Source organism: Mesorhizobium sp. M2D.F.Ca.ET.226.01.1.1, assembly GCF_004022705.2.
Classification (GTDB): Bacteria; Pseudomonadota; Alphaproteobacteria; order Rhizobiales; family Rhizobiaceae; genus Mesorhizobium.
On the sequence record NZ_RZOY02000020.1, the window covers coordinates 1 to 57,319 of the forward strand.

The 57,319-nt window shown below is 63.6% G+C and carries 48 protein-coding genes and 4 pseudogenes (1 of these 52 cut by a window edge); 25 read left to right on the plus strand and 27 right to left on the minus strand.

Going from position 1 to position 57,319, the window contains the following annotated elements:
- The first annotated feature begins 19 nt into the window (after window positions 1-19).
- From thiS to EN869_RS31075, 7 genes and pseudogenes are all read left to right on the plus strand, one after another.
- A complete protein-coding gene (gene thiS, locus EN869_RS31040) occupies window positions 20-217 on the plus strand; it encodes a sulfur carrier protein ThiS (protein WP_126057620.1) in 198 nt (65 codons plus the stop codon).
- Between the two features lies 1 nt (window position 218).
- Window positions 219-992 carry a thiazole synthase gene (locus EN869_RS31045; protein ID WP_126057619.1) on the plus strand — a complete coding sequence of 258 codons (774 nt, stop codon included), beginning with the start codon at window positions 219-221 and terminating at the stop codon, window positions 990-992.
- A complete protein-coding gene (locus tag EN869_RS31050) occupies window positions 989-1,594 on the plus strand; it encodes a thiamine phosphate synthase (protein WP_126057618.1) in 606 nt (201 codons plus the stop codon). Before EN869_RS31045 ends, EN869_RS31050 begins: the two co-directional genes overlap by 4 nt.
- Entirely contained in the window at window positions 1,585-2,400 is an 816-nt protein-coding gene (locus EN869_RS31055) for a hydroxymethylpyrimidine/phosphomethylpyrimidine kinase (RefSeq protein WP_126057617.1), read from the plus strand. Before EN869_RS31050 ends, EN869_RS31055 begins: the two co-directional genes overlap by 10 nt.
- Window positions 2,401-3,027: 627 nt before the next feature.
- Window positions 3,028-3,252, plus strand: coding sequence for a DUF982 domain-containing protein (locus EN869_RS31065; RefSeq protein WP_245454712.1), 225 nt, complete (start codon window positions 3,028-3,030; stop codon window positions 3,250-3,252).
- A 531-nt stretch (window positions 3,253-3,783) separates the two neighbouring features.
- Entirely contained in the window at window positions 3,784-4,416 is a 633-nt protein-coding gene (locus tag EN869_RS31070) for an Hsp20/alpha crystallin family protein (protein ID WP_126057616.1), read from the plus strand.
- 29 nt (window positions 4,417-4,445) lie between these two features.
- A pseudogene (locus EN869_RS31075) lies at window positions 4,446-5,228 on the plus strand (sensor histidine kinase); the annotation flags it as partial.
- Between the two features lie 298 nt (window positions 5,229-5,526).
- Here EN869_RS31075 and EN869_RS31080 read toward each other — a convergent pair.
- Window positions 5,527-5,809: pseudogene (locus EN869_RS31080) on the minus strand (transposase); the annotation flags it as partial.
- A complete protein-coding gene (locus EN869_RS31085) occupies window positions 5,709-5,921 on the minus strand; it encodes a hypothetical protein (protein WP_126057615.1) in 213 nt (70 codons plus the stop codon). The pseudogene EN869_RS31080 and the gene EN869_RS31085, both read right to left, overlap by 101 nt.
- A gap of 122 nt (window positions 5,922-6,043) precedes the next feature.
- Here EN869_RS31085 and EN869_RS34660 point away from each other — a divergent pair.
- Window positions 6,044-6,557 (plus strand): annotated as a pseudogene (locus EN869_RS34660) (transposase); the annotation flags it as partial.
- Between the two features lie 314 nt (window positions 6,558-6,871).
- Here EN869_RS34660 and EN869_RS31095 read toward each other — a convergent pair.
- Window positions 6,872-9,454 carry an EAL domain-containing protein gene (locus tag EN869_RS31095; protein WP_126057614.1) on the minus strand — a complete coding sequence of 861 codons (2,583 nt, stop codon included), beginning with the start codon at window positions 9,452-9,454 and terminating at the stop codon, window positions 6,872-6,874.
- A 422-nt stretch (window positions 9,455-9,876) separates the two neighbouring features.
- Here EN869_RS31095 and EN869_RS31100 point away from each other — a divergent pair, with 422 nt between their 5' ends.
- The 4 genes from EN869_RS31100 (at window position 9,877) to EN869_RS31105 (ending at window position 14,723) form a co-directional block, all read left to right on the plus strand.
- Window positions 9,877-12,348: a hypothetical protein gene (locus tag EN869_RS31100; protein WP_245455307.1), complete on the plus strand. Its 2,472-nt coding sequence runs from the start codon at window positions 9,877-9,879 to the stop codon at window positions 12,346-12,348.
- Window positions 12,308-13,240, plus strand: a complete 933-nt coding sequence (locus EN869_RS35595; protein ID WP_245455306.1) for a shikimate kinase — start codon at window positions 12,308-12,310, stop codon at window positions 13,238-13,240. Before EN869_RS31100 ends, EN869_RS35595 begins: the two co-directional genes overlap by 41 nt.
- Window positions 13,209-13,670, plus strand: coding sequence for a hypothetical protein (locus tag EN869_RS35295; RefSeq protein ID WP_245454879.1), 462 nt, complete (start codon window positions 13,209-13,211; stop codon window positions 13,668-13,670). Before EN869_RS35595 ends, EN869_RS35295 begins: the two co-directional genes overlap by 32 nt.
- 612 nt (window positions 13,671-14,282) lie before the next feature.
- Window positions 14,283-14,723 (plus strand): hypothetical protein, encoded by a 441-nt coding sequence (locus EN869_RS31105; RefSeq protein ID WP_127230455.1) that lies wholly within the window; start codon window positions 14,283-14,285, stop codon window positions 14,721-14,723.
- 31 nt (window positions 14,724-14,754) lie between these two features.
- On the opposite strand, the gene hutH is transcribed toward EN869_RS31105, so the two are convergent.
- From hutH to EN869_RS31120, 3 genes and pseudogenes are all read right to left on the minus strand, one after another.
- Window positions 14,755-16,242: a histidine ammonia-lyase gene (hutH, locus tag EN869_RS31110; RefSeq protein WP_127230454.1), complete on the minus strand. Its 1,488-nt coding sequence runs from the start codon at window positions 16,240-16,242 to the stop codon at window positions 14,755-14,757.
- 208 nt (window positions 16,243-16,450) lie between these two features.
- A pseudogene (recQ, locus tag EN869_RS31115) lies at window positions 16,451-18,281 on the minus strand (DNA helicase RecQ).
- Entirely contained in the window at window positions 18,281-19,924 is a 1,644-nt protein-coding gene (locus tag EN869_RS31120) for a sulfotransferase (protein WP_127230453.1), read from the minus strand. The pseudogene recQ and the gene EN869_RS31120 overlap by 1 nt, the downstream one beginning before the upstream one ends.
- 451 nt (window positions 19,925-20,375) lie before the next feature.
- On the opposite strand from EN869_RS31120, the gene EN869_RS31125 reads away from it, so the two are divergent.
- The gene (locus tag EN869_RS31125; protein ID WP_127230452.1) at window positions 20,376-21,002 is read left to right on the plus strand and encodes a LysE family translocator; all 627 of its coding nucleotides are present in this window, start codon (window positions 20,376-20,378) and stop codon (window positions 21,000-21,002) included.
- Window positions 21,003-21,011: 9 nt separating this feature from the next.
- On the opposite strand, the gene EN869_RS31130 is transcribed toward EN869_RS31125, so the two are convergent.
- From EN869_RS31130 to uxaC, 4 genes are all read right to left on the minus strand, one after another.
- Window positions 21,012-21,989 carry a hypothetical protein gene (locus EN869_RS31130; protein ID WP_189341283.1) on the minus strand — a complete coding sequence of 326 codons (978 nt, stop codon included), beginning with the start codon at window positions 21,987-21,989 and terminating at the stop codon, window positions 21,012-21,014.
- Window positions 21,990-22,270: 281 nt separating this feature from the next.
- Entirely contained in the window at window positions 22,271-22,702 is a 432-nt protein-coding gene (locus EN869_RS35300; protein WP_245489653.1) for a sulfotransferase, read from the minus strand.
- A gap of 325 nt (window positions 22,703-23,027) precedes the next feature.
- Window positions 23,028-23,795 (minus strand): 2-dehydro-3-deoxy-D-gluconate 5-dehydrogenase KduD, encoded by a 768-nt coding sequence (gene kduD / locus EN869_RS31140; RefSeq protein ID WP_127230451.1) that lies wholly within the window; start codon window positions 23,793-23,795, stop codon window positions 23,028-23,030.
- A gap of 58 nt (window positions 23,796-23,853) precedes the next feature.
- Window positions 23,854-25,263, minus strand: a complete 1,410-nt coding sequence (gene uxaC, locus EN869_RS31145) for a glucuronate isomerase (protein ID WP_127230450.1) — start codon at window positions 25,261-25,263, stop codon at window positions 23,854-23,856.
- A gap of 182 nt (window positions 25,264-25,445) precedes the next feature.
- On the opposite strand from uxaC, the gene EN869_RS31150 reads away from it, so the two are divergent.
- The gene (locus EN869_RS31150; protein WP_127230449.1) at window positions 25,446-26,948 is read left to right on the plus strand and encodes a mannitol dehydrogenase family protein; all 1,503 of its coding nucleotides are present in this window, start codon (window positions 25,446-25,448) and stop codon (window positions 26,946-26,948) included.
- A 110-nt stretch (window positions 26,949-27,058) separates the two neighbouring features.
- Here EN869_RS31150 and lepB read toward each other — a convergent pair whose 3' ends face one another.
- The 9 genes from lepB to EN869_RS31195 form a co-directional block, all read right to left on the minus strand.
- On the minus strand, window positions 27,059-27,766 hold the full coding sequence (lepB, locus tag EN869_RS31155) for a signal peptidase I (protein ID WP_127230448.1): 708 nt from the start codon (window positions 27,764-27,766) through the stop codon (window positions 27,059-27,061).
- Window positions 27,767-27,974: 208 nt separating this feature from the next.
- Complete coding sequence (locus tag EN869_RS31160; protein ID WP_127230447.1) at window positions 27,975-28,382, minus strand: F0F1 ATP synthase subunit epsilon; 408 nt, start codon at window positions 28,380-28,382, stop codon at window positions 27,975-27,977.
- Window positions 28,383-28,481: 99 nt separating this feature from the next.
- Window positions 28,482-30,065, minus strand: coding sequence for a F0F1 ATP synthase subunit beta (gene atpD, locus EN869_RS31165; RefSeq protein WP_167498748.1), 1,584 nt, complete (start codon window positions 30,063-30,065; stop codon window positions 28,482-28,484).
- A 67-nt stretch (window positions 30,066-30,132) separates the two neighbouring features.
- The gene (locus EN869_RS31170) at window positions 30,133-31,017 is read right to left on the minus strand and encodes a F0F1 ATP synthase subunit gamma (protein ID WP_127230446.1); all 885 of its coding nucleotides are present in this window, start codon (window positions 31,015-31,017) and stop codon (window positions 30,133-30,135) included.
- A gap of 33 nt (window positions 31,018-31,050) precedes the next feature.
- Window positions 31,051-32,580, minus strand: coding sequence for a F0F1 ATP synthase subunit alpha (atpA, locus tag EN869_RS31175; protein ID WP_040991590.1), 1,530 nt, complete (start codon window positions 32,578-32,580; stop codon window positions 31,051-31,053).
- Window positions 32,580-33,140 carry a F0F1 ATP synthase subunit delta gene (locus EN869_RS31180; RefSeq protein ID WP_127230445.1) on the minus strand — a complete coding sequence of 187 codons (561 nt, stop codon included), beginning with the start codon at window positions 33,138-33,140 and terminating at the stop codon, window positions 32,580-32,582. The genes atpA and EN869_RS31180 overlap by 1 nt, the downstream gene beginning before the upstream one ends.
- A gap of 235 nt (window positions 33,141-33,375) precedes the next feature.
- Complete coding sequence (locus EN869_RS31185) at window positions 33,376-33,771, minus strand: DUF4345 family protein (protein ID WP_127230444.1); 396 nt, start codon at window positions 33,769-33,771, stop codon at window positions 33,376-33,378.
- Between the two features lie 97 nt (window positions 33,772-33,868).
- Window positions 33,869-34,564, minus strand: coding sequence for an aspartate/glutamate racemase family protein (locus EN869_RS31190; protein WP_127230443.1), 696 nt, complete (start codon window positions 34,562-34,564; stop codon window positions 33,869-33,871).
- Between the two features lie 27 nt (window positions 34,565-34,591).
- Window positions 34,592-36,775 carry a primosomal protein N' gene (locus EN869_RS31195; RefSeq protein ID WP_127230442.1) on the minus strand — a complete coding sequence of 728 codons (2,184 nt, stop codon included), beginning with the start codon at window positions 36,773-36,775 and terminating at the stop codon, window positions 34,592-34,594.
- A 90-nt stretch (window positions 36,776-36,865) separates the two neighbouring features.
- On the opposite strand from EN869_RS31195, the gene fsa reads away from it, so the two are divergent.
- Window positions 36,866-37,522 carry a fructose-6-phosphate aldolase gene (fsa, locus tag EN869_RS31200; RefSeq protein ID WP_112128566.1) on the plus strand — a complete coding sequence of 219 codons (657 nt, stop codon included), beginning with the start codon at window positions 36,866-36,868 and terminating at the stop codon, window positions 37,520-37,522.
- Window positions 37,523-37,711: 189 nt separating this feature from the next.
- Here fsa and lptE read toward each other — a convergent pair whose 3' ends face one another.
- Both lptE and leuS read right to left on the minus strand, forming a co-directional pair.
- On the minus strand, window positions 37,712-38,290 hold the full coding sequence (gene lptE / locus EN869_RS31205; protein WP_127230441.1) for an LPS assembly lipoprotein LptE: 579 nt from the start codon (window positions 38,288-38,290) through the stop codon (window positions 37,712-37,714).
- Window positions 38,277-40,904 carry a leucine--tRNA ligase gene (gene leuS, locus EN869_RS31210; RefSeq protein WP_127230440.1) on the minus strand — a complete coding sequence of 876 codons (2,628 nt, stop codon included), beginning with the start codon at window positions 40,902-40,904 and terminating at the stop codon, window positions 38,277-38,279. Before leuS ends, lptE begins: the two co-directional genes overlap by 14 nt.
- 290 nt (window positions 40,905-41,194) lie before the next feature.
- On the opposite strand from leuS, the gene EN869_RS31215 reads away from it, so the two are divergent.
- The 3 genes from EN869_RS31215 (at window position 41,195) to EN869_RS31225 (ending at window position 43,592) form a co-directional block, all read left to right on the plus strand.
- On the plus strand, window positions 41,195-41,860 hold the full coding sequence (locus EN869_RS31215) for a YggS family pyridoxal phosphate-dependent enzyme (protein ID WP_127230439.1): 666 nt from the start codon (window positions 41,195-41,197) through the stop codon (window positions 41,858-41,860).
- A 153-nt stretch (window positions 41,861-42,013) separates the two neighbouring features.
- Complete coding sequence (locus EN869_RS31220) at window positions 42,014-42,415, plus strand: hypothetical protein (RefSeq protein WP_127230438.1); 402 nt, start codon at window positions 42,014-42,016, stop codon at window positions 42,413-42,415.
- Between the two features lie 127 nt (window positions 42,416-42,542).
- A complete protein-coding gene (locus EN869_RS31225; RefSeq protein ID WP_127230437.1) occupies window positions 42,543-43,592 on the plus strand; it encodes an aldo/keto reductase in 1,050 nt (349 codons plus the stop codon).
- A gap of 62 nt (window positions 43,593-43,654) precedes the next feature.
- Here EN869_RS31225 and EN869_RS31230 read toward each other — a convergent pair whose 3' ends face one another.
- Complete coding sequence (locus EN869_RS31230) at window positions 43,655-44,560, minus strand: LysR family transcriptional regulator (RefSeq protein ID WP_127230436.1); 906 nt, start codon at window positions 44,558-44,560, stop codon at window positions 43,655-43,657.
- Between the two features lie 121 nt (window positions 44,561-44,681).
- Between EN869_RS31230 and EN869_RS31235 the strand changes: the two genes are divergently transcribed.
- Window positions 44,682-45,869, plus strand: a complete 1,188-nt coding sequence (locus tag EN869_RS31235) for an MFS transporter (RefSeq protein ID WP_127230435.1) — start codon at window positions 44,682-44,684, stop codon at window positions 45,867-45,869.
- A 39-nt stretch (window positions 45,870-45,908) separates the two neighbouring features.
- The gene (locus EN869_RS31240) at window positions 45,909-46,943 is read left to right on the plus strand and encodes an aldo/keto reductase (protein WP_127230434.1); all 1,035 of its coding nucleotides are present in this window, start codon (window positions 45,909-45,911) and stop codon (window positions 46,941-46,943) included.
- A 154-nt stretch (window positions 46,944-47,097) separates the two neighbouring features.
- Here EN869_RS31240 and EN869_RS31245 read toward each other — a convergent pair whose 3' ends face one another.
- On the minus strand, window positions 47,098-47,370 hold the full coding sequence (locus EN869_RS31245) for an aspartate-semialdehyde dehydrogenase (protein ID WP_127230433.1): 273 nt from the start codon (window positions 47,368-47,370) through the stop codon (window positions 47,098-47,100).
- Window positions 47,371-47,675: 305 nt separating this feature from the next.
- Between EN869_RS31245 and acs the strand changes: the two genes are divergently transcribed.
- A complete protein-coding gene (gene acs / locus EN869_RS31250; RefSeq protein ID WP_127230432.1) occupies window positions 47,676-49,631 on the plus strand; it encodes an acetate--CoA ligase in 1,956 nt (651 codons plus the stop codon).
- Window positions 49,631-50,389 carry an MOSC domain-containing protein gene (locus EN869_RS31255; RefSeq protein WP_127230431.1) on the plus strand — a complete coding sequence of 253 codons (759 nt, stop codon included), beginning with the start codon at window positions 49,631-49,633 and terminating at the stop codon, window positions 50,387-50,389. Before acs ends, EN869_RS31255 begins: the two co-directional genes overlap by 1 nt.
- A gap of 21 nt (window positions 50,390-50,410) precedes the next feature.
- Here the strand turns inward: EN869_RS31255 and EN869_RS31260 are convergent, their stop codons facing one another.
- The 3 genes from EN869_RS31260 to EN869_RS31270 form a co-directional block, all read right to left on the minus strand.
- Window positions 50,411-51,679, minus strand: a complete 1,269-nt coding sequence (locus tag EN869_RS31260; protein WP_127230430.1) for a cyclopropane-fatty-acyl-phospholipid synthase family protein — start codon at window positions 51,677-51,679, stop codon at window positions 50,411-50,413.
- A gap of 419 nt (window positions 51,680-52,098) precedes the next feature.
- The gene (locus EN869_RS31265; protein WP_127230429.1) at window positions 52,099-53,460 is read right to left on the minus strand and encodes a pilus assembly protein; all 1,362 of its coding nucleotides are present in this window, start codon (window positions 53,458-53,460) and stop codon (window positions 52,099-52,101) included.
- A 310-nt stretch (window positions 53,461-53,770) separates the two neighbouring features.
- Window positions 53,771-54,640, minus strand: a complete 870-nt coding sequence (locus EN869_RS31270; RefSeq protein ID WP_127230428.1) for a transglutaminase family protein — start codon at window positions 54,638-54,640, stop codon at window positions 53,771-53,773.
- A 172-nt stretch (window positions 54,641-54,812) separates the two neighbouring features.
- On the opposite strand from EN869_RS31270, the gene EN869_RS31275 reads away from it, so the two are divergent.
- Window positions 54,813-55,478 (plus strand): HAD-IA family hydrolase, encoded by a 666-nt coding sequence (locus EN869_RS31275; protein ID WP_127230427.1) that lies wholly within the window; start codon window positions 54,813-54,815, stop codon window positions 55,476-55,478.
- Between the two features lie 70 nt (window positions 55,479-55,548).
- Here the strand turns inward: EN869_RS31275 and EN869_RS31280 are convergent, their stop codons facing one another.
- The gene (locus tag EN869_RS31280; RefSeq protein ID WP_127230426.1) at window positions 55,549-55,770 is read right to left on the minus strand and encodes a DUF1674 domain-containing protein; all 222 of its coding nucleotides are present in this window, start codon (window positions 55,768-55,770) and stop codon (window positions 55,549-55,551) included.
- Window positions 55,771-55,875: 105 nt separating this feature from the next.
- On the opposite strand from EN869_RS31280, the gene htpX reads away from it, so the two are divergent.
- Entirely contained in the window at window positions 55,876-56,904 is a 1,029-nt protein-coding gene (gene htpX / locus EN869_RS31285) for a zinc metalloprotease HtpX (protein WP_127230425.1), read from the plus strand.
- Window positions 56,901-57,319, plus strand: the beginning of a protein-coding gene (locus tag EN869_RS31290) for an RsmB/NOP family class I SAM-dependent RNA methyltransferase (protein ID WP_245489655.1). Its footprint extends 958 nt past the window's final position; 419 of the gene's 1,377 nt are visible here — the first part of the coding sequence; the start codon lies at window positions 56,901-56,903; its stop codon lies off the right edge, out of view. The genes htpX and EN869_RS31290 overlap by 4 nt, the downstream gene beginning before the upstream one ends.

Here is a 57,319-nt window from a genome sequence, read left to right on the forward strand (position 1 = left end):
AGAACCAAGGAGCATGCTCATGAAACTGATGGTCAACGGCGAGGCGCGTGAGATTGCCGCCACCACGCTGGCCGAGTTGCTTGCCGCGCTCGACTATGAGGGCGATTGGCTCGCCACCGCCGTCAACGGCGACCTCGTGCACAAAGCCAACCGCACGGAGTTCCAGTTGAGCGACGGCGACCGGATCGAAATCCTCTCGCCCATGCAGGGCGGCTAGCATGTTGGAGCTTTATGGAACCGAGCTTTCGTCGCGCCTGCTTCTCGGCACCGCTCAATATCCTTCGCCGGCCATCCTTGCCGATGCAGTCAAGGCGTCGGGCACGTCGGTGGTGACCGTCTCGTTGCGGCGTGAGATGGCGGGCGGTAGAGCCGGCGAACAATTCTGGTCGTTGATCCGCTCGCTGGGCGCCAGAATCCTGCCCAATACCGCCGGCTGCCTCTCCGTCAAGGAAGCCGTCACCACCGCGAAAATGGCGCGCGAGGTCTTCGGCACCAACTGGATCAAGCTCGAAGTGATCGGCAATCACGACACGCTACAGCCGGATGTGTTCGGTCTGGTTGAAGCCGCCCGCATCCTGTGCGAGGACGGCTTTGCGGTATTCCCCTATACCACCGACGATCTCGTTGTCGCCGAGCGGCTGCTGGAAACGGGCTGCAAGGTCCTGATGCCGTGGTGCGCACCGATCGGTTCCGCCTTGGGACCGGTCAACATGACGGCGCTGCGCTCGATGCGCGGATATTTCCCTGGCGTCCCGCTGATTGTGGATGCGGGGCTCGGACGGCCGTCGCACGCGGCCACCGTCATGGAACTCGGCTTTGACGCCGTGCTCCTGAACACAGCGGTCGCCAAGGCGGCATATCCGGTCGGCATGGCGCGTGCTTTCGGTAAGGCGGTCGACGCCGGTCGTGAGGCGTTCAGTTCGGGAATGCTCGAACCGCGCGACGTCGCCGTGCCATCGACACCGATGGTCGGCAGGGCCGTTTTTTCATGAAGCTCGATCCCTTTTATCTGATCGTCGACAGCGCTGCCTGGATCGAACGGCTGGTCCCACTCGGAGTCCGGCTTCTGCAACTGCGCATCAAGACCGTGGATGAGGCTGGGTTGCGCGCGGAGATCCGCACCGCGAAGGCCTTGTGTGCTCGATACCAGTGCCAACTCATCGTCAACGACCACTGGCGCCTGGCAATCGAGGAAGGCTGCGACTTCATACATCTCGGCCAGGAGGATTTGCAGACCGCTGACCTCTTGGCGATACGGGCAGCCGGCGTAAGGCTCGGACTGAGCACACATGATCATCAGGAGCTGGAAACGGCGATGGCCGCCGAGCCTGACTACATAGCGCTTGGACCCATCTATCCGACCATCCTGAAGAAGATGAAATGGGCGCCGCAAGGGGTCGAACGGATCAGCGAATGGAAGCGCCAGGTCGCGCCGTTTCAATTGGTCGCCATTGGTGGCCTCAACCCTGAGCGGCTCGACGGTGTCTTTGCGGCTGGCGCGGACAGCGCGGCGGTGGTGACCGACATCACGCTCAACGACGACCCCGAGGCGCGCACGCGAGAATGGATCGAAAAGACGGACCAATGGCGCTGAGGCGAGAACCACATGTGCTTGTCGTCGGTGGATCGGACTCCAGTGGCGGTGCTGGAATTGCACGCGATATCGAGACGATCTCTGCCATTGGCGTGCGCACCTGTCTCGCCGTCACAGCGCTAACGGTGCAAACGCATGACGCCGTGATCGAAATCTATTATTCGCCACCTAGCCTGGTGGCCAATCAGATGTGCGCCGCGCTGCAGGCCAACGACGTGGCCACAATCAAGATCGGCATGCTGGCGACTGCCAAGATCATTGTTGCCGTTGCCGCAGTGCTGCGCAAATTTCCGCATGTCCCCGCAGTACTCGACCCTGTGCTGGCCTCCACCTCAGGCCGCGCACTTCTGCAAGCAGGCGCTATCGCTGCCATGAAGCGCGATCTTATGCCGCTTTGCTGCATTGTCACGCCCAACCTCCCTGAACTGGCGCTCCTTAGTGGCTCCGAACTGGCAGTGGATGAGGACGGAGCGCTCCAACAAGGAAAAAGACTGCTGGCCGCCGGCCCTCAAGCCCTGCTGATCAAGGGTGGGCATGCGTCGGGAACCCGGTCGACCGATATTCTGTTACGCTCCGGGCACGAACCCATCCGCTTCGATGCACCGCGCCTTGCCACATCGATGCGCGGGACAGGTTGCATGCTGGCCAGCGCGATTGCGGCGCATCTGGCGAAGCCGAAGCCGCTCGAAGACAGCGTGCGCGAAGGCAAGCTGTTTGTCTTGGAGAGGCTTCAGAAATGCCGGCTGAATAACCACAGCGTTCTGCGTCCAGCCAAGCAGACCCATTTTCCAGAATTTTTCCCGTAGCGAGACTAGAGAAGGGGCTACTGCTTCTCTATGCCATCCTCACAACGCGTTGAGTTTCTCACTGCCAATTATGCGACTTTCGAGGTGCAAATAGCGAATATCGAGTTCTTAGTGACAGAAACGACCGGAATTGGTTGCGTGGATCACCAGGTCGCTACCGATTGGGTCAGCGACTCAATAGAACGTCACATCTCTGTCCACACTCGAGCTTATTTGCCGCAAACGCGTCGAGCCCCGCGTCAATCGGTCTTATAATAGTATCCGGGGCAGCTCCAAAGCTGTGGCATCGGCTACCCGCCGGCCGTGGCGCTTGCTGTTCGAGCGTCGGACGCCGCCTGCCATTGAACATCTGATGGGCTATTGGGTGGCGGCGACACACTCATCCAGGTGCAACTGGCTTTTTCAACTCGGGAACCAGCAGAAGCCTTCGCTGCGTCGCAACATTTGGATTATGTCGTACAGCCCGATCTTCCAGAGAAAACAAGACCTAACGTTCGAAACCTGTCACGCAACCAACCACCGAATGAAAGATCCAGCGTGCGATCGCAGGGAGGTAAGAATAACCGGTCTGGCTTTCCTATCGCCGGTCCAGGTTAAGACCAACGACGTCGTCACGACATCAACACAGTGCGCGAAGCGCTCGTATTCCTGAATCAGTGGCCAAAAGCGCGTCGGGGACCGGTATTCAGTTGCGCGGTGAGAAGCAGCAACGCAGCGATCGCCGGACAGATGACACCCGAGCAGGCGCGGCAAGCATTGTGGGATTTGCCAGGATTGCCGGCGTGCTGGCCAAATCTGATTTCGTCGTTGGTGGCGACTGATTTAAAGCTGCAGGAAGATCACCGCCGGTAACGCGTTGGCCCGCTGCTCGCCAAGACGGAAAGAACGCCGCCTTGTGAGTTCCAATAATGGGCGATGCGGGAATTGCACATGTCTGTGCCCATCTGTCCGGCCGAAATGCAAATGGCGTCACTGGCGAAGGTCAGCGAACGCGGCACGCAGGGCTGGATTCTTTTGACTTGCGGCAAGCCGACATAGGTGCTGGCTTGATGTCTCGGTCACTGCGACGTGTCATGCCGATTCATTCGTCAGCTACCATGACGATGCGGCGCGTCGCCTGCGATCAGTTGATCGAACCGCGGTGCAATTCGGGACGCTTCGTCGATCCCGACAGTTGCGCAAAGGGAAGCCAAATCAGCGACTAGAGGCAACGTGGCTACGGATTCGAAGGGACCCCGCTGTTGCCGAAGAGGTGACTGGTGGAATGTCAAAGATCACCTCGTGAAAGGCCATTTGGGGCCACCTAATGATAAAGCCGGATGCCGCTATCGGGTCCTGGCACGGGAATGACGGTCCGGCCCTACGGTGGATCGAGTTCGGTTCATGTCGCTTCGCAAGGAGGATGTGTTCCGGCGTCTGCCCGAACCCCTCTTTCTCGCATTCTGCGAGGTTGCGCGATCGGGCCGCTCGGTCTCTGTGCTGATCGCCCCTCCTGTTGCCATCGATCGATTCCGCTTCCGGTGCGCACGCACGTGTCGCGCGTGGCAATCATGCAAGGTCGTGAATCATAGGAGGATGTACATGCTTTTGTCGGATTTCGGCCGCATCGGGTTCGATCCGTTTGTGGAAATGCGGCGCATGCAACAGGAAGTAAACCAGCGTTTGGCCGGGCTGACCGCCAGCGCCGCTCAGGAGTTTCCGCCGATCAATCTTTGGACTGGCGAGGACAGCGTGGCGGTGGCCGCGGAACTGCCGGGGATATCACCTGACGAAATCGGCCTCACGGTGCGCGAGAACATTCTGACATTGAAGGGAACGCGCGAGCCTCGAACGGAGGACGAGAAATCCGTCTGGCACCGCCGTGAGCGCGCCTATGGGACCTTCTCCCGGACAGTGCAATTGCCATTCCGCGTCGACCCGGAACGGGTCGAGGCGCGTTTCGCCAACGGGCTGCTCGAAGTCGAGTTGCACCGGCCGGAGGCGGATCGGCCGAAGAAGATCCAGATCAAGGGATAGAGGGAGGCAAGCATGGCTCAGGAACGCGGATCGGCCGTCGCACCATGCTGCTCAATGCCCGCAAGGTGCTTTACGACCATAGTTCGGCCATCACCATCCTTCTCGCCTTCAATGACATAACGGCCCGTCGTATCATCGAGCGGGAGAAGGAAGAACTGCTCGGTCGCACCGAAGACCTGCTTCGGCAGAAAGACGTCCTGCTGCGCGAGATGGAGCATCGGGTTGCCAACAGCCTGCAGATCATTGCCTCGATCCTGTTGCTGAAGGCACGCTCGGTGACGTCGGAAGAGACGCGCCAGCATCTCAAGGACGCCCATCAGCGCGTTCTGTCCGTGGCCGAGGTGCAACGCCATCTCCACACCTCCGCCGGCGTCGACGAGATCGATGTCGGCTCTTACCTACCGAAATTGTGCAGCAGCCTCGCCTCGTCGATGGTCGGCGAAGCCCAGCCGATCACGGTCACCGTAATGGCCGAAGGCGGCAGGATAGATTCGCAAAGGGCAGTCAGTCTGGGACTAATTGTCACCGAACTCGTGCTCAACGCCATCAAATATGCTTTCCCCAAGAAGAGAACCGGCGCTCGCATCCAGGTGAGCTACGAGACCGCGGGCAGTGACTGGAAACTGACGGTTTCGGACAATGGCGTCGGCAAGATCGCCAACGACGTACCGGCTACCGGACTTGGAACAGCCATCGTCGAAGCACTGGTGAAACAACTGGAGGCCAGGGTGGAGATTATCAGCGATATTGACGGCACCAGCGTGTCGGTCACCCGGGCGACGTTCACCTCGCGCGTGCCGCGAGCGGCGTAAAAACCGTTACTACGATGCTGCCTTCCGGACATCGCCTGATGTCCAGGGGATCTTCTGCCGCCACGGCCTTGTCCCCGGAGCGCAGGACTGCCAGTCGCATCGCATAAGCCGAAACCTCTCAGTCGGTTGAGGGCGCTTCCGATGGCCAAGATCCGCTTTTTTGGCGTTCAGCCGGTGGGACCAAGCTCTGAAGCTGACGCTGCGCAGGTCTTTGCGTGGATGACTCGGTGCGGTCGGTAAACTCGAAGTGGCGGTTGTGTGCGTCAAGTTCTGCAAAATGGGGCGGCCACGATGCTGGTCATGCGGCTTGGCGTAGAGCGAGCTTCTTGTGCTCGCGCAGGTCGTCAATGTTGATGTAGGGCCTCCATCCAGTTTTCGTTGGTTTCGACAGCCGGCGCCCTGACGAGGCGCAGGCAGCTTTCGGCGTTGGGGAAGATGCGCACGACATAGGTGCGCCGGCGGATTTCCTCATTGAGCCGTTCAAGCATGTTGGTGCTCTTGAGATGCTTGTGATGCTGGCGCGGCAGGCAAAAGAAGGTCAGCGTGCGCTCGATGGTCTCCTCCACCGTCGTCCATCTCGGCCTCGAGCACCTCCTGCATCACCGCACGGATCATTTCGTGAAGTCCGTCCGGGTCTGAAAGCAGAATGTCTTTGACGGCAGCGCTGGCGGTCTTACTTTCAATCTTGGTCATGGTGGCGTTCCTTCGCGGGAATCGGCGACATGAACAATCACCAGATCCCATGGCGACGGATGGATAGCGGCGCGTGCTCTGGCAGAGTGACGCTGCTAACAAACACCCCGCGGAGGAACACCATGCATGTAGTGGCCGACCGATCCGAAACTCTGACTGCTATCCGGACTGGTCTGGGCGCAATCTTCGTATCGCTGGAGCTCAGCCGTTCAACCTGGCTGATCTCGTCGTTGTCGCCAGGTGGCGGCGAGAAGTTGTCGAAACACAGTGTCCCCAGTGGTGATTTATCCGCCTTGTTCCGTCGCTTCGATAGCGTGCGAGAGAAGGCAAGAGCACGCATGGGGCCAGACTTCCCCGTCGTCGCTATCCAGGAAGCCGGGCTCGATGGCTCCTGGATCCATCGGGTTCTGAGCAAGGCGGGGATCGAGAGCTACGTCGTTGATCCCGCTTCTATCGCAGTGTCTCGTCGCAGTCGCCGAGCCAAAACCGATAAGATCGATGGTGAAACGCTCGTCTCTCCTTGCCTTCAAGCGAGGCGAACCGCGCATATGTGCAATGGTCAAAGAGCCAACACCGGAGCAGGAGGATCGCCGGCGTATCTGTCGTGAACGCAAGGTACTGACGACCGAACGGGTATATAAAACGCCGCTCACTCAGAATGGTCTCGTCGCCCGAGCCCAGCGGCCGTAGGCGGGATGTTGGTGCAGCCGTGAAGAGCAGCGACCGAATGTGAGGTTGATCTGCTCGGTTACGAGCAGAGTCCTGCAAGTCGGGTTCAACCTGGATCCCATAATCGATATGACAAGCTAATCCCACTTTGACCGGCGCTCAGCACACCTAATTTCGAGCCGCGCCGACCTACACACCCGCTATCGACATGATCCGAGTGGCGGCCTGAACTAGGCCGGCAAACTCATGTTCGTTGGCACTGTTTTTCGCTTGCATCCCGGTTAGGCGGGGACAGACGCCCTACTGCGACGCCTGCCCGGCTTGTCCGTGTCTCGCTCGCCTGACGTTTCGGGTTCGGTCTCAATGATCTCGCCCGCCACCACGGCGCGGGTCCGCTCCAGCATCGCGGGGATGTCCCGCGCGGGCAGCGGGCGGCTGAGCAGGAAGCCCTGCGCCTCGGTGCAGCCTTCTCTTCGGACCCGTTCCAGCTGCTCCACGGTCTCGACGCCCTCGGCGGTGGTCTGCATCCCGAGGCTGTTGCCGAGGCTCGTGACCGCTCGAATGATGGCGACGGAACTGTCGATATCTCCGGCGTCCGTGATGAAGGATTGATCGATCTTGATCTTGTCGAATGGGAACGAGCGCAGATAGCTCAAGCTCGAATATCCGGTTCCGAAGTCGTCCATCGCGATATGAACGCCGAGCATGTGGATATGTTGCAGCATCGAGAGAGTCGCCTGGCTGTTGGCCAGCAGCACTGTCTCGGTGATCTCAAGCTCAAGCCGGCTGGGGGGCAGTCCCGAGATATCCAATGCCTCGACGATGGTGGAGAGCAAGCGCGCGTTGCGAAATTGCGCCGGGCACAGATTGACGGCGACCTTGATGCTACCGGGCCAGCTTGCCGCGTCGAGACAGGCTTGCTTGATAACCCATTCACCGATCGGGACGATGAGGCCGATGTCCTCGGCCAGCGGGATGAATTCTCCCGGGGATACGATGCCGCGCGTCGGGTGATGCCAGCGCAGCAGCGCCTCGAAGCAGCTGACCTCGCCGCGGTCGAGATTGAGGAGCGGTTGGTAGTAGATTTCGAACTGCTGCCGCACCACCGCTTCGCGCAGGTCGAGTTCGAGAAACCGCCGCGCCTGCATGCGCGCATCCATTTCCGGTTCGAAGAACCTGTAGGTTCCGCGGCCTTCCGCCTTCGCCCGGTAGAGCGCCATGTCGCCGGTCTTGAGAAGTTGGTCGGCGTCAATGCCATCGTCCGGCGCGATCGAGATGCCGATGCTGGCGCTGATCATAACCCCGTGGCCATCGACGACATAAGGTGCGCTCAGCCCATCAATGACCCGTTGGGCAAGAGCTGTCGCCTCGACCGGCTGATCAACCGCGGTTTGAATGATCACGAACTCATCGCCGCCGAGCCTTGCCACGGTGTCGCCTTCACGGGCCACCTGTTTCAGTCTGGCGGCGACCTCCTTCAGCAAGGCGTCGCCAACCGGGTGCCCCAGCGTGTCGTTGACCATCTTGAAATGATCGAGATCGAGGCAGTGGAAAGCAATCTTGCTACCATCACGCCGCATCTCGACCAAAGCCTCCTCGGCGCGTTCGCGGAACAATATGCGATTTGGAAGCTCGGTAAGTCCGTCGTGGCGCGCCATGTATGAAATCTTGGCTTCGCTCCGCCGCAAGTCGGTCACGTCATGGTGAGTGGCAAGCCACCCGCCGCCCGGCAGTGGCTGATGGATGAGGTCGATGGTGCGTCCGTCCCTGAGTTCCACCAGGCTCACCGTCCGCTCTGCGCGATCGATGGTCTCCGTCAGCTGCTGCACATACTTTTCCGGGTCATGGCCGGCATAGAGGCCCGCCGCGATCCGGAACCGCATCAAATCGATCCACGGCGTGCCGGGACGAGTCAGGGGCTCCGGCACATGGTAGAGATCGGCGTAGCTTTGGTTGCACAGAACCAGCCGCCTCTCCGCATCGAACATGCAAAGCCCTACGGGCATATTGGCGGCGGCCGCGGCCAATTGCTGCCGCTCCAGCTCGGCTTCTCGGGCCAAGGCATCGCTGCGCTCCAGGCTGGCCCGGTAGCCGGCAAAGGCCGAGAACAGCACTCCAACCTCGTCCTGCCGATCCCTTTTCAGCGCAATGAGACTCGAACGGCGCTCGCCCTGCGCCAAGCAACGCATCGCCTCGGTCACGGCGAGGATCGGCTTGCTGACATTGTGGCGTATCCAGGCGACAAGCCCACCAAGACACCCGGCGGCAAAAAGAACTGCCAGCCAAGTCAATCTTTGCGCAACGGTGTAGGTCCTGTCCGCCATCACCGCCGCGGCCGTGCTGCGCTCGTTGGTGAGGGCCAGCAGGTCGTCCAATCGCTGCGTGGCGGCGGCAACGGTCGGGAGCGATACCGTCTCGAACTCCTTGACAGCCATTGTTCGCCCTCCTGTTTCGAGGAGCGGGAAAATCGATGTCAGGGAATCTTCGTAGGCCGTCCATAGGTTGACGAACTGGTCGAACAGCTGCTGCTCGGCCAGCGATCCGGCACTCCGGCGATAGGCGCGCCGACCTTGCAGTATTTCGTCGCTTTCCCTCGCCATCTCCTTCTCAATGCCGGCTATCTGCGCAGCCTCGGCAGTGCGCACGCGCAACGTCGCATAGAGCTGGTGTTCCGCGAGGTTGCGCTTCATCTCGCCGACGATCTGGACCTGGGGCAACCAAACGCTGGTGATCTCGCTCGTGACCTTGTTGAGTGATCGCAGTTGCGCGACCCCAAATACTCCCACGGCCACGACGCACAGCAGCGCCAGCCCAAAGCCCAACGAGAGCTTGGTCCCGACGCTAATGTCCTTTAGCCCTCTCATCTAGAAAACTGCAAACGCAAGACCAGTCCTCGTCAAATAGCATCGAGCTTTAGCGAATAGTAAAAGTATTCCTAGTGTCGCGTCTAAGGTATTAATGCTGGCTTAAGACTGCGTAATCCCCTAGAGGATCGACCAAACCACGTTGTAAAAGGCCGGCGGATGAAGCTCACCGATTTCCATATGATCCGATGACGGGCCTACAATGAGATCGAGGTGCTCGCACCTAGTCTTGGAAGCCGCTTGCAGCTTCTTTCACCGCACCGTGGGATCGGCCTTCGATCCCCTTCGAATGTAGCGAGGCCAGCCCATATTATGCACGACGATGGGGCTTTGAGGCTGGCAGTCGAATCTATGATCGGCAGTGTTCATCAGCCGAGGAAGGAGCGCCGCGGCGCGCGCCGAGGCGGTGCGCGAACTCGAGCGTGATCGCCGAGATCGAGGCGAAGGAGCCGCTCGAAGCGCTCGACACCTTCATGGCGCAGAACGCATCGATGATCCAGGCCCAGCATGCAGCCTCCAGCTTCGATGTCCATCGGGTCCTTCAGGCCATGGACCACGAGCCGAGACCGCCGCAAGGCGATGCCGGACTGATGCGGCTGCCGGTGGTCGACATGCAAGGCCGGCCGCTGGCCAGCGAAGCCGAGTTGCGCTATTCCATTTTCCACCGCTTGACCTCGGGCGCGGTGAAGGTGGTGGCGGTGCAGCTAAAGGGAACTCCGACTGGAGCCATGCTGACACGCACGTTCACCGTGGAGGGCGTGCCCTACCGCATGGACCTGTTCGGCGGCAGCAAACTGAAGCCGCCGCAAAAGAGCCTGAACCAGCTTGCCTCTCACCTGCCTTTCACGGCCGCAGAGGCCCCAAGCGGCAAGCTTTTGGCGATCCCCTATGCCGAGACGGCTCCGGGTACGGCCTTTGAGCAGCTGTCGCGGGCCTGGGCGCCGTTCAAGGAAGCCTATTACTATACCCAGCGCCGCGGATTTGCCGCGCCGCCGGGCATCCCCGACATTGGCCCCCATGATTATGCGCTGGAAGGGTGCTTCAAGCTGTCCCTTCTGCCCGACCATCCCGCAGGCGCAGTGCATCCCTTCCGGTTCGAGGGGCGAGACGGCGAGATCGCCTTGCGGCCGCATGACGGCTGCGGCTTCATTAGGGCCTCACTGGCCGAGCGCATGCCGTCCATTGCCCGGGCTCGCCACGACGCTCCCGAGCGGATGCCTGCCTATGCCGATAAAAGGCAATCGGCGGTACCGCCCTCGGCGCTGCAACATTATCCGCGTAGCGTCGAGGTAGCACAGGAGACCCGCGAGAAGGCTCAGGCTTGGCTCGAAACCCATCAAAGCCTCACCGCCGAGGAGCTGTTCCGGACGGTCACGGGCGGGCATATCGAGGGTTCGAGCGCTATCGCCGTGCCGTCCAGCGACGAATGCCTGCATGTGCCGACGGGCAAGAGCAAGACCTTGACCCGTGACGCTGGCGTGCTTGTCGGACGCTCCCCCTATGACAAGCCCAACCTGCGCCCGTTCGCCGCCGACCGGGTCAGGTCGGCGCGCGATGGCGACCGGACCGCGGCGTTCCTGGATCGGTGCGTGGCCTTCCAATATAGCTTCAACTTCGCGCACAGGTCGGGGGCTGGGCTTGCCGCCGACGATCCGACCTTCTTTGCCAAAGGCATCTTGATCGTTGTGCCCGACGAAATGTGGCCGGCGGACTTCGCCGAGCGCGGGGTCGTGATGTCTGCCGAGGACGTAAAGTGCCATTCGTACTGGCTGGAGGAAAAGGACCGGGTCAAGGCCGACACCGCGCTCGAGTGCGTCGGCATCCTGCAGGCGACGGAGGTGTTCGCGCCCGGCTCTTTGGTTGCGGTTCCAAGCGTCGAACAAAAAATGCTCGACGGCGATTTTGATGGCGACACCGTCGTCATCATTGGCGACCAGCCTCGCCTTTACGAGCATGTGCGCCAGTTCGACGCGCAGCTGCAGGCGCGCGGCATCGCCTCGATGAAGCCGCCGAAGTCGCACACGCCGGCCATTGAGAAAAGCGGCTACCAGTTCACCCGGTCCAAGCAGATCCTGTCGGCCACCGGGCTGGTGCTGGAGACCTACAGCTGCCTGCAGCGCAACGTGCTGGCGCAGCCGCTGGAGGCGCAACGCTGGTTTGCCGAGCGTGCCATCTTCGGCACCTACGAGGGCATTCATAATGAGCTCAAGGCCGACATCCGCGCACTGTTGCAGGAAGATCGGCCGGATGGCCAGGCCCTCCATGAGCTCATCGCCAGGGCGAGGGAAGACAGCAAGGCCGCCAGGCATCCGGTGGCCTGCGAACTGGCCGCGTTGTTAGTGGCCGAGCTCCAGGACTGGAACCTGCAGCTCAATAGCGAGCCGGCTCATGAGCAGTCGGAAGTCAAGCTGCATGAAAGCGCCATCAATCTGTTGAGCGTCGGCATCAAGGTCGGCACTGACGCCTACAAGTCCGATACCGGTGCGCGGGTGTTCATGCAAAAAACCACCGAATTGCAGCGGCTCTTGGAGCAGAGGCCGGGCTTCAAGTCGGCGCCATATGTCAAGGCGCAGGCGGCAAAGCTCCACCAGGGCCGGTTCGACGTCGATGGCAGCCTGGCGGATCTGAAGGACAACCCCACGCTGGCGGCATCGGTCATGGAGGCCTCGATCAGACTCGCCGTCGAAAAGCGCATTCTGCTCAGCGCCTTAGCAATCTCGGCCGAAGACGACCGCGCCAGCACGATAACGCTGAGCAGCGAACAGGCCCTTGAGCGGGCCAGGCTCGAAGCCGCCCCCGCCGAAGCGCAAGAAAGCGCGATTACCAAAAATTGTGCATGCGGTTGCCGAGCTTTTGCGGCAGGACGGCATCGAGGTGAAGGTGCCGCATCTTGACCAACGGTCGGGCGGGCAGGTCTGGATAGCCGACGAGTTGACCGGCCAGAGCGTGAGCACGGCGCCGGAGGCCCAACTGGTCACCAATGCCGTGCGCCATGTCTTCGAGATCCCGGACGAGGCTTTTACGCGCGCCTTCAGGAAGGCGGCACTGGCCTTCGAGGAGCGGGACTGCAGCGAGGTCGAGACCACCAACTGGGTCATCAGGATGGACAGGCCGCGGTTACGCGGCGTTCACACGGCGTTCAGAACCGCGCAGAACTATCGCTTCGAGGTCGAGTTCCCTACGCCGGCCAGTTATCGGGCCGAGCTCGCGCACCGCGCGCAGAGCTCACAGCTAGTCCCCATTCCCCGTGGTGCCTGGGAGATATTACACTGGGACTCGTCAGGAGAAAGCAGGTCGAGGGCGGCAGGGACCTCCAGGTCGCCCATCGTCGCAAGACAACAGATTGCGGTCGCTCGCTCGCCGCAAGCCGGCGAGATCCTCGCGGCCCTCGGTACGCGGCCGGTCGTGCTCGTCGGCATGCCGGCGAGCGGCAAGTCGACCATCGGCGCCCAGCTTGCCAAGGAGTTGGGGGTGGAGTTTGTCGACATCGATAAGCATATCGTCGCCGATCACGGCAATCTGATGGAGATGTTCGCCGACCCTGGCCGTGGCGAGGCGCACTTCAGGGACCTGGAGACCAAAGAGCTCGCCAAGCAGCTGGAGAGAGGCCCCATCGTCATCGCAACCGGCGGCGGCTGCTTTGGCAAGGAGTCCAATCAAGCCCTGATTCTTAATAAGGCGAGGTCGATCTGGCTCGACACCCGAGCTGAAAGAGCTCCGCAGGCGCCTCGAGAGGGACACCAGCCGGCCGCTGCTGCAAGGCGCCGACATCGAGCAGAAGGTTGACCAGCTGTACGAAGAGCGCAGTCCGTTCTACCAAAAGGCCGATATCAGGTTGCCCCTCGTCCCGCCCTTTCAAAAAGACAAGAAGGACGCCCGCATTTGCGTGAAGGAACTCTACGCTTTCCTGTGCAGCGACAGAGAAGCCGCTCTGCCCGCTGCCGAGATATCACATGTCTCCGGTGCTTCCGGCACCGCCATCAGCATGTCCCCAACAGCTCAGCGCATGCACGATGATCATCACAACGGCTACGATTGCGGGGGCGGCGTCGTGGAAACCATCCAGGCGCCGGCGGCACTATTGAGTGAAAGGGAACGGCCGCCGCTCCTCGACACCCTCACCGCCGACCCGCAGCCTTTGCTGGCCGGCAATAACGCACGAGCGAATTTAGCGTCTTCCACGAGAAGCAGGGAACGCTCAAGTCGAGGACGATAGCTTAGGCGTCGCAGGTTTGGTGCAGGGTGCGGGTTCGCACCGAATGCTAATAAAAGTGGGAAACGCATGCATAAGTCGTGAGAAGCCTGATGGCCGAGTTGATCCGGCCTGGATGACACAAACGTACAAAGACGAACCGCCGGTGCCGGGTCGCGCGCCAAATCCTGGTGATCGACCGGAAAGGATCAGCTCCGAGTCTAAACGGCATCGTCAACTTAATGAAGCGCGGATACTATGACAGAGTGACCCAATCCACCGCCGCGCCATTGCGTCGGTTTCGACAGATAAGATGGATTGGGCAGGCGAGCTCAAAAGAGCGATTGTAAATCGCAGTTGTAGCAGTGTAACAAACTGCGTAACAAAAAGCGCGAAAAGATTAGCATTTTCAGCAGGATAGGCGTGAAACCGAATCCCTCCCTCTCCGCCATCCTGCTTCGCGCTGCGCGCTTCGCAGGATCGACGCGATCCTTCGCGCCAAGCAGGATGGCCTCGGCAGCAGCGTGAAGCAGCACACACTCGCGTGACAAGAATCCGCTATGGTCGGTAGAATATGGTCTCAGGGGATCATTCTGCGGAGGGCCGGTCGACATGCGCTCTGGGCGGAATCCAACGGTGTCCGGCCGGTCTTTGGATTGGCCGTCGGCCGGACGAACGATAGCGGTTGCTCTTGCAATCGCGTTTTCCTTCTCGCCTTCGCACGCGGCACAGCATCGTCTGCCGAGCGGTTACAAATGGGGCCGCTGCCTGCTGGTCGTTCACGGCGAGACCCGCATCTCCGGAAAATGCTCCTATCAGATCGAGCAGGGCGGCGATTTCAACATCCAGGGGCCCAACCAGGTTTTTGCAGGCATCGACTATCCCGACACGCATAGCGGGGCCGGTGAGATGTCAAAAGATTACTGGGCAGTCGTCTACAAGGACGGAGATTCCTGGGCCGGCTATGCGAATGCGGATATTCGCGACACGCACGGCGAGGCTGGAGATTGGGGAGAACTTCGCCGCGAAGGCGCCTGCTATGTCGGGAAGGACGTCAAGGTCTGCCTTTGGCGTTGACCGGCTCTTCGCCATTCGCTCTTCGCGAAATTCACCCCACCACATCCGCCCCGCGGATAAAGTCCCGCAGCATTTCCATGTCCCACGACAGCGGGCGGTCGTCGCCGTAGTGCGGGATGCGTCGGCGCACGGCGCGGTAGATGGCGTCCGTGCCGGGTGCCCGCGCGGCCTTGCCGGACAGGAAGTCATGCGCCTGCGCGGCGGCCATGAGCTCGATCGCCAGGATGTATTCCGCATTGTCGATGACGGCCAGAAGCTTGTTGGCCGCCACTGTCGGATGGGCGAGGAAATCTTCCTGCAGGCCGGAAGTGACGCCGCCATCCGTCGCCGCCGGCGCGGCGAGGCGCCGGTTGACGTTGCTGAGCGAGGCGGCGGTGTACTGGGCGATCATGAAGCCCGAATTGCAGCCGCCTTCGGCGGCGAGGAACGCCGGCAGATTGTTGACAAGCGGATTGACCAGGCGATCGATGCGGCGCTCGCTCATTGCCGCGACCTGCGCCAGCGCGATCGTCAAGCCGTCGGCGGTCTGCCCGAGCGCGGGGGCGACCGGATGCGCCTGCGAAAACACTTTCGGCTCATCGGGCGTGCCGGCCACGGCCGGGTTGTCGGTCACCGAAGCGAGCTCACGGTCGACCAGCAGTGCCGAGCGTTCCAGCACCTCGCGAGCCGCGCCATGCACATGCGGCACGGCGCGAAGGCTGAGCGCGTCCTGCGTGCGGCTGCCCTGCGCAGCCTCGATCAGCCCGCTGCCGTCGAGTAGTTGCCGCAACGAGGCGCCGACCGCCTCGATGCCAGGCGACGGTCGCATGGCCAGCACGGTTTCGTCGAAGGCCGCCATTTGCCCGCCGGCTGCTTCCAGCGTGAGTGCTGCCGCCGCATCGGCCCAGGACAGCAGACGCTCGGCGCGAACCAGCGCGATGCTGGTGAGGCCGGTCGCGCAGGCCGTGCCGTTGACGAGACTCAAGCCTTCCTTGGCGCCCAGCACCAGCGGCTCCAGGCCGATCTCGGCCAGCGCCTCGCGGCCGCTCATCCTGCGTCCGGCGACCGTCGCCCTGCCCTCGCCGATCAGCACCAGCGCGATATGCGCGTTATGCGTGAGATATCCGGCCGATCCTCGCGACGGAACGTCCGGAACGCAGCCCCGCTCGAGGAAGGTGAGCAGGTTGCGCACGATCTGCGGCCGCACGCCCGAATGGCCATGCGCGAAATTCGCCACCTGCGCGGCAATGACGGCGCGGATACTGCGTTCCGGCACCAGGTCGCCGACGCCGCAAGCGTGGCTGAGGATGATGTTGCGCGACAGCTTCTCCTGCAGGGCCGGCGCCACCACCTGGCTTGCCAGCGCGCCGACCCCTGTGTTCACGCCATAGGCCCGAATGCCCTTCTCGACGAGGCTTGCCACGATGCGATTGGCTTGCGCGATGCGATCCCAGGCGGCCGGCGCCAAGGCCAGATTTTCGCCGTCGCCGACACGCGCGATGTCGCGCCAGCTTGCGGCATTGTCGATGGTTATCGTCATTGCGAACCTACCCGGGCTGATAGCCGCCGAAAGTTTGCGCCGGATCCTATGTCGCGGCAGCGCCGTACCTAAAGCCTCTTGATCGCGGCCGTTGTCGGATTTTCGCCGTCGCGGCGGGACAAAAGTGAAAACTTTAGTGTGCTTGGCTTGTCCCGATCAGCGTCAGGCGTTCGGGGCTCTGTCGCGCAATTCCGGCGGCAGCACCTATCTAGGCAGCGCGATGCGCGGCGATCGCGCTCAGGAAAACCTCGCCGAACTCCTTCAGCTTCGCCGCGCCCACGCCATTCACCTCGGCGAACTCGTCGAGGTCTTGCGGGCGGCGCTCGGCCATATCGATCAGCGTGCGGTCGGAGAACACCACATAGGCCGGCACCTGGCGTTCCTTGGCGAGCCGCAGCCGCAGCGTCTTGAGCGTCGAAAGCAGGGAAGCGTCGACACCCTCGCCATCCGCAGCGGCGCCTTGCGCGGCGCGCTTCCTGCCCCGCGCGAGACGGTCCCGGCCCTCGACACGATACTCGAACGCCACCTCGCCACGCTCGAGCGCGCGGCCGCTTTCCGAGATGACGAGACCGCCATGGCCGTCGGGATCGGGCACCAGGAAGCCGCCAGCGACAAGTTGCCGGATCAGCGACAGCCAGACCGGCTTCCTGTGCAAGATGCCGGTCTTGAAGCTGGCGAGCTTCTGATGGCCTCTCGCCAGCACCTTTTCCGTCTCGTGGCCAAGCAGGATGTCGATGACATGGGCGGAGCCGAAGCGCTCGCCGCTCTGCGCCACGGCTGCAAGGATGATGCGTGCTTCCGCGGAGCCGTCGGCGCGCGGCGCCTGGTCGAGGCAGTTGTCGCAATTGCCGCAGGGCTGCGCCTCCTCGCCGAAATAGCCGAGCAACACCTGGCGCCGGCACTGCGCCGTCTCGCAATAGCCGATCAGCGTGTCGAGCCGGCGATGCGCCCGTCTTTTGTGTTCGGGCGAGGTATCCTCTTCATCGATGAACATGCGGCGCGTGCGGATGTCGCCGGCGCCGTAGAGCATATGCGCTTCCGCCGACCGGCCGTCGCGCCCGGCGCGGCCGATCTCCTGATAGTACGCCTCAAGGCTGCCGGGCAGGTCGGTGTGGAAGACATAGGCGACATCGGGCTTGTCGATGCCCATGCCGAAGGCGATGGTCGCCACCATGACGACGCCGGACAGGCTCATGAAAGCGTTTTGATTCGCCTCCCGCGCCTCCTTGCTCATGCCGGCATGGTAGGGGAGCGCCCGCACGCCGTTTCTCTCCAGGAAGGCGGCCATTTCCTCGGTCTTGCGGCGCGACAGGCAATAGACGATGCCACTTTTACCCTGGTGGCGCTCGACGAAGCGCAGCAGCTGGCGCTTGCTGTCTTGTTTGAATCGCCAGCTTGATGTTGGGCCGGTCGAAGCCCAGCACCAGGGTTTCGGCGCGTCCCGCGAACAGCCGCGCTTCGATGTCTGCGCGCGTCGCCTCGTCCGCCGTCGCCGTCAGCGCGATGATCGGCACGCGCGGAAACAACCCGCGCAGCCGCGACAGGTCCTCATATTCGCGCCGGAAGGCCGGGCCCCATTGCGAGATGCAATGCGCCTCGTCGATGGCGATCAGGCCGACATCGAGCCGCGACAGCGCTTCGAGCATCCGCTCCGTCATCAGCCGCTCCGGCGCCAGATAGAGCAGCCGCGTCTGCCCGGACGCCACGCGGCGCCAGGCCGCGACATTGGCCTCGCGGTCGAGCGAGGAATTGATCGTGTCGGCGGCGACACCGGCAAGCCGCAAGCCGGCGACCTGGTCCTGCATCAGCGCCACCAGCGGCGACACCACGATGGTGAGCCCGCCTTTGACCAGCGCCGGAACCTGATAGCACAGCGACTTGCCGGCACCCGTCGGCATCACCGCCAGCACATGGCGCCCGGCGAGCAGGGCCTCGATGACGGCGGCCTGCCCGGGGCGAAAATCGTCGTAGCCGAAGACGTCCTTGAGGACGCGACGCTGATGGTCCTCGGCCCGCAGGCTGGCTGCCTGTGCGGGCATCACCGCGCTTCCGTGGTCAACTTGCGGTCCGGCACATCGTAGCCGAATTCGCGGCAGAAGCTTTCCACGCGGGCGAGGAACGCTGCCGGCAGGCCATGCAGGTAGGTCCGGAATTCTTCATTGCGCTCCCATTTTCTCAGCGACGTCGCCCGTATCGGATTGTCCGCATCCCGGCTGTACAGGGTGACCGGTGAAAGGTCGAATGATCGAGCGATCCTTCCCTGGACGATATCCGGTTCGGCGATCAGCTCTTCATAGCGCAGATAGAAAACGGCTCTTTCGGGCTGAGCCTGCCTGAGCCGCATCAATCCGTCATACTCCGCCTCCCAGCGTTCGGTCGTTACATGAAAACGCCGCTCGTTCACCGTCTCCGGATGCGAGCTGGTGAGCACGTCGAATGGATGCCTAACGCAATAGATCAACCCGACCGAGGCAGGCAAATGCTCGATGTCCTTATGGCTGTCATGGGTGCGTTTGACGACCAGATTGAATTGGGGGCGATCCAGTTCCAGTAGCGCCTGATAGGGCGCTTCGTGTGCATGGACATAGGTATCGTCGAAACACCCCATCAAACGACGGCTGAGCGTGGTTCCGCTGCGGGCACAGCCCGCGATGAAGATTCGTTTGCGAAATGTCATAGCCGAGGGCAGCCGGCGCGCGGCCTTGCGGAGGCGCCAGAAAAATCGCCTTGCGCCGCGGCGCAGAGTGGTAACCGGCGTTAGGGCAGCTCTGGCAGGGATGTCCTTCGACGTAATCTCGGCCAAGGCGATGCCGCTCTCTCCAGCGACGGCATAGAGAAGCCAGGTGCGGCCATTCTCCTCGAAAATCGCGGGATCGCGCAACGCGTTTTCCTTGCCTTCGGCCGCCCCGTCCCGGCTAGGACGGAGCGGCAAATCCGCCCCTTCGAAGTTCGTCTGCGGGCGCAGCAGTTCGGTCTCGCCCTGCACCGTCCAGTTTCGCCAGTCCTCGGCGAGATCGATCGTGCCGTGAAGGATGCGCTCCGGCGCGTCGCCCCGGCGCGTGTAATAGACCCGCAGCCAGCGGCCGGATTTCTGCAGTGCCAGATGCCGTGGGGTCGGACGGCCCTTTACGGGAGGCAGGATAACCGGGCCTTGTTCGAAATCGGAGATGCCGGTCCCGGAACGGAAGACGGTGACGGTGCTCGTCCCCAGAAAACCGTACCACCACTGGTCATGGTGAAAGAAGCGCGCATAGGAAGGCCCAAGCGGCTCGGGTAGCGGATTGAAATGAAGGCCGTCAGCGGACGTCGACGCAAAGGTCATCTGGCCTTGCCCGCTTTCTGCTGGCCCATGAAAATACATGAAGAAGCGATGATACCGCTGATCGACATGAACGTCGGGAGACGCGATGTGCTCCTTGATGAACGGACATTGATCGAGGGACAGCACACCGCCAGGGTGGATGTGCCACGGACCTTCGATCGATTCCGCGTAGGCGAGGCGAATATAGGAGCCGCCATGGTCAGCGAAATAGAGATGGTAAGCGCCTAGCCGCCCCGACGCCCAGTCGGGCATGCGGATTAGCGACGGCCCGTTTATGTTGATTCCGTCGCGGCCCGGCAACATGTCCGGCGTCACGATAAGTCCATGCCGCGTTGCGGTAAGGATGGGTGGCGAGATCATGCGGCGGGCTGCCTCCGTCCGGCAGCTGCGATCCGACGACAAGCCCGCCCGTTATGGAGCCTGCACGTTCCAACGCGGTTTCGCCGGGTCTCACGCGTCGCTTGCTCTTCCAAGCCAGTCCCCCTTTAAGGATCGACCGGGCGTGCGCCGCGCGCGACAGGAGCCTTGGGCTGATTGCCGGTCTGGCATCGTTCGGTCTTGCCGTGTCGATACAACGACACGTGTCGAAACGGAAGGTCAAAGCCAATGCCGGTCCATCCCGAACAGACACCTTGCAGGCGAAGTGTGGACGCTCGTGACGAAAATTATCGAAGCCTAACAGGTGCGTCATTTCGCTTCGGGCCGCGGCCCGCCGACATCGCCGCCGGTCAGAGTTCCACTGGGGCATTGTACGGTGCTATCTAGGCCAAGCCTTCCGCCGAAGGCTGCGGCAGACGCAAGGAGCCTTCGCATGATCGAACCCGCCACGCTTCTCACCTACATCGCGGTGGTGCTCGGCTTCGTCTTCATCCCGGGCCCGGCGACGCTGCTCACCGTGGCGCGGGCGACGAGCTCGGGCACCAAGGTCGGCATTGCCACCGGCGCCGGTGTCGCCGCGGGCGATGTGATCCACACCATCATGGCCATTGTCGGCATCTCGGCCATCATCGCCGCCTCGGCAATGCTGTTCAGCGTCATCAAATATATCGGCGCGGCCTATCTCGTTTACCTCGGCATCCGCGCCATCCTCGAGAAGGCGCCGGCCGATCTGGCTGGCAGGACGCTACCGATCTCGGCCGGAAAAGCCTTCCGGCAGGCAATCCTGACCGAAGTGCTGAATCCCAAGACCGCTTTGTTCTTCCTCGCCTTCCTGCCGCAATTCGTGCACCCGCAAGGCGGTTACGTCGTGCTGCAGCTGATGATGCTCGGCATCATCTTTGTCCTGCTCGGGCTGTTCAGCACGATCGTCTTTGCCGTCAGCGCGGGCGGCCTGGGCTCCTTCCTGCGCCGCAATCCGGCGGTGCTGAAATGGCAGGGCAAGGTGGTCGGCGGCATCTATTGCGCGCTCGGCGTGCGGCTAGCGCTGCAGCAGCGTTGAGTGAGCGGCTTACGCCAGCAAGGTCGCGTTGCCTCCGACCCGGCGCCTCAGCACCGCGATTAACTTCCGCAGGCCCGTCGTCCTCGGTTCAGCCCGGCAGAGTTCGGCCAGCGCTATACCGCTTTCGCCGGCGACGGCATAAAGCAGCCAGATCCGCCCATCTTCCCCGAAAATGGCTGGATCGCGCAGGGCATTCTCCCTGCCCTTTGCGGCGCCCATCCGACTGCGCCTGAGGGGCAGGCCAGCGCCCTCGAAATCGGTGCCGGGCCTAAGCAGCTCGGTCCTGCCGCGTACCGTCCAGCGCAGCCAATCGTCGGAGAGATCGATAGCGCCGTAAAGCACACGTTCGGGCGCGTCGCCCTTGCGTGTGTAGTAGACGATCAGTGAGTTGCCGTCTTTCTGCACCGCGACATGCCTGGGCCGGACCCGCCATGAGCCGGGCAGCACGACCGGTCCCTTCTCGAACCCGGAAAGACCGTCGCTTGACCGGCGAAGCTGCACGTTGGCCGTGCCGAAGAGCCCATACCACCAGCCATCATGCCGAAACATCCGCGCGTAAAATGGTCCAAGCGGTTCGGGATTGGGTGTGAAACGCAGACCGTCGGCGGACGTGGCCGCAAAGGTCGTCTGCCCCTGGCCGTTCGAGGCCGGACCGTGGAAATACATGACGATCCGCTGGTTTTGCGCATCGACATGCACGTCGGGAGACGCAATATGCCCCGTGACGGACGGACACTCGGCGAGCGAAAGCGCGCCACCTGGATGGATCCGCCAGGGACCCTCTATCGCATCGGAATAGGCAAGCCGGATGTAGGTGCCGTTGTGATGCGCGAAATAGAGATGGTAGGCCCCGAGCCGACCCTTCGCCCAATCGGGCATCCTGACCAGCGATGGCCCGTTTATGTTGGCGCCGTCATCGCCAGGCAGCATGCCGGGCGTGATCAAAGGCCCATGCCGTCTGGCCAAAAGGCCAAATGCCGGCGTCATCCGCGGGCCCAGTCCGGCATGTCATAGCCGAACTCGTCGCAGAACCCTTTGAGGCGTGCGCGAAATATTGGCGGCAGCGTGCGCAGATAGGTTCGGAACTCTTCGTTCCGTTCCCATTTCTTCAGGGAGGTCGCGCGTATGGGATTGCTTGGATCCTCGCTGAAGCGGATACGCGATTTGTAGGTCGAATGCCCGCGCGATCTGTTCCTGCACCGCATCTGGTCGGGCTATCATGTCTTCATAACGGGCATAGACGATCGCACGGCGAGGCTGTGCCTTCCTCAACCGCAGCAAAGCGTCATATTCCGCCAGCCAGCGTTCGGGCGTGACATGGAACCGGCGCTCTGCCATGCTTTGGGGTGTGAACTTGTGAGCACGTCGAAAGGGTGGCGGACGCAATAGATCAGGCCTATCGCGCGCGGCAATCTCGCCAGATGCGCATGACTCCGCTCGGAGCGCTTGACCACAAGGTTGGCTTCCGGGCGGTCCAGCATGTCCAGCTGGACATATCTCGCTTCGGCTCGATGAACGAAAGTGTCTTCGAAACATGCCATCAGGCGCTGCGTAAGCGTCGTTCCGCTGCGCGCGCAGCCGGCGATGAATATCTTGTTGTAGCGCGCCGTGTCCGATTTTACCCAAAGCCGCCACAGCCGCTTCAAGTCCAGCGCCAGTCGCCGGATCTCCCTGATCGGTCGCCTGGCGGCCTCGCGCAAAAGCGCCTCTGACTTGCGTGCAAGGTCCATTCCCGACACTCCCGCCGGCTATGTTCCGCCGCCGGCACCGGCATGCGAGGTCGAATGATCATCTCCGATCCGCTGTCTCTTTGGCCGATATGCCGGCAGAATTCCAGTCTTCTTCGTTAAGCCAATCTTCACCCTGTTGCGGCACGGTTGCCCTCCTGCGGCGATGTTTCGAGTACCGCGGCGGCGCCACAGGCGCCCAGGCAACAAGCCCGCGCTTCACGGCGCGGGCTTTTCGTTTTGAGTAGCCACCCAGAATCTTTGTTTTTTGCGCAATTTTGAACGGACGGGAAACAAATTACCGCGCCAGCCAGCCGCCATCGACCGGCACCACCGCGCCGTGCATATAGTCCGACGCCCTCGCCAGCAGGAACACGGCCGCGTCGCCGATGTCGTCGGCCCCCCCCCAGCGTCCGGCGGGGATGCGCCCCAGGATGCCGGCGCTTCGCTCGGGATCGGCGCGCAGCGCCTCGGTGTTGTTGGTCTCGATATAGCCCGGCGCGATGCCGTTGACGTTGATGCCTTTCGCCGCCCACTCGCAGGCGAGCAGCCTTGAGAGGCCGAGCACCCCGTGCTTCGAGGCTGTGTAGGAGGCGACGCGGATGCCGCCCTGGAAACTCAGCACCGAGGCGATGTTGACGATCTTGCCGCGCCGGCCCGGTTCGGCAAGCACGCGCCTCGCAAAACCCTGGCAGAGCCGAAAGACCGTCTTCAGGTTGACGTCCATCACATCGTCCCAATCGGCCTCGCTCAGGTCGACCGCGTCGGCGCGCCGGATGATGCCGGCATTGTTGACCAGCCCGTCAAGCGGGCCGCTCTCGTCCCAGACCCGGTCGAGCATCGCGGCGCCCTCGGCCGGATCGCCGAGATCGGCCTTCGCCGCTTCGAAACTGCCGCCCACGGCCGCGACCTTGCCGGCCGTGTCGTCCATTGCCGAGCGGCCGACGCCGACGACCAGGCCGCCCGCGCGCGCGACCGACACGGCGATGCCTTGTCCGATGCCGGTGTTGGCGCCGGTGACGAGGATGCGCTTGCCCGTGAGGCTGAAGGAGGAAAGATCGCTCACGCTCGTCATGCCTTTCGCTTGGCGCTGCTCGAAGGATTGGTCGTTCCGTGGCTCCCCGTCACAGGCGATATGCCTTCTTGGCAAGTGTATAGGCCAATTCCCCGGCCAGCTCATGCGCCTCGTCCTCGCGCAGCCGATGCTCGGCCACCAGCCGCGCCAGGAAGGCGCAGTCGACGCGGCGGGCAACCTCGTGCCTGGCCGGGATCGACGGAAAGGCCCGCGTGTCGTCGTTGAAGCCGACGGTGTTGTAGAAGCCGGCCGTCTCAGTGGTCATCTCGCGGAAGCGACGCATGCCCTCCGGACTGTCATGGAACCACCAGGCCGGTCCGAGCTTCAGCGCCGGATAAACGCCGGCGAGCGGCGCCAGCTCGCGCGAGTAGCTCGTCTCGTCCAGCGTGAAGAGAATGACGGTAAGGTCGCGCTCCAGCCCGACGCAGTCAAGCAGCGGCTTCAGCGCCGTCGCGTAATCGGTGCGGGTCGGTATGTCGAAGCCCTTGTCGCGGCCGAATCTTTGGAAAACCGCCGGGGAATGATTGCGCCAGGAACCCGGATGGATCTGCATCACCAACCCGTCGTCGCGGCTCATCTTGGCCATTTCGGTGAGCATCTGCGCCCTGAACAGCCGCCGCTCGCGCTCATCGTCGGAACCGCGGCGGATACGGCTGAAGAGTTCTTCAGTCGCCGCGTCGGAAAGATTGGCGGTCTCGGCGGTCGGATGACCATGATCGGAAGACGTCGCGCCGTACTCCTTGAAAAAAGCGCGGCGATTTCGATGCGCATCGAGATAGCCGGCCCAGCTGCCGGTGTCGCAGCCGGTGATCTCGCCGAGCCGATCAAGATTGGCCGCAAACCCTTCGAAATCGGGATCGATCACGGCATCCGGCCGGTAAGCAGTGACGACGCGGCCGCTCCAGCCGCTGTCGCGGATCATCCGGTGCCATTTGAGGTCGTCGAGCGCGCCCTCAGTCGTGGCGATCACCTCGATGTTGAAGCGCTCGAACAGCGCGCGCGGACGATAGTCTTCGCGTTGCAGCAGCGTAATGATCCTATCGTAGGTGCGGTCGGCGCTGGCTGCTGTGAGCGACTCCTCGATGCCGAACAGATGCTCGAGCACATGGTCGAGCCAGAGCCGAGTCGGCGTGCCGCGGAAGAGATAATAATGCTCGGCGAAGCGCCGCCAGATCGCGCGGCTGTCGGTTTCGACCGGCGAACCGTCGCGCGTCGGCACGCCGAGCTCTTCCAGCCGCACGCCTTGGCTGGACAGCATGCGGAAGATGTAATGGTCCGGCACGATGAGCAGTTGCGCAGGGTCCGGAAACGGCTCGTTGAGCGCATACCAGCGCGGGTCGGTATGGCCGTGCGGGCTGACGATCGGCAGGTCCCGGACCGAGGCGTAAAGCGCGCGTGCGAGCGAAAGCTGGCGCCCCTCGGCGGCGAACAGCAGATCCGGATCGGTCAATGCGGTCACGTCGATCCCTCCTCCGGCGCCTCACCGGTAGGGTCCGGGAGAAATGCTGTCAACACACGAAAAGCTGCGCCCTTGCGCGCCCCGTGGCCATTGTCGGCGGCCGCGGCGAGTGCTACGCCGCCGTCCATCTTTGCCGTCATCCCGGCCGGCTCAGCCGCAAGCGATTGGAGACTTCACATTCGATGACGAAGCGCCTGTCGAACAACACGATTGCGAATGTGCCGGCGGCGATCCCGCGCTATGACCGCAGCGCCGTCACCCCCGGCATCGTCCATCTTGGCGTCGGCGCCTTCCACCGCGCCCATCAGGCGGCATATGTCGATGCCTGCCTGGCGGATGGCGAGAGCGATTGGGGCATCGTCGGCGTCTCGCTGCGCAGCCCCGACACGCGCGACGCGCTCAAGCCGCAGGACGGGCTCTACACGCTGGCGATCAGGGACGGCGCCGGCGAACAGTTGCAGGTAATCGGCTCGATCCAGTCCTTGCTCGTGGCCCCGGAAGATCCAGGCGCGGTGCTCGCCGCGCTGACCGATCCGCGCATCCGCATCGTCACGCTGACCATCACCGAAAAGGCCTATCTGAGGGCAGCCGACGGCAGTCTCGACAGCACGCATCCCGATATCGTGCACGACCTCGCCAATCCTGGATCGCCGAAGACGGCGCATGGATTTCTCGCCGAGGCGCTTGCGCGCCGCCGCACTGCCGGCACGCCGCCTTTCACCGCGCTCTGCTGCGACAACCTGCCGGCCAACGGCGCCACGCTGCACCGGCTGCTGATCGAGTTTGCGCAGCTGCGGGACGCTGATGATGGCGCCGGCCTGGCATTGGCCAGCCATGTCACCGACGACGTCGCCTTCCCGTCCTCCATGGTCGACCGCATCGTGCCGGCGACGACGGATGCCGACCGGGCGCGCATTGCGCAACAAATCGGCGTCGATGACGCCTGGCCGGTGATGACCGAGCCGTTCCGGCAATGGGTGATCGAGGACCGCTTCCCGACCGGCCGGCCGGCCTGGGAGAAATTCGGCGTCACCATGGTCGAGAACGTCGGCCCTTTCGAGGACATGAAGCTGAGGCTGCTCAACGGCGCGCATTCGGGCATCGCCTATCTTGGCTTGCTCAGCGGCCACGCCACCGTCGACCGCGCCTTTGCCGATCCTTCGATCCGGCGGTTCGTGGACCGGCTTTGGGCCGAGGCCATCCCGACGCTGCCGCAGGACGCCGGGCTCGACACAAGCGCCTACACGGCCGAGCTCGCCGATCGGTTTTCGAACACCGCGCTCGCCCACCGTACCGCGCAGATCGCCAATGACGGCAGCCAGAAGCTGCCGCAACGCATCGTCGCCTCCGCCCTTGCGAGGTTGGAGGCGGGACTGCTGCCGGAACATCTGTCGCTGGTCGTCGCCGCCTGGATCGCGGCATGCGCCGCGCGCGGCAGGACCTTGCCCGAGGCCCACTTCACCGATCCGCTCGATGCCGCCCTCGGCGACCTGTTCGGCCGCAACCTGCCGACGGCAGAGACGACTGCGGCCGTGTTCGACCTCGCCGGCTTTGCCAAGGGTCATCGGGAACGGGAGCGGCTGATCGAGTTCGTCGCCACTCACCTCGTCCATTTCGAGCAAGGCGGCCCCGCGCTTGCGTTTGCTGAACTCGGTATCGACGGCGAGAGTGAAAGAGACGTTTAGCGGCTCGACATCGACTTACCGACCGTTCACGACCTGGCGAGCGACATAGTGGACCCGTTCGCATTCCAGAAAGCCGCGCCGCCGATGGCGGCATATGTCCGGCCGGCGGTCTATTTCACGATCGCGCGCGAGGCGTAGTCGAGACCTCTCGAGTTCCAGAACAGCCGCGCTGCTTTGCCAACGAGATTTTCGTAAGGCACGAAACCCACACTGAACCGGCTATCCGAGGAATTGTCCCGATTGTCGCCCATGACGAAATAATGACCGGACGGCACGACCCAGGCGCGCGTGTCGTCGCCAATGGAATTGTCTGTCAGGTCGAGCACGAAATGGACAACGCCGCCCGGCAGCGTCTCGCGTTGAAGCTTAGCCGGCGTAGAGGATTCCTCGTAGGCGAAGGTTCCGGCGTCTTCGAGGCCGACGGCCACGTCGTTGATGTGTAGCACGCCGTCGATCATCTGGATCTTCTCACCCGGAAGGCCGACAATCCGCTGGATGTAGTCGATGCTGGGATCGGGCGGGAATTTGAACACCGCCACATCCCCTCGCTTGGGCTCGGCGCCGAAGATGCGACCTTCTATCGGCAGCAGGTTGAACGGAGTGCTGTAGCGGCTGTAGCCGTATGCCATTTTGGAGACGAACAAGTAGTCCCCATTCTGCAATGTCGGCGTCATGCTGCCGGACGGAATCGAAAACGGCTGAAGCAGAAACGTGCGGATCGACAGCAAGGCCAGCAGCAAGGTGGCGACTGCCAGGGACACCAGCACGCCGCCGTGCGAATACCACCTGTTCCCGCTTGCAGCTGTCTCTTCCGCCATCGGTTCCCCCCACGCAACAGCGCAATTTCAGGAAAAATGTGATCGGTTTTCGTCCAGAACTGCGCAAAACCAAAGAGATAGAGCGGTTCGCCGTTCCATGAAACGGTGAAACGCTCTTGCGGCCGGACTGTCTCGCACACGAGGAATGCTGGCAACAAAAAAGCGGGGCAAGCCCCGCTCTTTCAATCCAGATTGCGGACGGTCGCGATCAGGCCGGCAGCAGGGCGCCTTCCAGCGTGGTGAGCTGGCTGAGGAATTGCTCGGCGCGGCTGCGCGTCACGTCGTCCTTGGCGTCGGCGGCGTCTTCCTTGGCGTCCTGAATGCGGCGGGCAAGGTCGGCGCGATCGATGTCGTTCACATGCACGGCCGATTCGGCAAGCAGCGTGCAGCCGGACGGCAGGATGTCGGCGAAACCGCCGAACACGACATAGCGGTCTTCCTTGCCGCCCGCGGCCTTCACCGTGACGACGCCGGGCTTGATGGTGGTCATGACCGGAGCGTGCTGCGCCATCACGGTCATCTCGCCTTCGGCGCCCGGAATGACGACCGATTCGACCTGCTCGGAGACGAGCAGCCGCTCCGGCGAGACCAGTTCGAACTTGAAAGCTTCAGCCATGCCAATCTAGCGAGTAGGGAATAGCGAGTAGCGAGTAGTGAAAAAACTCGGCCGGCCCACTGATCCCTATTCGCTACTCCCTATTCGCTATTCGCTTCGTTACGCCGCTTCAGCCGCGAGGCGCTGCGCCTTCTCGACCGCTTCGTCGATGCCGCCGACCATGTAGAAGGCGGCTTCCGGCAGGTGGTCGTAGTCGCCGGCGCAGAGGCCCTTGAAGCCCTTGATGGTGTCGGCGAGGTCGACCAGCTTGCCCGGCGAGCCGGTGAACACTTCGGCGACGAAGAACGGCTGCGACAGGAAGCGCTCGATCTTGCGGGCGCGGGCAACCGTCTGCTTGTCCTCTTCCGACAGCTCGTCCATGCCAAGGATGGCGATGATGTCCTGCAGCGACTTGTAGCGCTGGAGGATCGACTGCACCTGACGAGCGACCTGGTAGTGCTCCTCGCCGACGACCATCGGGTCGAGCATGCGCGAGGTGGAATCCAGCGGATCGACGGCCGGGTAGATGCCCTTTTCCGAGATAGCGCGGTTGAGCACGGTGGTGGCGTCGAGGTGGGCGAACGAAGTCGCCGGCGCCGGGTCGGTCAAGTCGTCGGCCGGAACGTAGATCGCCTGCACCGAGGTGATCGAGCCCTTGGTCGTCGTCGTGATGCGTTCCTGCAGCGCGCCCATGTCGGTGGCCAGCGTCGGCTGGTAGCCCACGGCGGAAGGAATACGGCCGAGCAGCGCCGACACTTCCGAGCCCGCCTGGGTGAAGCGGAAGATGTTGTCGACGAAGAAAAGCACGTCCTGGCCCTGGTCGCGGAAGTATTCGGCGACGGTCAGGCCGGTCAGGCCGACGCGGGCGCGCGCGCCCGGCGGTTCGTTCATCTGGCCGTACACGAGCGCTGCCTTCGAACCCTGGCCGCCGCCCTTCTTGTTGACGCCCGATTCGATGAACTCGTGATAGAGGTCGTTGCCTTCGCGGGTGCGCTCGCCGACGCCGGCGAACACCGAGAAGCCGCCGTGGGCCTTGGCGACGTTGTTGATCAGTTCCTGGATCAGCACGGTCTTGCCGACGCCGGCGCCGCCGAACAGGCCGATCTTGCCGCCGCGGGCGTAAGGCGCCAAGAGGTCGAGAACCTTGATGCCGGTGACCAGGATCTGCGCTTCCGTCGACTGATCGACATAGGCCGGAGCCGGCTGGTGGATGGCGCGGAACTCGATGCCGTCGACCGGGCCCTCCTCGTCGACCGGCTCGCCGATGACGTTGATGATGCGGCCGAGCATGCCCGGGCCGACCGGCACCGAGATCGGCGCGCCGGTGTCAAAGACGTCCTGGCCGCGGACCAGGCCTTCGGTCGAGTCCATGGCGATGCAGCGTACGGTGTTCTCGCCGAGATGCTGGGCGACCTCGAGCACCAGGCGGTTGCCGACATTGTCGGTTTCCAGCGCATTCAGAATGGCCGGCAAGTGATCTTCGAACTGCACGTCGACGACGGCGCCGATGACCTGGCGGACCTTGCCGGCGGCGCCGACGCGCTTGGCCGCGACGCTTGCCGCCTTCGCGGTGGTTGCCGCCTTGGCCGGAGCCACAGCCTTGGCCGGAGCGGCCGCCTTTTTCGCCGGAGCGGCCTTCGCGGCGGCTGCCGGGGCCTTTGCCGCGTCCTTGGCGGCGGTCTTCGGGGTAGCTGCTTTCGCCATCGTCTTTGCCCTTTTCGTCTATCCGTTGTTCACGCTGCCCGCTGGGACATTGTCCCGACGCGCGCGCCTAGAGCGCCTCGGCGCCCGAAATGATTTCGATCAGTTCCTTGGTGATCTGCGCCTGCCGCTGGCGGTTATAGGTGATCGACAGCCTGTTGATCATGTCGCCGGCGTTGCGCGTCGCATTGTCCATCGCGCTCATCTTGGCGCCCATCTCGCCGGCCGCGTTTTCCAACAGCGCCCGGAAGATCTGCACCGCGATGTTGCGCGGGATGAGGTCGGCGAGGATCTCACCCGGCTCCGGCTCGTATTCGTAGACCGCGGTGGCGCCGTTGCCGGTATCGGCGGCGGCCGAGGCCTGCGCCGCCGGGATGATCTGCTGCGCCGTCGGGATCTGGCTGATCACCGACCTGAACTGCGAGTAGAACAGCGTGCAGATGTCGAAGCCGCCCTCGTTGAAGAGGTGGATGACCTTGCGCGCGATCGCATCGGCATTGACGAAGCCGAGCGTCTTGACCTCGCGCAGGTCGACACGCTCGAGAATCAGTGAGCCGTAGTCGCGGCGCAGGATATCAAAACCCTTCTTGCCGACGCAGATGATCTTGACCTGCTTGCCGTCGGCCAGAAGCCTGCGGATATGGTCGCGGGCGAGGCGCGCGATCTGCGAGTTGAAGCCGCCGCATAGGCCACGCTCGGCCGTGCAGACGATGAGCAGATGCACGTCGTCCCTGCCGGTGCCGGTCATCAGCGCCGGGGCATCGCCGCCGCCGCCGATCGCCTGCGTGATGTTGCCCAGAACCGCGCCCATGCGCTCGGAATAGGGTCTAGCTGCTTCCGCCGCCTCCTGCGCGCGACGCAGCTTCGCCGCGGCGACCATCTGCATCGCCTTGGTGATCTTCTGCGTCGCCTTGACCGAGGCGATGCGGTTACGAAGGTCTTTTAACGAAGCCATGCTTCAAACCTGATCCCGTGCGTCCGGCTTCGTTCAAGCGAAGGTCTTGGCGAAGGCGTCGATTTCCGCCTTCAGCTTGGCGCGCAGATCGTCCGACAGCGCCTTCTCCTTACGGATGCCGTCGAGCACGTCCTTGCCGGCCGAGCGCATGTGGCTGAGCAGGCCATGCTCGAACTTGCCAACCTGATTGAGCGGCAGCTTGTCGAGATAGCCGTTGACGCCGGCGAAGATCACCGCGACCTGCTCTTCCGTCTTGAGCGGCGAGAACTGCGGCTGCTTGAGCAGCTCCGTCAGGCGGGAACCGCGGTTCAGCAAGCGCTGCGTGGCGGCGTCGAGGTCGGAGCCGAACTGCGCGAAGGCCGCCATTTCGCGGTACTGCGCGAGCTCGCCCTTGATCGAGCCTGCGACCTGCTTCATCGCCTTGATCTGCGCCGACGAGCCGACGCGCGACACCGACAGGCCAACATTCACCGCCGGACGAATACCCTGGAAGAACAGGTTGGTCTCGAGGAATATCTGGCCGTCGGTGATCGAGATCACGTTGGTCGGGATGTAGGCCGACACGTCGTTGGCCTGCGTCTCGATGACCGGCAGCGCGGTCAGCGAACCGGCGCCGTTATCGTCGTTGAGCTTGGCGGCGCGCTCGAGCAGGCGCGAGTGCAGATAGAAGACGTCGCCCGGATAGGCTTCGCGGCCCGGCGGGCGACGCAGCAGCAGCGACATCTGGCGATAGGCGACGGCCTGCTTCGACAGATCGTCATAGCTGATCAGCGCATGCATGCCGTTGTCGCGGAAATACTCGCCCATGGTGCAGCCGGCGAACGGCGCCAGGAACTGCATCGGCGCCGGATCGGACGCGGTGGCGGCGATGATGATGGAGTAGTCGAGCGCGCCGCGCTCTTCCAGCACCTTCACGAACTGCGCGACGGTCGAGCGCTTCTGGCCGACGGCGACGTAGACACAGTAGAGCTTTTCCTTCTCCGGGCCGTTGTCGTGCACCGACTTCTGGTTCAGCATCGTGTCGAGGATGATGGCGGTCTTGCCGGTCTGGCGGTCGCCGATGACCAGCTCGCGCTGGCCGCGGCCGACAGGGATCAGCGCGTCGATAGCCTTGAGGCCAGTCGACATCGGCTCATGCACCGACTTGCGCGGAATGATGCCGGGCGCCTTGACGTCGACGCGCTTGCGTTCGGTGGCCTTGATCGGGCCCTTGCCGTCGATCGGATTGCCGAGCGCGTCGACCACGCGGCCGAGCAGGCCCGGGCCGACCGGAACGTCGACGATGGCGCCGGTGCGCTTGACGGTGTCGCCTTCCTTGATGTCGCGGTCGTTGCCGAAGATGACGACGCCGACATTGTCGGCTTCGAGGTTCAGCGCCATGCCGCGGATGCCGCCCGGGAATTCGACCATCTCGCCGGCCTGGACATTGTCGAGGCCGTAGACGCGGGCGATGCCGTCACCGACGGACAGAACCTGACCGACTTCGGAGACCTCGGCCTCCTTGCCGAAATTCTTGATCTGGTCTTTCAGAATTGCGGAAATTTCCGCGGCGCGGATGTCCATCAGCCGACCTCTTTCAGTGCAAGCTTGAGCGAATTGAGTTTGGTTTTGAGCGACGTATCGATCTGGCGCGAGCCCATCTTGACGACCAGCCCGCCGAGCAGCGACGGATCGATAGTCATGGCGATGGCCACGTCCTTGCCGGCGATGCTCTTCAGCGTCGCCTTCAGTTCAGTCTGCTGCGCGGCCGTCAGCGCATGCGCCGAGGTGACCTCGGCGGACGCCTCGCCGCGATGATCGGCGGCGATCCGGCGGAATGCCTTGATCATGCCGGGCACCGCGAACAGGCGGCGGTTCCTGGCGACGACGCGCAGGAAATTGCCGACCAGGCCGGTAATGCCTGCCTTGTCGGCGATGGCGGCGATGGCCTTTGCCTGGTCCTCGCTGGAAAACACCGGGCTGTTGATCAGCCGCGAAAGGTCGCCGCTGTCCTTGAGCATCGCCTCGAAGCTGGCGAGGTCGGCCTCGACCTTGGCGACTGAATTTTCCTGCAGAGCAAGCTCGAACAGTGAGCCTGCGTAGCGTTCTGCGACAGCTGAGATTGGCGAGGACGATTGGGCCACGGACCGTCTTTTCTCTTGTCTGACAGGCCGCAGATTGTTGGCGCGAGCAAAAACTCTGGCTAAATCTTTGACCTTACTGCATTTTTCCAAGCACGGAGGCGCGGCTTCCGCTATCCCCGGTCGAAAGTCGATTGCCGTCTAGCACAGGCTTTTTAAGACCGCAATGCATCGTCCGGCATGCTTTTCAGGCACTTTTGTCGCATCAGGCGGCGAAGGCCAAGCTCAAGCGCCGAAATCACGGCACGAAGCCGAAGGCAAAGGCCAGCGGCAGCGCCGCCAGCGCCAATTCAACCACGATCGAAGCCCAGTTGAAAGGGGTGTTGGCGCCGTCCGACATCATCGACAGCAACCGACCGAAGGCGGTGAACAGCCAGGAGAAGCCCAGCGCCATGTAGAGCAGCGGTTGCGCCAGGAGGATGCAGCACAGGCTGACGCCGAGATAGAAGCCCGACATGCGGCCGCGTCCCTCGGCGATCGCCGCCGCTTTCTCGGGCCTGGGCTGCAGGCGAAGCGCCCGAAAGGCAAGCCCCGGCGCCAGGAAAAGGAAGAGGCCCAGAGCCAGAGTCACGACGGCGCTAGACCAGGCCAGCCATTCGCCTTGGGTCGCCGGCCACGGAAACGCAAAGTCCATGAAATCCCCCCTCATATTTCTTGTTCTGAAACGCCGGCATTCTAGCGAGGGAATGAAAGCGCGCCAGAGGACGGCACGCACATTAGGGGCGGCGCAATCAGGAGAGCGCGAAATCGACCGCGGCTTCGGCGTGGATGCGCGTGGTGTCGAACACCGGAACATCGAAATCGCCCTGGCCGATCAGCATGGTGATCTCGGTGCAACCCATGATGACGCTATCCACCTGATCTTCGTGCCGCATGCGGGCGACCTCTTCGAGATATGCGGATTTCGAATCATATTTGACGATGCCCTGGCAGAGCTCGTCGTAGATCACTCGGTGCACCATGTCGCGGCCGGCCGGGTCTGGCACCACCGGCTGCAGGTCGTATCTCTCCGCGAGCCAGCCTTTGTAAAAGTCCTGCTCCATGGTGAAGCGTGTCGCTAGCAGCGCCGGTCGCTTCATGCCGGCCTCGATGACGGCGCGCCCAGTGGCGTCGGCGATATGGATGAGCGGGACCGATACCGCAGCCTGCACATCGCCGGCCAGCTTGTGCATGGTGTTGGTGCAGATCACCAGGCCCTCGGCGCCGCCCGCCTCCAGCTTGCGGGCCGCTTCCACCAAAAGCGCGCCGGCGCCTTCCCAGTCGCCCTCATGCTGCCGCTCGGCGATCTCAGCGAAATCGAACGACCACAACAACAGCTTTGCCGAGTGCAAGCCGCCCAGCCGCTCGCGCACGATCTCGTTGAGCAGGCGGTAATAGATGGCGGTCGATTCCCAGCTCATGCCGCCGATCAGGCCAAGGGTTTTCATGTGCGGCACTCCGTTGGGACCAGGGCTTTATAGAAAGCTCTGCGGGTCGATGTCGACTTGCACGCGCACCGACCCGCGCAGCTTCGGCCCCTCCGCCAGCATGGCGCGAATGAAGCCCTGCATGTCGGCGCGCCGCTCGCCCTGCACCAGGAGGCGGAAGCGGTGGCGGCCGCCGAGCAGCGACAGCGGCGCTTCGGCTGGGCCGAGCACGAACATGTCCGAAGCCTGGGGCGCTGCGCGCCGCAGGCCGCGCGCATGGCCCTCGGCCTCGCCCCGCGTCGCGGCGCTGACGATGATGCCCGCGAGCCGGCCGAAAGGCGGCAGCGCCGCCCGTTCGCGCTCGGCGATCTCGCGCTCGTAAAACGCTTCCGAATCGCCCGAGACAATCGCCCGCATCACCGGATGGTCCGGCTGGTAGGTCTGTAACAGGCCGAGGCTCCTCTTGCCCGTGCGGCCGGCGCGTCCCGTCACCTGGCTGAGCAATTGGAAAGTGCGTTCGGCGGCGCGCGGATCGCCATTGGCCAATCCGAGATCGGCGTCGACCACGCCGACCAGCGTCATTCCCGGGAAGTTATGTCCCTTTGCGACAAGCTGCGTTCCGATGACGATATCGGCCTCGCCATTGGCGACGGCCTCCAGCTCGAGCCGCAGGCGGCGCACGCCGCCCAAAAGGTCCGACGACAAAACGATGGTCCGCGCGTCCGGGAAATGCCCCACCACTTCCTCGGCGATGCGCTCGACGCCCGGACCGCACGCGACCAGATGATCGAGCGTGCCACATTCCGGACAGGCCTCGGGCCGCCGCTCATTATGGCCGCAATGGTGACAGACGAGCTGGCCGCGAAAGCGGTGCTCGACCAGCCAGGCCGAGCAGACCGGGCAGCCGAAGCGGTGGCCGCAGACGCGGCAGAGCGTCAAGGGCGCGTAGCCGCGCCGGTTGAGGAAGAGCAGCGACTGCTCCTTCCTCTCCAGCGTACGCTGCATCTGTTCCACCAGCACCGGCGACAGGAAGCCGCCGCGGGCCGGCGGCGAGCGCCGCATGTCGATCGACTTGAGGTCAGGGAGTGCCGCTTCCGCAAAACGCGACGACAGGACGGCCCGGGCGTAGCGACCCTGGCTGGCGTTGACACGGCTTTCCACAGACGGCGTCGCCGAGGCGAGCACGACCGGGAAGCCGCCGATATGGCCGCGCACCACCGCCATGTCTCGCGCATTGTAGAAGACGCGGTCCTCCTGCTTGTAGGCGGGATCATGTTCCTCATCGACGACGATCAGGCCGAGCTCCTTGAACGGCAGGAACAGCGCCGAGCGCGCGCCGGCGACGACCCGCACGCCGCCTTCCGCCACCTGCCGCCAGACGCGCTCGCGCATTTTTGGCGGCAGGTCGGAATGCCACTCCGCCGGCTTGGCGCCGAACCGGTCTTGGAAACGCTCGAGGAAGGCATGCGTCAGCGCGATTTCCGGCAACAGGATTAGCACCTGCTTGCCCTTCTCGAGCGCCAACGCCACCGCCTCGAAATAGACCTCCGTCTTGCCGGAGCCAGTGACGCCGTCGAGCAGCGTGACGTTGAAGACCTGCGCCCCAACCGCCGCACGCAGTTTCTCGGCCGCGACATTCTGGTCCGGCATCAGCTCCGGCAGCGCATGATTGGGATCGGGTGCTGCCACCACCGGCCGCGGCGGGATCATCACCGTCTCGAACACGCCCTGCGCCCTTAGGCCGTCGATGACGGTCGAGGACACGCCCGCCGCATGCGCCAGTCCCGAACGCGTCCAGGCCAGCCCGCCTTCGGCCGTCTCCAGCACGCGTCGCCGCGCATCCGTCAACCGGTCCGGCTCGGCCAGCGTGCGCTGCAACCCTTCGATCCACGGCTCGGGATCGAAGGCTTCCGGGGCTCTGAGCAGCATGCGCGCCACCATGCCCGGGGCCGACAGCGTGTATTGCGCGATCCAGTCGACGAACCGGCGCATGGCGCGATCGATCGGCGGACAATCGAACACCTCCTCGATCGGCCGCAATTTCTTCGCATCGACCGTCTCGACCGCGCCGTCCCAGACGATGCCCGCGACCTGGCGCGGCCCCAGCGGTACGCGCACGATCGAGCCCGGCACCACGCGCATGCCCGGCGGCACGGCATAGGTGTAGGGCCGTTCGGCCGGCATCGGCACCAGCACCGGCGCCGCTGCGACAAAGGGCGAATCTTCCATCATGAGGCGTGACCTTGCCCCGACTTTGCTCTAGATCAAAGGGGACCCTCTTATGTGCCTGGCCGACGCCAGGCGATCCCCAAGGAGACAGCCATGAAGTTTTTTGTCGACACCGCTGACATCAAGGAAATTAAGGAGCTGCATGATCTGGGGCTTCTCGATGGCGTCACCACCAACCCGTCGCTGATTCTGAAATCGGGCGGCAAGATCGCCGAAGTGACCAAGCAGATCTGCGACATTGTCGAGGGCCCGGTCTCGGCCGAGGTCGTGGCGACCGAATTCAATCAGATGATGGCCGAGGCCGAGGTGCTGGCCAAGATCGCGCCCAATGTCTGCATCAAGGTGCCGCTGACGCTGGATGGCCTGAAGGCCTGCAAGACGATCCGCACCGAGATGAAGCGCATGGTCAACGTCACGCTCTGCTTCTCGGCCAACCAGGCGCTGCTCGCCGCCAAGGCCGGCGCCTCCTTCATCTCGCCCTTCGTCGGCCGCATCGACGACACCGGCTCGGACGGCATGGAGTTGATCTCGGAAATCCGCACCATCTATGACAATTACGATTTCAAGACCGAGATCCTGACCGCCTCGGTGCGCACGGTGAACCACGTCAAGCAGGCGGCGCTCATCGGCGCCGACGTCGTCACCGCGCCGCCGGCGACGCTGAAGGCGCTGGTCAATCATCCGCTGACCGACAAGGGCCTTGCCGCCTTCCTCGCCGACTGGGCCAAGACCGGCCAGAAGATCGGCTGAGGCCGAATCGCTCACCAGAAACAAAAAAGGCCGGGTAACCGGCCTTTTTAGTAGGCGCAAGCGGCGCGCGGAGGCGTGTTGAGATTCAGGTCAGGGCGAGCCGGAGCGGGACGTACTTAAAGTACGTGAGCACCGGAAGAGCAGGAAACTGGCATTTGCAGGCCGGCCTCACCTGAATATCAACATGCCTCAGGCTTTTTTGCCGTGCTTCGCCAGATCCTGGGCAATCGCAAGCCGCAGCATATCCGCGAGTTCGCGGGCGGCGCGGTTCTCGGCGTCGATCTGCGCGCGGTAGGCTCCATATTCCTGCAGCGGCCGATCGAAGGACGACGGGATCGAGCGCTTGCCGACGGCAACCACCGCGCCGGTGGTGTCTCTCAGCACGTAGTTGGCGGTCAGCGTCACCGTGCCCGCCGTCGGCTCGTCTTCCTCCGTCTGCACCTGGACGATGGCCGCCGATTCGACCAGCTCGGTAACGCCGAGATCGAGCGTATAGGCGGGCGAAGCCGGCTCGCCTGACCCTTGCCCGAAGGCGAAGATCAGATTGTTGCGCACCTGCTGCGCATAACGGGTGCTCACCGGCTTGATCGCGATCGAGGCCAGTTCTGCCGATGGGCTGAGCTGCGATCCCAGCGACAGCGGCTGACTGGAATAGAGCGGCCTGACCGTGCAGGCCGAGACCAGCGCCAGCGCCGCGACCACGCCGCAAACCGCCAAGCGGCCGCGCAGGCGGGCCGCTTCTGACTTCACCGGATCAGGCAACGACATTGACGATTCTCTGCGGCACGATGATCACCTTGCGCGGGGGCCTACCTTCCAGTGCTTTTTGCACGAAGTCGAGAGCCAGCACCGCTTTTTCGACGGCACCTTGATCCGCGTCGCGGGCAATTGTCAAATCACCGCGCTTCTTGCCGTTGACCTGCACCGGCAGCACGATCTCGTTGTCGACGACCAGCGCCGGATCGTAGACCGGCCATGGCCGTTCGGCGACCAGCTCGGCGCCGCCCAGCGCTTCCCAGCATTCCTCCGCCAGATGCGGCATGACCGGTGCGATGATGTGCACCAGGATCTCCACCGCCTCGCGGCAGGCACCTTTCAACGTCGCGTCGGCCTTGCCTTCGGCGACGTCGTTGAGCGGCGTCGCCAGCGCGTTGGCAAGTTCATAGATGCGGGCGATCGCGCGGTTGAAGCCAAGCTTCTCGATGTCCTCGCCGACCGCCTTCAGGATCTTGTGCGCGGCCTTGGATACGGCACCCGCCTCGCCATCCTTCGCCGCTGCCGGCTTCACGCCGGGCAGAGATTCGGCTGCGATCTGCACCAGGCGCCAGACGCGCTGCACGAAGCGGTGCGCGCCGGCCGCGCCGTCGTCGGTCCATTCGACGTCGCGCTCCGGCGGCGAATCCGACAGCATGAACCAGCGCGCGGTGTCGGCGCCGTAGCCATCGGTGATCTCTTCCGGGCTCACCGTGTTCTTCTTCGACTTCGACATCTTTTCCAAAGCGCCGATCGTCGCTTCCTCGCCGGTGGCGATCTCGATGGCGCGGCGCTTGCCGCCCAAATCCTCGAGCCTGACCTCGCTCGGCGACAGCCAGCGTCCATTGTTGGACGGGCCGCCGACCCGGTAGGTCTCGTGCACCACCATGCCTTGCGTGAACAGGCCCTTGAACGGCTCGGCGAGGTTCAGATGCCCGGTCTCGCGCATGGCGCGGGTGAAGAAGCGCGAATAGAGCAGATGCAGGATCGCGTGCTCGATGCCGCCGATATACTGGTCGACCGCCAGCCATTCGTCGGCCGATTTCGGCTCGGTCGGCTCGTTCGCCCAAGGTGCGGTGAAGCGCGCGAAATACCACGACGAATCGACGAACGTGTCCATCGTATCGGTCTCGCGCCGCGCATCGCGTCCGCATTGCGGGCACTTCACATGCCGCCAGGTCGGATGCCGGTCGAGCGGATTGCCCGGACGGTCGAACTCGATGTCGTCGGGCAGCCTCACCGGCAGGTCGGCCTTCGGCACCGGCACCACGCCGCAAGCCTCGCAATGGATCATCGGGATCGGGCAGCCCCAGTAGCGCTGGCGCGAGATGCCCCAGTCGCGCAGGCGGAAATTCACCTTGCGCTCGGCCATCGGCCGGCCGCCGATCGTCTTCTGTTCCAGAAGTTTCGCCACTTCGTCGAACGCCCGCTCCGGCTTCATGCCGTCGAGGAAGCGCGAATTGATCATCACGCCGTCATCGACATAGGCCTCTTCCGTGATCTGGAAGGTCTTGGCGTCCCCGCCTTCCGGCATCACGACCGGAATGACCGGCAGGCCGTATTTGTTGGCGAAGTCGAGGTCGCGCTGGTCCCCCGACGGGCAACCGAAGATGGCGCCGGTGCCGTATTCCATCAGCACGAAATTGGCGACATAGACCGGCAGCGTCCAGTTTTCGTCGAACGGATGGACGACGCGGATGCCGGTGTCGAAGCCTTTCTTCTCGGCCGTCTCCAGCGCCGCCACCGAGGTGCCCATATGGCGCACTTCCTCGATGAACTTCGCCAGCTCGACATTGCTCTCGGCCGCCTTCCTGGCGAGCGGATGGTCGGCGGCGACCGCCATGAAGGAAGCGCCGAAGATGGTGTCCGGCCTTGTCGTGTAGACTTCCAGCTCTTGGCGGTCGCCAACTGGCTTAGCCAGCGGCCACCGGATCAGCAGCCCCTCCGAGCGGCCGATCCAGTTGTGCTGCATCAGCTTGACCTTCTCCGGCCATTCCTCGAGCAGGTTGAGCGAATCCAGCAGATCCTGCGCGAAGTCGGTGATCTTGAAGAACCACTGCGTCAGCTCGCGCTGCTCGACCAGCGCGCCCGAGCGCCAGCCGCGGCCGTCGATGACCTGCTCGTTGGCGAGCACGGTCATATCCTCCGGATCCCAATTGACCTTGGAGGATTTGCGCGTCACCAGCCCCTTCTCGACGAAATCGAGGAACAGCATCTGCTGGCGGTGGTAGTAATCGACGTCGCAGGTCGCGAACTCGCGCGCCCAGTCGAGCGACAGGCCCATCATCTTGAGCTGCTCGCGCATCACCGCGATGTTTTCATAGGTCCAGTCCTTGGGATGAACCTTGTTTTGCATGGCTGCGTTTTCGGCAGGCATGCCGAAGGCGTCCCAGCCCATCGGGTGCAGCACGTTAAAACCCTTGGCGCGCTTGTAGCGCGCCACTACGTCGCCCATCGTATAGTTACGGGTGTGGCCGATATGGATCTTGCCCGACGGATAGGGGAACATCTCCAGCACGTAGTATTTCGGCTTCGGATCGTCGTTGCGAGCCTCGAACAGCTTCTTTTCGGCCCAGGCCTTTTGCCATTTGGGCTCTGACGTGCGCGGATTGTAACGTTCGGTTGCCATCGGATGTTTTTCACTTAAAAGCAGGTGCGCGGTGCTGGATTAAGGCGCGTTGATATTCAGGTCAGGCCGAGCCGAAAATGGCGGGTTCCGAGAACCGGGGCGGAGCGTACTTAAAGTACGCAAGCACCGGAAGCGCAGGAAACCGGCATTTGCAGGCCGGCATCACCTGAATATCGACACGCCTGGGCCGGCAGCCGAGACAATGTCGTCGCGGTGTTCATCATGGATTGCCGGACCCGTCAACTGTGGCGAGCCGGCGCGAACGTTAAAACTATAGGCGGGAAATAGGCATGACGAGCGCCGTCGAGCAGCTTCACGCGGTCAAGGCGAGGATCGCGAACGCCGAACGCGAGGCGAAGCGCGAGCCTGGCGCCGTCACGCTGGTGGCGGTGTCGAAGACCTTTACGGCCGGCGACATCCGCCCGGTCATCGAGGCCGGCCAGCGCGTTTTCGGGGAGAACCGTGTGCAGGAAGCTCAGGGCAAATGGCCGGCGCTGAAAGAGGCGTTTGCCGATATCGAGCTGCATCTGATCGGACCGCTACAGTCCAACAAGGCGAAGGAAGCCGTTGCTCTCTTCGACGTCATCGAGACCGTCGACCGCGAGAAGATTGCCGCTGAGCTTGCCAAGGAGATCGCCAGACAGGGCCGGGCGCCGAAGCTCTATGTCCAGGTCAACACCGGCTCCGAGCCGCAGAAGGCCGGCATCGAGCCGCGCGAGGCGGTCGCCTTCATCAAACGCTGCCGCGACGTGCATGGCCTCGCCATCGAGGGCCTGATGTGCATACCGCCAGCCGATGAAAACCCCGGCCCGCATTTCGCGCTGTTGGAAAAGCTCGCCCGCGAGGCCGGTGTCGCAAAACTCTCGATGGGCATGTCCGGCGACTACGAGACCGCGATCGCCTTCGGCGCGACCAGCGTCAGAGTGGGCTCGGCAATCTTCGGCAGCCGGGCCTGAGCATTCCCAGGGAAAGCGTGTACCGGCCTTCCGTCGAGAAAAACAAAGGCTGGTGCGGGCGCGTCATACCACCGCATTGTCGCGCCATGTCACCTTACTACGTGCGGGTGTAGGACCGAGCGCGTGGCTCCTCAAGTCAAAGGAGAGGCTCCGATGACTGTCACATGCCACGACCAGGAAATCACACAGGACCGGCAAGTCTCCCGCGGGCTGCACCGATGGGTCTACTACGCAATGGTGGGGCTTGCGGCCTGCTATGCGCTGTCGGCCTGGATCGGCTTTGCCGGCGGCTATGACGAATATCTGCTTTCCGTCGTCACCGGATTCATCGTGATGTCGGTTGCACTGCCGGCGATCGCCGGCCGCGTCTGGCGCCATCACCGGCTCAGCCGTCCCGGCAAGACAAAGACTTTCCCCGACTGGATCGCAGGCGAGTTCGATACAAGCGATCAACCGGTGAAAGCCAGCACCGCGACTATCGAAATTCTCCTGCCGCTTGCCGCCGTCGCATTCGGCATGACGCTGTTCGCTATCCTTGCTCTCGTGGAGAGCTGATCCGCCTTCGTCACGATCTCGTTACCGGCCAGCCAACCGGACGATATCCTTTGTGCCAGCGCTTGAAACGAAACGGCCCGTTCCTATTTCCCCAGTGTCTTTCAATCTTCCCCGGGGAAATCTCACCATGCGCTACAACCAGCTCGGCAACACCGGCCTGTTCGTTTCCGAACTCTGCCTCGGCACCATGACCTTCGGCGCCGCCGGCGAAAATGCCCAATGGGGGCTGATCGCCAGTCTCGACCAGAAGGGCGTCAACGAGATCGTCGGCCGCTCGATCGCCGCCGGCGTCAATTTCTTCGACACCGCTGACGTCTATTCCTTCGGCCAGTCCGAGCAACTGCTGGGACAATCGCTCAAGGATCTCGGCGTGAAACGTTCGGACGTCATCATCGCCACCAAGGTGCATGGCGTGATGGGCAATGGCCCCAACGAGCGTGGCTCCTCGCGCGGCCACATCATGGACTCGGTCGACGGCAGTCTCGAGCGCTTGCAAACCGATCATATCGACCTCTACCAGTTGCACGGCACCGACACCGTCACGCCGATCGACGAGACGCTGCGCGCGCTCGACGATCTCGTCGCCAGCGGCAAGGTGCGCTATGTCGGCGTCTCCAACTGGCAGGCCTGGCGCATCGCCAAGGCGCTGGGAATTGCCGACCGCAAGGGTTTTGCCCGCTTCGAGACCATCCAGTCCTATTACTCGATCGCCGGCCGCGATCTCGAGCGCGAGATCGTGCCTTTGATCAACGAGGAAAAGCTCGGCCTCATGGTCTGGTCGCCGATGGCCGGTGGGCTGCTTTCCGGCAAATACGGTCCTGGGGCGCCCGGCAATGGCGAAGGCCGCCGCGCTTCCTTCAACTTCCCGCCGGTCAACGAGGACCGCGCCTGGGCGGCGGTTGCGGTCATGCGCGAGGTCGCGAAGAAGCATGACGTCAGCGTCGCCACGGTGGCGCTCGGCTATGTGCTGGCAAAACCGTTCGTGATGAGCGTCATCATCGGCGCCAGCCGCATGGACCAGCTCGAGCAGAACCTCGCGGCGACCGGCCTGAAGCTCGACGCCGACGATCTCGCCAGGCTCGATGAGGTGAGCGCCCTGCCCGCCGAATATCCCGGCTGGATGCTGGAGCGGCAAAACGCCGGCCGCCGTCCCGCGCCGTTCGTGCCGAAGGCGTAACTGCCTTTGAGATAAGCTGACCTTTTCGAGAGCCGCGTGTCCTTGGATGCGCGGCTTTCCTTTCAGAGACGAACGGTCTCGGCGAGAAAGTCGAGAAAGGCGCGCACTCGCGCCGGCAGATGCTTGCCCTGGCCGACATAGACAGCGTGCGTCGGCTCCTCGTCGCCAGGATTGAACGCCTCCAGCAGCGGCACGAGCCGCCCGGCGACGATGTCGGGCTCGACATGCCAGCGCGCCAGTCTTGCGATGCCCGCTCCGGCCAATGTCGTCAGCCGCATCGCCTCGCCGTCGCTCACCGTCGAATTGCCGAGGATCGGAACCACGACTGGCGTGCCTTTTGCATCCACGAACGGCATGCCGTCGATATGCCGCACGAAGCCGAACGCCAGCAGATTGTGGCGGGCCAATTCGGCCGGCGTCTGCGGTGTGCCGCGCGCTTCCAGATAGGTGGGGGCCGCGACCACCACCATCGGGCTCTGGCCGAGTTTGCGCGCCACCAGCCGTGATTCGCGCAGCGGCCCGGCGCGTATCGCAATGTCGGCGCGCTCCTCCATCAGGTCGATGACGCTGTCTGTCAGCACCGCCTCGACCGAGATTTCCGGATAGCGCTCGAGGAAACGCGGCAACAGCGGCATCAGCCGGTGCTGGCCGAAGGGCACATAGGAGTTGACCCTGAGCCTGCCGCGCGGCGCGGCGCCCGCTGCCGCCTCGCGCTCGGCCGCATCGAGATCGGCGAGGATACGCAAGCCGCTGTCATGGAAAGCCGCACCCTCCGGCGTCAGTTGCAGCTTGCGTGTCGAGCGGCTGACCAGCCGCGCACCGAGCCGCGCCTCCAGCCGCGCGATCAGCTTGCTCACCGCCGACGGCGTCATGCGCAAGACCCGGGCTGCTGCCGAGAAGCTGCCTGTCTCGACGACGCGGACGAACACTTCGATCTCGCCGGAGCGGTTGATTTCGGGTCTCGCCATTCGTGAATCTATTTCACAGAAAATATGCCTGATGCAAGGCTGGTTCACAGCTCGCCAGATCACGATCTTCCGGTCCGGGGCGCGGGATTTGGGCGTCCTTCAGCACCAAATGGATCCTGCCATGCCCCTTGCTCTCTATGCTCTCACTGCCGGCGCCTTCGGCATCGGCGTTACCGAATTCGTCATCATGGGCCTGCTGCTCGACGTCAGCGCCGATTTCGGCGTCTCGATCTCGGCGGCCGGCCTGCTCATTTCCGGCTATGCGCTGGGCGTCGTCGTCGGCGCGCCGCTGCTTGGGGCCCTGACTGGCCGCCTGCCACGCAAGACTCTGTTGCTCGCGCTCATGGTGGTCTTCACCATAGGCAACCTCGCCTGCGCTCTGGCGCCCGACTACTGGACATTGATGGCCGCGCGAGTCCTGACCGCCTTCGCCCACGCCTCGTTCTTCGGTGTCGGCTCGGTCGTTGCCACCAGCCTTGTCGCGCCCAACAGGAAGGCCTCGGCGATCGCGCTGATGTTCACCGGCCTCACCGTCGCCAACATCCTCGGTGTGCCCTTCGGCACCTGGCTCGGCCAGGCTTATGGCTGGCGCTCCACCTTTCTCGCCGTCACGCTTGTCGGCGTCATCGCCTTTGCCGTGATCGCATTGCTGGTGCCGCGCGACGAGCCGACAGAAGCGGACGAGGAGGAAAGCTCCGAAGGCACGCTCGCCGTGCTCGGCCGCCGGGCGGTGCTGCTCGGCCTTCTCACCACCGTGCTGAGCTGGGTCGGCGTCTTTGCCGCCTTCACCTATCTGGCGCCGATACTGACCCGTGTCACCGGTTTTTCCGAGGCATCGGTGTCGCCGATCCTGCTTGTCTTCGGCGGCGGGCTGGTCGCCGGCAATTTCCTTGGCGGACGCCTCGGCGACCGCCATCTGGTACCGACGGTCGTCGGCACGCTGGTGGCGCTGTCGGCTGTGCTCTTGGTCATGACCGCCGCGATCCACCAGCCCATCGCCGCGATCGTCGCCGTCGGCCTGCTGGGTGCAGCCGCCTTCGCCACCGTCGCGCCGCTGCAGATGTGGGTGCTGGAAAAGGCCAAGGGCGCCGGCCAGGGCCTGGCCTCCTCCTTCAACATCGCCGCCTTCAATCTCGGCAATGCCATCGGCGCCTGGCTCGGCGGCTTCGTCATCGACCACGGCCCCGGCCTCGGCGCCGTCCCCCTCGTCGCCGGCCTGGTGCCGATCGCCGCGCTCGGCGTGGTGTTTACGGCGCTGCGTCTCGAACACGGCCGCGCGATCGGCAAGCCGGTCACGGCGCAGTGCTGACCGGCTGAATTCCATCCTCGACATCCCAGGGAGAAAATCATGGACTATCGACCGCTCGGCGCGTCCGGACTAAAAGTGCCGGCCCTTTCCTTCGGGGCCGGAACCTTTGGCGGCTCCGGCCCGCTCTTCGGCCATTGGGGCAACAGCGACGCGCAGGAAGCGCGCCGGCTCATCGACATCTGCCTGGAGGCCGGCGTCAATCTCTTCGACACGGCCGACGTCTATTCGGCCGGTGTCTCGGAGGAGGTGCTTGGCGAGGCGGTCAAGGGCCGCCGCGACGCGGTGCTGATCTCAACCAAGACGTCGCTGCCGATGGGCGACGGCCCGGCGGACTGGGGTTCGTCCCGCTCGCGCCTGATCCGCTCCGTCGACGCGGCGCTGAAGCGCCTCGGCACCGATTATATCGATCTGCTGCAGCTTCATGCCTTCGACGCCTCGACGCCAATCGAGGAAGTGCTGTCGACGCTGGACGATCTCGTGAGCGCCGGCAAGCTGCGCTATGTCGGCGTCTCCAACTTCTCCGGCTGGCAGGTGATGAAGTCGCTCGGCCTGGCCGACAAGCACGGCTACCCGCGCTATGTCGCGCATCAGGTCTACTACTCGCTCGTCGGCCGCGACTATGAGTGGGAGCTGATGCCGCTCGGCCTCGACCAGGGCGTCGGCGCTCTGGTGTGGAGCCCGCTCGGCTGGGGCCGGCTGACCGGCAAGATCCGCCGCGGCCAGCCCTTGCCGGAAAAGAGCCGGCTGCACGGCACCGCCGATTTCGGTCCGCCGGTCGAGGATGAGCTTCTTTTCAAGGTGGTCGACGCGCTGGAGGCGGTCGCCGCCGAGACCGGCAAGACCGTGCCGCAGGTCGCCATCAACTGGCTGTTGCAGCGGCCGACCGTATCGTCGGTGATCATCGGCGCGCGCAACGAGGAACAGCTGCGCCAGAACTTAGGGGCCGTCGGCTGGACATTGACGCCGGAGCAGATCAAGGCGCTCGATGAAGCCAGCATTGTGACGGCTCCCTATCCGTACTTCCCCTATCGGCGACAAGAAGGTTTTGCCCGGCTGAACCCGCCGGCGGCGTGAGCCACCGCAGGGTGGGTGTGTCGAGATTCAGGTCAGGTCGAGTCGAGAACGATGGGTTTCGAGAACCGGAGCGGAGCGTACTTGAAGTACGTGAGCACCGGAAGCGCAGGAAGCCATCGTTCGCAGGCCGACCTCACCTGAATATCGACACACCCTAGTGCACCAGAAACTCCCCATCCACCTTGCGCCACTCATTCGGCGCGATCAGCGTCTGGTGCGTGTAGGTGACCGAATGCAGCGGCCCATCGAGCTTCGTCTTCCAGAACTCGATGAAGCGGATCAGCACCGGAAACTTCGGCGCGATGTCGTAGTCCTGCCAGATGTAGCTCTGTAGGAGATGCGGATGGTCCGGGAAGTGGTAGAGAATTTTGGCCGTGGTCAGCCCATAGCCCCTGAGCATAAGGTCCAATTCGGAATGATCGCTCATTGCAGCCCCTAACGGTCGATCTCCTTTCCTCCCAACGCCCGAGTCTGCGCTCAGTTGCTTAACTGTCTATTGATTCTAGCACCTCGGAGGCGAGTTTTCCATCATTAAAACAGTTGGTTAGCAGCGACGGGCAGCGAGTGCTGACAACGTTTCACGCTACCCCTGCGGCATCCCGCCACGCGAATCCAACGTCTAATATTGCCGTCTGCGCGGAACTGTTAATAATGCCCGCGAATTCGCGGCCGCTTCGCCGCGATGCCGTCGGCGCTTCAAGCCCGCGGAACGGTTTGGGAGGAAAGCAAGGAATGTCCGAGGTTCATGTTCACCGCGTCCAGCCGGCGTGGAAGAAGAACGCGTTGATCGACAACGACACCTACCTCAAATGGTATGCCGACAGCGTGAAGAACCCGGACAAGTTCTGGGGCAAGCATGGCAAGCGCATCGACTGGTTCAAGCCCTTCACCAAGGTCAAGAACACCTCCTTCGACGGCAAGGTCTCGATCAAGTGGTTCGAGGACGGCCAGACCAACGTTTCCTACAATTGCATCGACCGGCATCTGAAGAAGCGCGGCGACCAGACCGCCATCATCTGGGAAGGCGACAACCCGTATGACGACCGCAAGGTCACCTACAACGAGCTCTATGCACATGTCTGCCGCTTCGCCAACGTGCTGAAGAAGCACGGCGTCAAGAAGGGCGACCGCGTCACCATCTACATGCCGATGATCCCGGAAACGGCTTATGCGATGCTGGCCTGCACGCGGCTGGGCGCCATCCATTCGGTCGTCTTCGGCGGCTTCTCGCCCGACGCGCTCGCCGGCCGCATCGACGACTGCAAGTCGACCATCGTCGTCACCGCCGACGAGGGCCTGCGCGGCGGCAAGCCGATCCCGCTCAAGGACAACACCGACAAGGCGATCGACATCGCCGCCAAGGCCGGCACCAAAGTCGAGAAGGTCGTGGTCGTGCGCCGCACCGGCGGCAAGACCGGCTGGGTGCCGGGCCGCGACGTCTGGTATCACGAGGAGGCAGCGACCGTTAAGGCCGAGTGCAAGCCCGAGAAGATGAAGGCCGAAGACCCGCTGTTCATCCTCTACACCTCCGGCTCGACCGGCAAGCCGAAGGGCGTGCTGCACACCACGGCCGGCTACCTCGTCTATGCCTCGATGACGCACCAATATGTCTTCGATTACCATGACGGCGACATCTACTGGTGCACGGCCGATGTCGGCTGGGTCACCGGCCACAGCTATATCGTCTACGGACCCTTAGCCAACGGCGCCACGACGCTGATGTTCGAGGGCGTGCCGAACTACCCGTCGCAATCGCGCTTCTGGGAAGTGATCGACAAGCATCAGGTCAACATCTTCTACACCGCGCCGACGGCGCTGCGCGCGCTGATGGGCGCCGGCGACAGCCATGTGAAGAAGACCTCGCGCAAATCGCTGCGCGTGCTGGGCACCGTCGGTGAGCCGATCAATCCCGAAGCCTGGGAGTGGTATTACAACGTCGTCGGCAACGCCAAGGTGCCGATCGTCGACACCTGGTGGCAGACAGAGACCGGCGGCATCATGATCACGCCGCTGCCGGGCGCCACCGACCTCAAGCCCGGCTCCGCCACGCGGCCTTTCTTCGGCGTCAAGCCGCAGCTGGTCGACGGCGAGGGCAAGGTGCTGGAAGGCGCCACCGACGGCAATCTCTGCATCACTGATTCCTGGCCGGGCCAGATGCGCACCGTCTATGGCGACCACGACCGTTTCGTGCAGACCTATTTCTCGACCTACAAGGGCAAGTACTTCACCGGCGACGGCTGCCGCCGCGACGAAGACGGCTATTACTGGATCACCGGGCGCGTCGACGACGTTATCAACGTCTCCGGCCACCGCATGGGCACGGCGGAAGTGGAATCGGCGCTGGTCAGCCATGACAAGGTCTCAGAGGCCGCCGTCGTCGGCTACCCGCACGACATCAAGGGCCAGGGCATCTACTGCTATGTCACGCTGATGGCCGGCACCCAATCGAGCGAGGAGCTGCGCAAGGAGCTGGTCGCGCATGTCCGGAAGGAAATCGGCGCCATCGCCACGCCTGACAAGATCCAGTTCGCGCCGGGCCTGCCGAAAACCCGCTCGGGCAAGATCATGCGGCGCATCCTGCGCAAGATCGCCGAGGATGATTACGGCGCCCTCGGCGACACCTCGACGCTGGCCGATCCGGCCGTCGTCGACGACCTCGTCGCCAACCGGCAGAACAAGAAGGCCTGATGACCGGCGAGCTCGGCACCGTCAGCCAGCTCTGGCGTTATCCGGCGAGCTCGCTCGCCGGCGAGCGGCTTGGTGCCATCTCGGTCGGGCTGAAAACCGTCGACGGCGACCGCCTGTTCGGACTGGTCGATGCCGAGGGCGAGATCGCGAGGCCCGACCGCGAAGCCAGGTGGCACAAAGTGCCGCTGATCCGCACCCGGTTGAGCGAGGCCCCGGTGAGCAAGGAATGGCGGCTCGAAGTGGCGGTGCCTGGCGGCGCCTGGCTGCCGGCGCCCGATCCTGAGTGCGACCGCGCCGTATCCGGCTTTCTCGGCTTCGAGGCCTCCATCCGGCCGTTCGGCGCGGAGAACGCGGCGCCCTCCTATGCCGGCCCGCGGGCCGAGGCCCGCTACGCCAAGGCGCCGATCCATCTGCTCACCACCGCCTCGCTGTCCAGGTTGAAGGCGCTGCACCCCGAAGGCACGCCCGATCCGCGCCGCTTCCGCCCCAACATTGTCGTCGACATGGACCCGGTCGAAGGCGCCTTTCCGGAAACGGAATGGATCGGCAGAAAATTGGCGGTCGGCGATTTGCTGCTCACCGTCTCGGAACCCTGCCGCCGCTGCGGCTTCACCATCATCGCGCAGGACGGCTTCGACAACGACCCCGGCATCCTGCGCAATGTGGTGCGCCACAACGCCCATAATCTCGGCGTCTACTGCACCGTCGACCGGCCCGCGCAGGTCGCGATTGGCGCGCCCATGCGCTTCGTGGACTGAAGCAGACTGCATCGCAGTTTCTTACCGATACAAATCCGCCCGCGTCGGCGGCAGGCCGCTCGGGCCGCGGGCGCGCCTGGTGGCCACGGTCTGGAAAATCTGCGCCGAACCGCGCTCGAAAGTGATCGAGCAACCCGTCAGATAAAGCAGCCACAGCCGCGCCTTGGCCTCGCCGACCTCGGCGATCGCCTCGTCGAAGCGCGCCTGCAGGCGCTCCGCCCACAGGCGGCAGGTTCGCGCATAATGCTCTCGCAGGTTCTCGACGTCATAGGCGAGGAACCCGTGCGCCTCGAGATTGCCGAGCGTCATGCCGATCGTATCGACCTCGCCGCCGGGAAAGATGTATTTGATCAATGCCTTGTATTCCGCGCCTTTGCGCAGTGTCGTCCTGGTGCTGCCCTTGCCGCGCCGGGTGATGGCATGGTGCAGGTAGATGCCGCCGGGCTTCAGCAGCCGGTGGACCGCCGAGAAATAGGCCGCGTGATTGGCAAGGCCCAGATGCTCGAACATGCCGATCGACGAGATCTTGTCAAAGGAGCCGGAGAGTTCCGCATAAGACTTTATCTCGATGGTGATGCGATCCTCCAGTCCTTCGGCGCGGATGCGCTCGCGGGCAAGGTCGGTCTGGGCTTGCGACAGCGAGACGCCGTGACCGACGACCCCGTAATTCTTCGCCGCATGGATAAGCATCGCGCCCCAGCCGCAGCCGATGTCGAGCAGCCTTTCGCCGGGCTTCAGCCTGAGCTTGCGGCAGATGTGGTCGAGCTTGTCGACCTGCGCCTGGTCGATGCCGTTGGCGAAATCGTGAAAATAGCCGCAGCTGTAGACCATGCGCTCGTCGAGGAAGAGCCGGTAGAAATCATTCGAAATGTCGTAATGGTGCTGGATCGCCTCCTTGTTCGATCCGCTGACGAAAGGCTTGCGGCCCGAAAGATCGCTGCGCGCCGTCATCTGCTTGCGCGAAAACAACACCGCCGGCAGGTCGCGCAGGATTGCCAGCTTCGGCAGGGACTTGAGTTTCGTCTTGAGCTTGCCTTGCGAAGGCAGGGCGTAGAAATCGAACAGCGTGCCTTCTTCGATATCGACGGTTTTGGAAATCCACATCTCGACCAGCGTTGAGAAGGTCGGCCGCCGGACCAGTTGCCAAACGATGTCCTGATCGTTGATGGCAAGCACCGGGCCGTCAGCGGGCCCGATCCGCTCGCCGGTCCACAGCCTGACCGCAAAACCCGGCTTCAGCGTTTCGACGACCCTGCGTACGATACGCGCGGCCCTGTCGGCGGCGTCCATTCCCACCTCCCGATAATGTCGCATCCGCCCCATCCCGAGGCGGCACTGTCATCCACCGGCCTGTGGACCGCAATCCCGGTCTGTTGCGCAAAAGCACCGCAGGACCAGATTTCAAGATGGGAGAGGAGGTCATTCCGTCGCGTCATCTTGTCTTTTGCCGCGACGCACCCCATCATCTCAGTGTGTTCAACGAACTGAAAGGAGGTGATCCGATGTCGAGTGATTTCGTTTTCCACAACGTGAGCTCAGCGGATTGCACTTCCGGGAAGCAGTCTTCCCGTTAAGGCGCGAGACGCGCGGCAGGTAGCCCGAAGGGGTTGCCGCCAGGAGCCGCGTCATGGACGGAAACACGGAAGGCCGCCGGCTTCGTCAAGAAGCGGCGGCCTTTTCCGTTTCGGCGTCGGCTCGATCGGCCGCCGCTACCTGGTCACGGTCAGAGTGTCGATGTTGCGCACGATGGACTGGAAGGCCTGATCGAGTTCGGCGCCGTTGGCCGCTTGGTAGAAATGCTTGGCATTGCCGGTGTCCGGGCTGGCGCAGCTCTGCAGCGTCGATTTGGCGTTCTTCTCGGTGAGTGCGAAGCCGATGGTGAAGATCTCGATGCCCTGGTCGCGCATCGCCGCGCAAAGCGTCATCGCCGCGGTCCGCGTCTCGACCTTGCCGGCGTCGTTATAGACCTGATCCGGGCTATCGGCGTCGAAATAGGACAGGTTGAATTCACCGTCGGTCATCAGGATCACGTATTTCGCGACCTTTTTCGGATCCATCTTGGCCGGACGCTCCGAGGCCTTCATGACACTGCCCCAGTTTTCCGAAAGCATGTACCAGGCCCATTGCACGCCGATATGGCCGGCGGTGCCGCCGGAAGCCTCGAGGTCCTTGATGACATTGGTCAGAGCCGATGCATCCGTGGTCAGCGGCTGTACCGTCGCGAGGGGACAGGCTCGTGTGCGGCTTTGCCTGGCGAAGTCGGACAAAAAGAGATCGCGGTTGACCATGCTGACATCGGGACCCGCATCCGAATATTGATAGGCGCCCTTGCGCTCGGTGGCGCAACTGTCGGGCCGCGTCGACGCCGAGACATATTTCGGGTCGTCATTGCCCGGCGCCTGCTTGCGCTCGCTGGCCTTGGTCTCGACAAAGACGGTGCTGGCGGCAAGCGGGCCGGCATTGACGGAATTGGCATAGGGCACGATCGCCACCCGCACGCGCGGATTGGCGGCGTTCTGGCCGGTGAGGAAGGAATCCACCGCGTTGCTCGCCGCTGCCCTCAAATCCTTGATCTTCTGGCCCGCCATCGAGCCGGTGACGTCGAGCATCATCGCCACCTCAACCGTCTTGTCCGAATAGAGCGCCGTGGTCGAGGAGGTCACGCGCTGCATATCGCCGATGCTGAACAGCGGGAAATAGAGGCTGACATCGGTGTGCACATCCGCTTTCACGGTGCTGGCGGTCCTGTCGACGGTGAGCTTGTCGAGCACGATGCGGTTGGCCTGCAAGATGCCGGCCGCGCTGTTGGCATCGAGGAACGCCTGCACCGTTTTGTTGGCATCGGCTTCCGTGATGACGCCGAGGGTGAGATCGCGGGCCGTCGAGGTCACGGCCGCGTCGACGACGCCCTGCAGGCTCGACCTTGCATTGTAGAGCTGTGCGATATTGACCGCGAATCCCACCCCCAGGGCGAGGATTGATGCGGCAGCTCCGAACAGAACCGCGAAATTGCCTTGGCGATTGCGGGCAAAGCCGTCCACCCCACGAACGACACCTCTGAGCTGCCGCATCCCTTGCGCCTCCAACTGTCCGCGGCCTCATGCCGCTCGACCAGGGCGTTTGCAGGATTTCGGCCAGACCCGGCCGGCGGCGGTCGGAAGACGCCTGGCAGTAGGTTAATCCGTTGTTTTTGCTGGATTTCGGATGCTCGAAGGGTGAATGGGACGTAAACAAAAATGCGTTGGCGAGCCGGTCTTCATGAAACGCTTACCATGATCTCGGCTTCAGCAGCGAGCGCTCCCTCTTCGGCACAATCGGATTGTCCCGAAGCGGGCCAGTGGCCGTGACGAAACTACGGCTCAGGGTCTGTTGAGATTCAGGTCAGGCAAGCATCTGCGCGCTGACCGTCCGATCGACGCCGTGATGTGGAGGATTGAAGCGGTTGCCCTCCTGCTCATAGGTCCAGACCCTGAACAGGGTGAGCCGGTGCGGGCCGAAACTGTGCAGCAGCGGCACGTCGGTGGCGTCGCGGCCGCGCGCGATGACGACCCGGCCGATGCGTGGCTGGTTGTGGCGCGGATCGAACGTGTACCATTTGCCGTCGAGGAAGACTTCCATCCAAGCAGAAAAATCCATCGGCGCCGGATCGACCGGCACGCCGATGTCGCCGAGATAGCCGTTCACATAGCGCGCCGGAATGTTCATTGAGCGGCAAAGCGTGATCGCCAGATGCGCGAAATCGCGGCAGACGCCAACCCGCTCCTCATGCGCCTGGGCCGCGGTGCGGGTGGCGCGTGCATAGCCGTAGCCGAAGGAAAGCCGGCTGTTGACGTAGTCGACGATTGCCTGCACACGCGCCCAACCGGGCGGCAAATGGCCGAAACGCTGCCAGGCGATGCCGCCGAGATGATCGGTCTCGCAGTAACGGCTGCCGAGCAGATAGACCAGCACGTCGTCGGGCAGTTCCGCGACCGGTGTTTCCCGCGCCAGCGTGTTGACCTCGTCGGTCTCGCCGCTGTCCTCGATCACCGCATCGTAGAGGATGCGGAAGTTGCCGGCAGGCGCCGTGAATCGGCGGCAGGTATTGCCGTAACGGTCACGATAGGTCCGGGTCGGCACTGAAGGGGAGGTCAGGACCCGCGTCTGCCGCTTGATGTCGGGATGCCGGTCGGGATGAATGTCGAGAAGCGAGACGATCGGCGTCGCCGCCGCGCATTCGATGGCAATTTCATAGCCGAGCCGGATCAGCATCGCATGCCCCCTTTGGTGATTTTGGAAAGACAGCCCCTTCAACGCAACGAACCGGAGGTTGTTCCCGCGCGGAATCGAAATGCGCGCATCTCGCCTTCTCAGCCAGCGATGGCCGGTCTAAACTAGGTACCACGTTTCGCCCTCCCCGAAAACGATTCTCCAGGAAAACCCGATGTTCGCAGGCTCAAAGTTCGCTGCCTTCCTGTTTGACATGGACGGCACGGTGCTCAACTCGATCGCGGCGGCGGAACGGGTGTGGACGAAATGGGCGGAACGCCACGGCCTCGATGTGGCGAGCTTCCTGCCGACGATCCACGGCAAGCGGGCGATCGAGACGATCGCCGGATTGAGGCTTGCGGGCGTCGATGCGGTTGCGGAAGCCGACGCGCTGCTCAAGGCAGAAGCCGATGATCTTGAAGGCATCGTCCCGATCCCCGGCGCCGTCGCCTTCCTGAAATCGCTGCCGCCGGAGCGCTGGGCGATCGTCACCTCGGCGCCGCGCGAACTGGCCTTGTTGCGCATCGCGGCAGCGGGCATCCCGGTTCCCGCCAAGATGGTGACGGCGGAAGATGTGACGCATGGCAAGCCGGCGCCCGATTGCTTCCTTCTGGCGGCAAAGCGTCTCGGCGTCGAGGCGCGCGACTGCTTGGTCTTCGAGGATGCGCCGGCAGGCATCGCGGCGGGCGAGGCTTCCGGCGCCTCGGTGATGGTGATCAGCGCCACGCATGTCCACCCGCTCGTCACGCCGCACCCGACGATCCGTTCCTATGATGAAATCGGCATTGCGACGGACGACAGTGGTTTCATCGTTTTGTCGCCAACTCAGGCAGCGGCCTGAGGATGTGTTGAGTTTCAGGCCCGGCCGAGCCGCTTGCAGGTCGGTCTCACCTGAATATCAGCACATCCGGCTAGAAGTCGCTGGTGAGGCCCTTCACTTCCCAGTCGCCGTAGCGCCCGGGTTCCTTGCCGCCGCGACCGCCGATTTCCTTCGGCAATTTCGCCTCGGCTTCGCGATATTCCATACGCCTGGCCTCGGCCTCCGCCAGCGCACGGTTCGCGGCCGGCGTCAGCATCTTTCGCGGCCCGTCGCCTTCGCGCGTGGTTTCGGTCTTGTTGGTCAGTTCGGTCATGCGATATTCCCTGCCGATTGAAACGGGGCTCGGCCTTTCCCATCATATAGCCATGACCGCGAAAGGATCGACCCCAATTCTCCATCGCCCCCGACGGATGAAACGATGAACACGCTTCGCACCGCCATGCTTCTTGCCGCGATGACGGCGCTGTTCATGGGCGTCGGCTATTTGATCGGCGGCTCGGGCGGCATGGTCATCGCGCTTTTGATCGCCGCCGGCACCAATCTGTTCAGCTACTGGAACGCCGACAAGATGGTGCTGTCGATGAACCGTGCCGTCGAGGTCGACGAAAAAAACGCGCCGGAATATTACGCGATCGTCCAGGGCCTGGCGAAGCGGGCCGGCCTGCCGATGCCCAAGACCTATCTGATCGACAACCCGCAACCCAACGCCTTCGCCACCGGCCGCAATCCTGAGAATGCCGCCGTGGCAGCGTCCACGGGCCTGCTCGAACGGCTCTCCCATGAAGAGGTCGCGGCGGTGATGGCGCATGAGCTTGCCCATGTGCAGCATCGCGACACGCTGACCATGACGATCGTGGCGACGCTCGCCGGCGCCATCTCGATGCTCGGCAATTTCGCGTTCTTCTTCGGCGGCAACCGCGACAACAACAACCCGTTCGGCTTCGTCGGCGTGCTGGTGGCCATGCTGGTGGCGCCCTTAGCGGCCATGATCGTGCAGATGGCGGTGAGCCGCACCCGCGAATACGAAGCCGACCGGCGCGGCGCCGAGATCTGCGGCAATCCGCTGTGGCTGGCTTCGGCGCTCAACAAGATCGCGCGTGGCGCCGAGCAGATCCCCAATGAGGATGCCGAGCGCAACCCGGCGATGGCGCATCTTTTCATCATCAATCCTCTGCATGGCGAGCGTATGGACAATCTCTTCTCGACCCATCCGAGCACCGAAAACCGCATCGCCGCGCTGCAGGAAATGGCGCGCTCGATGGGTAGCGCAGCGAAAGCGGGCCGGCGCCAGGCTTCGCCTCCGCCCATCCAGCCCGAGGAGCCGTCGGCCGGTCCGTGGGGCAAGGGGACTGAACCCGCGCCGCCTGCCGATCCGTCACAGCCGAAACCCAACCCCTGGGGCCGCAACCCGACCGGACCGCGCCGGTCGAAAGGTCCTTGGTCGTGACGCCGCCGAGGCGCGGACATTCAGGCAATCCGCAACACCAGGCCGATGACGAGCGCGTCGCCGGCCTTGCCGCGCGCAAGGCGGCGTCGCGCCTGCTCGCCGCCGTCATCGATGCGCGCACGCCGCTGGATGGCTTGACCGACAACGAGCACGGCCATCCACAATACAAGGCGCTGGACGGCCGCGACAGGGCGCTGGTCCGTGCCATCCTGGTCACCGCGCTGCGCCATCGCATGACCATTGCCGGGCTGCTGGCGAAGCGGCTGGAAAAGCCGCTGCCGCCCAACGCGACCGCGCTGTCGCATATCCTGCATGTCGCGGCCGCGCAGATCCTGTTTCTCGATGTTCCGGACAGCGCCGCCGTCGACCTTGCCGTTACCCACGCCAAGTCCGATCCGCGCACCACGCGCTTCTC

Excerpts from the sequence above, each read along its gene's own strand:
- thiS (WP_126057620.1), top strand. The coding sequence starts at position 20 with ATGAAACTGATGGTCAACGGCGAGGCGCGTGAGATTGCCGCCACCACG.
- EN869_RS31045 (WP_126057619.1), top strand. The coding sequence starts at position 219 with ATGTTGGAGCTTTATGGAACCGAGCTTTCGTCGCGCCTGCTTCTCGGC.
- EN869_RS31050 (WP_126057618.1), top strand. The coding sequence starts at position 989 with ATGAAGCTCGATCCCTTTTATCTGATCGTCGACAGCGCTGCCTGGATC.
- EN869_RS31055 (WP_126057617.1), top strand. The coding sequence starts at position 1,585 with ATGGCGCTGAGGCGAGAACCACATGTGCTTGTCGTCGGTGGATCGGAC.
- EN869_RS31070 (WP_126057616.1), top strand. The coding sequence starts at position 3,784 with ATGTCGCTTCGCAAGGAGGATGTGTTCCGGCGTCTGCCCGAACCCCTC.
- EN869_RS31085 (WP_126057615.1), bottom strand. The coding sequence starts at position 5,921 with ATGACCAAGATTGAAAGTAAGACCGCCAGCGCTGCCGTCAAAGACATT.
- EN869_RS31095 (WP_126057614.1), bottom strand. The coding sequence starts at position 9,454 with ATGAGAGGGCTAAAGGACATTAGCGTCGGGACCAAGCTCTCGTTGGGC.
- hutH (WP_127230454.1), bottom strand. The coding sequence starts at position 16,242 with ATGACGATAACCATCGACAATGCCGCAAGCTGGCGCGACATCGCGCGT.
- EN869_RS31120 (WP_127230453.1), bottom strand. The coding sequence starts at position 19,924 with ATGATCTCGCCACCCATCCTTACCGCAACGCGGCATGGACTTATCGTG.
- EN869_RS31125 (WP_127230452.1), top strand. The coding sequence starts at position 20,376 with ATGATCGAACCCGCCACGCTTCTCACCTACATCGCGGTGGTGCTCGGC.
- EN869_RS31130 (WP_189341283.1), bottom strand. The coding sequence starts at position 21,989 with ATGACGCCGGCATTTGGCCTTTTGGCCAGACGGCATGGGCCTTTGATC.
- EN869_RS31150 (WP_127230449.1), top strand. The coding sequence starts at position 25,446 with ATGACGAAGCGCCTGTCGAACAACACGATTGCGAATGTGCCGGCGGCG.
- lepB (WP_127230448.1), bottom strand. The coding sequence starts at position 27,766 with ATGGCGGAAGAGACAGCTGCAAGCGGGAACAGGTGGTATTCGCACGGC.
- EN869_RS31160 (WP_127230447.1), bottom strand. The coding sequence starts at position 28,382 with ATGGCTGAAGCTTTCAAGTTCGAACTGGTCTCGCCGGAGCGGCTGCTC.
- atpD (WP_167498748.1), bottom strand. The coding sequence starts at position 30,065 with ATGGCGAAAGCAGCTACCCCGAAGACCGCCGCCAAGGACGCGGCAAAG.
- EN869_RS31170 (WP_127230446.1), bottom strand. The coding sequence starts at position 31,017 with ATGGCTTCGTTAAAAGACCTTCGTAACCGCATCGCCTCGGTCAAGGCG.
- atpA (WP_040991590.1), bottom strand. The coding sequence starts at position 32,580 with ATGGACATCCGCGCCGCGGAAATTTCCGCAATTCTGAAAGACCAGATC.
- EN869_RS31185 (WP_127230444.1), bottom strand. The coding sequence starts at position 33,771 with ATGGACTTTGCGTTTCCGTGGCCGGCGACCCAAGGCGAATGGCTGGCC.
- EN869_RS31190 (WP_127230443.1), bottom strand. The coding sequence starts at position 34,564 with ATGAAAACCCTTGGCCTGATCGGCGGCATGAGCTGGGAATCGACCGCC.
- EN869_RS31195 (WP_127230442.1), bottom strand. The coding sequence starts at position 36,775 with ATGATGGAAGATTCGCCCTTTGTCGCAGCGGCGCCGGTGCTGGTGCCG.
- fsa (WP_112128566.1), top strand. The coding sequence starts at position 36,866 with ATGAAGTTTTTTGTCGACACCGCTGACATCAAGGAAATTAAGGAGCTG.
- lptE (WP_127230441.1), bottom strand. The coding sequence starts at position 38,290 with ATGTCGTTGCCTGATCCGGTGAAGTCAGAAGCGGCCCGCCTGCGCGGC.
- leuS (WP_127230440.1), bottom strand. The coding sequence starts at position 40,904 with ATGGCAACCGAACGTTACAATCCGCGCACGTCAGAGCCCAAATGGCAA.
- EN869_RS31215 (WP_127230439.1), top strand. The coding sequence starts at position 41,195 with ATGACGAGCGCCGTCGAGCAGCTTCACGCGGTCAAGGCGAGGATCGCG.
- EN869_RS31220 (WP_127230438.1), top strand. The coding sequence starts at position 42,014 with ATGACTGTCACATGCCACGACCAGGAAATCACACAGGACCGGCAAGTC.
- EN869_RS31225 (WP_127230437.1), top strand. The coding sequence starts at position 42,543 with ATGCGCTACAACCAGCTCGGCAACACCGGCCTGTTCGTTTCCGAACTC.
- EN869_RS31230 (WP_127230436.1), bottom strand. The coding sequence starts at position 44,560 with ATGGCGAGACCCGAAATCAACCGCTCCGGCGAGATCGAAGTGTTCGTC.
- EN869_RS31235 (WP_127230435.1), top strand. The coding sequence starts at position 44,682 with ATGCCCCTTGCTCTCTATGCTCTCACTGCCGGCGCCTTCGGCATCGGC.
- EN869_RS31240 (WP_127230434.1), top strand. The coding sequence starts at position 45,909 with ATGGACTATCGACCGCTCGGCGCGTCCGGACTAAAAGTGCCGGCCCTT.
- EN869_RS31245 (WP_127230433.1), bottom strand. The coding sequence starts at position 47,370 with ATGAGCGATCATTCCGAATTGGACCTTATGCTCAGGGGCTATGGGCTG.
- acs (WP_127230432.1), top strand. The coding sequence starts at position 47,676 with ATGTCCGAGGTTCATGTTCACCGCGTCCAGCCGGCGTGGAAGAAGAAC.
- EN869_RS31255 (WP_127230431.1), top strand. The coding sequence starts at position 49,631 with ATGACCGGCGAGCTCGGCACCGTCAGCCAGCTCTGGCGTTATCCGGCG.
- EN869_RS31260 (WP_127230430.1), bottom strand. The coding sequence starts at position 51,679 with ATGGACGCCGCCGACAGGGCCGCGCGTATCGTACGCAGGGTCGTCGAA.
- EN869_RS31265 (WP_127230429.1), bottom strand. The coding sequence starts at position 53,460 with ATGCGGCAGCTCAGAGGTGTCGTTCGTGGGGTGGACGGCTTTGCCCGC.
- EN869_RS31270 (WP_127230428.1), bottom strand. The coding sequence starts at position 54,640 with ATGCTGATCCGGCTCGGCTATGAAATTGCCATCGAATGCGCGGCGGCG.
- EN869_RS31275 (WP_127230427.1), top strand. The coding sequence starts at position 54,813 with ATGTTCGCAGGCTCAAAGTTCGCTGCCTTCCTGTTTGACATGGACGGC.
- EN869_RS31280 (WP_127230426.1), bottom strand. The coding sequence starts at position 55,770 with ATGACCGAACTGACCAACAAGACCGAAACCACGCGCGAAGGCGACGGG.
- htpX (WP_127230425.1), top strand. The coding sequence starts at position 55,876 with ATGAACACGCTTCGCACCGCCATGCTTCTTGCCGCGATGACGGCGCTG.